The organism is Enterovirga sp. CN4-39, from assembly GCF_049446235.1.
Classification (GTDB): Bacteria; Pseudomonadota; Alphaproteobacteria; order Rhizobiales; family Beijerinckiaceae; genus Enterovirga.
Map to the genome: position 1 here is coordinate 54,492 of NZ_JBMSEF010000008.1, position 54,471 is coordinate 108,962.

The window sequence follows — 54,471 nt, forward strand, 5'->3', positions numbered from 1 at the left end:
AGGAGCCGAACAGGGCCTTCGAGGCGACGACATGGTCGCCGGCCTTGAGCTGGCCTACCAGCGAGGCGGTCACGGCCGCCATGCCGCTTGCGGTGGCGCGAGCTGCCTCCGCGCCTTCCAAGGCCGCCATCCTGGCCTCGAACATCGCGATCGTCGGGTTCGAGAACCGCGCGTACAGGAAACCCGGCTCATCACCGGCGAAGCGTCGCTCGCATTCCTCCGCGCTGGCATAAACGTGCCCTTGCGTCAGGAAGAGCGCCTCCGAGGTCTCGTTGAACTCCGACCGCAGCGTCCCTGCGTGGACCAGGAGTGTCTCCGGGTGGACGCCCGCCGGCAGCTTAGAGCGCATCATGGTCGGGAAACTCGCCTCTCATTGCCGCGCTCCAACAATCTCAGCTCCGGCGAAAGCCCGCCTTCGAGACGTCTGCATGCCGCTGCGGCATGAGATTGGTTGATAAAGCATCAACGCATGCGTCGGCCGCATGGCGAGCTTGCAACCCATATTCTTGTGTGCGCCGCACAACAACCTATGTTGCGATGCAATAGAAGGAAACGCCCGCGGTCCTACGGAGAACGTCATGCCCGCGGTTTCGACACAACTCAACGACTTCATCCTGCCCGCCGCGCCTCGCCCGGCCGCCACGATGCCATCTCCCCTGTCCTGGCTCTCGCGCGTGACGAATGCGCTTGCAAATGTCCGGACGCAGCAGGCCGAGCGTGAGATCGCCCGCCTGATCGAGCACCGCGGCGGTCGGTTCAACGACTCGCTGGAGCGCGAGATCGAGCGCCACTTCATCTGAGGAGCAACGCCCCGGCATCCGGGGCCTCGTTCTTCGAAAGCTACGGAAGCTCGGCAGTTGCGCCGAGCTTCACCTTGGATCAAATCGCCGCGCCCGGGGCACAGCCCGTGAGCGGAGCCGGCGATGATCCGATTCTACTTCAACCTTTCCCCGAACCCCATGAAGGTGGCCCTGGCCCTCGAGGAGATGGGGCTGCCCTACGAGCCAGTTCCGGTCGATACCCGGAAGGGTGACCAGTTCGGCCCGGCCTTCCTCAGCGTGAACCCGAACGGGAAAGTACCGGCGATCGTGGATGGCGAGGCGACCGTGTTCGATTCGAACGCGATCCTGCTCTACCTCGCCGAGAAGACGGGGCAGTTCGGATCCGCTCCCGGCCCCAGGTCCCGGGGCGAGTTCCTGTCCTGGCTCATGTTCGTGGCCACGGGCATCGGTCCCTTCTCCGGCCAGGCCGTCCACTTCAAGCACTTTGCGCCCGAGAAGGTGCCGTATGCCGACACGCGGTACCAGTACGAGGCGGATCGTCATTACAGCATCGCCGACCGGAGGCTCGGGGCCAGCCCATACCTCGCCGGCGAAGCCTATACGGTTGTAGACATGGCGCTCTGGGGCTGGGCCCGGATGGTGCCCTTCATCCTGGGCGACGACGCCTGGTCGAGATACCCGAACCTGAAGCGGCTGTTCGACGAGATTTCGTCGCGGCCGGCCGCCAAGCGGGTCGAGGAATTCCGGACGGCGCAGGCAGGCGCCTTCAAGGCACAGATGGACGAAGAGGCCCGCGCCGTGATGTTCAAGCACCTGAAGGCGGTCTGATACGGCCTCTCGGGTCGGCGCCGGGCTGTCGGGTGGGTAGCGCCGCATTGCCACCCGGCTCCCTAGGGCCGGCCTTTGGTTTTCCCTTCCAGGCGCGCCAGCGGCGCTCACCCCAGCGGGCCGCCCGCTCCAGGAACGGCTTCATGAAAGGCACGTCCTCCGCGAGCAGCGCTAAGCCCAGGGGCAACATCCAGATCCCGAGGATGGGCAGGATCGAGAAGATCCCGCCCAGAACCAGCAGGATGCCGGAGACAAAGCGAACGAGGTGACGGGAGGGCTCCCGCAACCACGCCACGCACCGACCGACCCGGGACGGCAGCCTTCCTAGAAGGGCATCGATCCGGGCATCCCAGGCGACAGCGAGTTCGTGCATCCCCTCTCCGACATGACGCGGCACCTGTGGTTGCGCCGGGCCATGCGGAGATGGGAGCTGTCGGCCGGATTGGAAGACAGGCCGAAGGGGCCCGGCTGCGGGAACTCAGCGCACCCCGAGCAGCTCGACATCGAAGATGAGCGTTGCGCCCGGCGGGATCACGCCGCCTGCGCCGCGTGCTCCATAGCCGAGCTCCGCTGGGATGATTAGCGTGCGCCGGCCGCCGACCTTCATGGTCGCCACGCCCTCGTCCCAGCCGCGGATCACCCGTCCCTGGCCGATGGGAAACGAGAAGGGCTGGCCCCGGTCGCGGGAGCTGTCGAATTTCTTGCCCTGCTTGCCGTTCTCGTCCAGCCAGCCCGTGTAGTGGACATTCACCGACTGCCCATCCTTGGGCGACTGGCCCGTCCCGACGACCTCGTCGCGATACTTCAGTCCCGAAGGGGTGGTCACCGTGTCGGCTGCGGGTGCGGCAGTGGTCATGGCGAGAAGAGCTCCGAGAACGGGAAGAAGGCGGGGCATGGCTGGCTCCGGGTGGTGCGCCGCCGTAGCACGCCCGGAGGCGGTTGGGAAAATCACAGTCACGCGGCCCAGATGGCCGTACCTGCGCCACAGCGCGGCTGTTGATCCAGAACACCCATCGGTCAGAATCAGAGCGGGTCGAGAACCCGGAGGGGAGAGAGGACGATGAAGCGGCAGAACGCGGCGAGCGCGCCGGGCGACGAAGCGTCGGCGGCGTGCAGGGTCGTGCCGGCCGGCGAAGCCTTCGTCGGCAAGCAGGGCTTGACCTACCGGCCGGCCGTCTCGGCGGAGAGCGTCGGCTCGCGGGGCCTCCACATGCAGGTCGTGACGATCCCGCCGGGCGCACGCGCGAAGGCTCACAAGCACGAGGGGCACGAGACGGCGATCCACGTTCTCAGCGGCAGGTCCGGGACCTGGTATGGCGAACGGTTGGAGCAGCACCTCGAAGCTGGCCCGGGCGATTTCCTCTACATCCCGGCCGGCGTACCGCACCTCGCCTACAACATGAGCGACACCGAAGCCTGCGTGGCCATCGTGGCCAGGACCGACCCGAACGAGCAGGAGGGCGTCGTGCTGATGCCGGAACTCGACGGAGTTCATCCCGGCCCTGCCGCTGGCAGCTCGCGCTGAACTCAAGCATGACCCCGGTTCATGAAGAGGTGGCCCAGATCGAGGCGGAGATGGAGGCGCTCGCCGAGAAGATCGAGCACGGCCGGAAGGTCGCCGTCCTGGCCAAGGCCCTCGTCGCGGCGGGAAGCCTGGCGCTTGTCCTGCTCGTTGTCGGAGTGCTGCGAGGCAGTCCGGGCGTTCTCCTGTTCGCGATCGCCGCGGTCCTTGGCGGCTTCACGCTGCTCGGCTCGAACCGGACGACGACCGACCAGTTCCGTCAAAGGCTCAGCGATGCGCAGGCGAAGCGCAATGCGCTGATCTCCGGAATGCACCTGCACCTCGTCCCGTAGGGGCCCCGCGGTTGGCGAGGCTTCGAACTCAGTGCGCAGCGTCCCAGTTGTCGCCGGCCCTTGCCTCGACCGAGAGCGGCACCTTGAGCTGCACGGCCGGGAGCGGAGCCTGCTCCATGACGCGCGTGATCACCGGCAGGCTCGCCTCGACCTCGTCGTCCGGCACCTCGAACACGAGCTCGTCATGGACCTGGAGCAGCATCCTCGCCGAGAGCTTCGCGTCGCGGAGGGCGGAATCCATGCGGATCATGGCGCGGCGGATGATGTCGGCCGCGGTGCCCTGGATCGGAGCGTTGATCGCCTGCCGCTCGACGGCAGCCCGCACCGAGGCGTTCCCGGCCGAGATGTCCGGATAGTGGCAGGCCCGGCCAAACATGGTCTCGACATAGCCCTGCTCGCGGACGGCCTTCTTGGTCTTGTCCATGTAATCCCGGATGCCCGGGAACCGCTCGAAATAGGTGCGGATGTACTGACCTGCTTCATCCCGCGGGATGCCGAGCTGGTTGGCGAGCCCGAAAGCCGAGATCCCGTACACGATCCCGAAATTAATGGCCTTGGCGCGACGACGCACCTCGGCCGGCATTCCCGCGACGGGAACACCGAACATCTCCGACGCCGTCGTCGCGTGAATGTCGATGCCGTCCGCAAAGGCCTTCTTGAGCTGCGGGATGTCGGCGATATCGGCGAGAAGCCTGAGCTCGATCTGGGAATAATCGGCCGAGATGAGCTTGTGGCCCGGCGCCGGCACGAAGGCGGTGCGGATCTTGCGCCCCTCCTCGGTCCGGATCGGGATGTTCTGAAGATTGGGGTCGGCGGATGAAAGCCGCCCCGTCGTCGTCGCTGCGAGCGCGTAGGACGTGTGTACGCGTCCCGTTTCGGGATTCACGTAGGTGGGCAGCGCGTCCGTATAGCTCTTGAGCTTGGTCAGCTGCCGCCATTCGAGGATCTTGCGCGGCAGCGGGTGGTCGGAGCTGTCGGCGAGGTCCTCCAGCAGGCGCGCCCCGGTCGACCATTGCCCGGTCGCGGTCTTGCGGGCCCCGGGCAGGCCGAATTTCCCGAACAGGATATCGGCCAGCTGCTTTGGGCTGCCGATGGTGAAGCGCTCTCCCGCGATCTCGAAGACCTCGTCCTCGACACGCGCGATCGTCTGGGCGAAGTCGCCCGACATCCGTGACAGCATATCCCGGTCGATGAGGATTCCCCGCTCTTCCATGCGGGCGAGGGTCGCGATCATCGGACGCTCGAGCGTCTCGTAGACGGTGGTCTTGTGCTCCGGCGCGAGCCGCGGCTTCAGCACCCGCCACAGCCGGAGCGCCAGATCAGGTCCCTCCGCCGCGTATTCCCTCGCCTGATCCGGATCGATGGCATCGAACGGCACCGCCTTGCGGCCCTTCCCGGTAAGCTCCTCGAGCGGCATGCAGTCGTGCTGCAGGTAGACCCGCGCGAGCTGCTCCAGCGAGTGTCCCGACAGGTTCGGCTTTCCGACATCCAGCGCATAGGACATCAGCATCGTGTCCTCGAGCGGGGCCATCTCGACCCCGTGCCGCTTCAGCACGAGCCAGTCGTGCTTGAGGTTCTGCCCGAGCTTCAGGATGGCCTCGTCCTCGAGAACCGGCTTCAGGAGCGCCAACGCCTTCTCGAAGGGGAGCTGGTCCCCGAGCAGCCCGTTCTCGAACAGGCTCTCGCTCCCGTTCCCGTCCACGGCGCGGTGGCGCAGCGGCAGGTAGGCCGACATGCCGGGTTCCAGGCCGAGCGAGATGCCGACGATCTCCGACTGCATCGGGTCCGGCAGCGAGGTCTCGACGTCGATCGCGATCACGGCGTTCTCGCGAGCGGCGGCCGTCCAGCGTTCGAGATCCTCGATCGTCCGGAGCGTCAGGAATTTGGTTCGGTCGCAGGGCTGCGCGGCCGCCTCGGCGCGGCGTGAGGCGACGAGCGCCTCAGGCCTCATCGCCCCGTTCGCCGATGCGGCGGCCTTGGCGGAGAGCGGTCCCGGAGAGCCCGCTGCTGCGACCTTGGTCTCGCCCGCGCCCGATGATGCGGTCGCCTCTCCGCCTTCGGTTTCGTGGAACCAGCGCCCGCTCGTCGGATCCCACGGGCGCGAGAGATCGCTGTCGGGTTCGATTTGTGCCGGATCGACGCCGTACAGATCCGCGACGCGCTTGGTGATGGTCGTGAAATTCAGGGCCTTGGTGAAGGCCACCAGGCGCTTTGCGTCGAACTCGCCGAGCCGCGTATCGGCGATCGGAACCGCGACCGGCGTGGAGCAATCCAGCGTGACGAGCCGCTTGGAGACCCGGGCCTTCTCGGCATTCTCGACCAGGGCCTCGCGCCGCTTCGGCTGCTTGATCTCCTGGACGCGGTCGAGCAGCTCTTCGAGGCTGCCGTATTCGGTGATGAGCTGGGACGCCGTCTTCACGCCGATGCCCGGCACGCCCGGCACGTTGTCCGTCGGATCCCCGATCAGCGCCTGGACGTCGGGCACGAGCTCCGGCGGCACGCCGAATTTCTCGATGACGCCATCCCGGTCCAGCCGGCGCTCGGGCCGGTAGCCGGGTTTTCCGGGAATGCCGCTCTCGAAGTCGTAGAAGGTCACGCCCGGTCGCACGACCTGCATCAGGTCCTTGTCGGACGAGACGATCAGGACCTCGGCGCCCGCCGCGGAAGCCTGGCAGGCATAGGTCGCGATGATGTCGTCCGCCTCGTAGCGCTCCTGCTCGATGGGGATCAGTCCGAACGCACGCACCGCATCGCGCATGAGCCGGAACTGCGGCACGAGCTCAGAGGGCGGATCCGGACGATGCGCCTTGTAGTCGGCGTAGATCTCCTTCCGGAAGGATTGCTCCGTCTTGTCGAAGATGATCGCAAGATGCGTCGGTTTGATGCCGCAGGCGCCATCCCGAATGAACTGCATCAGCTTGGTCGTGAAGAGCCGGACTGCCCCTGTTGGGAGACCGTCGCCGGGCCGGGTGTTGTACTTCCGGTCCTGGTTCATCGACTGGAAGTAGGCGCGGAACATGAAGGAGGAGCCGTCGACCAGGAAGACCTGGTCGCTCGGCCCGACGGGGGGCATGGAGCTCATGGCCCTGAGATAGCGTTTCGAGGGCCCGCCCGCCACGACATCGTTGCGGCACTCGGATCGCGCCGGCTGCCATGTGCGGGCCCGCACCGTAGGCCGTCCCCCGAACCGCGATGGTCTCTCCCAGAGAACAGAGAAGAATCACAGGAGAGGCAGATGTTCGGAATGTTTAAGCTCGCGGGACTGAGCGCCGTGCTGGCAGCCGCCCTCGTCATCGCGACAGGCGCGCCGTCGGTGCACGTCCAGCCCGAGATCAGGCCGACGCTGGTCGTCGCGTTCGAGTAGGCCTGAGCGCTGAAGGGGTACACCCGGAACGTTGTTCCACTGTGACACATTAACCGACATCGTCCTGAAACGATGGGTGAACGAAGAGTGCCCGTCGGAGTTGTGTCGACAGACGTGTCGCGTTCTCCATTCCGAGTCGCCAGGAGGCCTGCGATGCCCATACTGAACGCTGAGGCACTGAGCGCCGATCCGCAGGGGATGGAATTCCTCCGCGACGTGCTCGGCACGCAGCGAGAGGGCGCCAACCCGGATCGCCGCTTCCCGCTCGAGGCTTGGACGCCGAAAGCGGCCACCGATCCTGCGCCGAAAGCCTCCATCGCGCCCGAGACGCTCGATCCCCGGTGCGTCGAACCCGCCCTCTGAGAGAGAGGAGAATCCCTCTCGCGGCGAGCGAAGCCGTTTTCGTCACGCGCCGTGAACTCGATCCGGGCGCGAAATCTCCCGACTACCCCGCTCCCTAACATCCCCTCGATGAGACGAGCTGCCGGCCGCAGGCCAGCTTGCCCGATGGAAGGCGCTGCCGCTCCCTGATCTCGACCCGACCGATCAAGCGACGGGGGCCGACCTGCGCTCCCGGTTTGAGGTGAGACGCCGGCGCACCGCGCCGGGATGATCACATGGAGGAAAGCAGATGAGAGCATCGAGGCTCATGGCCCTCGCGGCGGGGGCGCTGTTCGGGCTGCTCGCGATGGGTTCGCTCGAGCAAGGCAGGATCGGAGTCGCGAGCGCATCGGCCGCTCAGGGGTGCGGCCCCGGCTTTCATCGCAACGTCTACGGCTACTGCCGGCCGAACTACTATGGCGGGTACGGCTATTATGGAGGCCCGGCCCGTCGATATGGGTATTACGGCGGGCGCTATTACGGAGCGCGCTACTACGGCCGGGGCCGCTACTACGGGCGAGGTGGGTATTACCGTGGCGGCCCGCGCGTCGCCCACTACCGCGGGGGAGCCTATCGCGGCGGCGCGGTCGGCTATCGGGGCGGCTACGGGGGACGAGGCGGAATGCGAGGGCGTCGATAGCCCGAACCCTGGCTGAGGCGCGAGCGACTTGCGTGACGCTCGCCTCGCTGCGTCGGCAGGGAGGCGGGTCAGCCGCGATCAATCCAGGCCGACCCGGTCGGCGTAAGCGGGGCGAACGCTTTGGCTGGCTCGCTTCCTGCCGAACCGGGCTGCACGGAAAGGCCCATCACGTGCCGCTGAGCACGCCTGTCCAGCTCTGGCTCTTGCCGTCCGGCGAGGTCGCCTCGATCCGGGTGCCGTTCACCTGGCCGGCATAGCGGGCGTCACCGACGGAGAACGAGATCGCGGTCCCGTCCAGCCGTCCATCGCGAACCGCAACCTCCTTGCCGCCGGACGTGAAGGTCCCCGTGAAGGTCTGGTACTTCTGCGTCAGCTTCATCTCGGAGCCATCCGGGAGACGCCAGGTCCCGCCGACCTTGGCCGGCACGACCCACTTGTGAGCGCGGCAGAAGCTCGTGCAGTCCCCACCCGCATCGATGCTCTGGTCGGGGTTCCAGTCCCCCATCGTGAAGGTGTTCGAGACCACCCGCGTCCCCGGCTTCATCTCCAGAATGGTCGGACGAAGGCGGAGGTTGAGATCGGGCAAGAGGAACAGCGTCAGCAGCGTCGCTTCGGAGAAGTTCGTCTCGAAGATGTCGCCCTGGACGAACTTTGCCCTGTCGCTGACGCCTGCCTCCTCGGCAGCCTTGAGCGAAAGCGCCACGAGGTCGGGGTTGTACTCGACGCCGAGTGCTCGGATCCCGCGCTTGGCGGCCGTTATGACGGTGCGGCCGTCGCCTGAGCCGAGGTCGATGAGGTAGTCTTCCTTCGTGGCTCCGCCCATGTCGAGCATGCGGTCGACGAGCGCCTGGGGCGACGGAACCCAGACGACGTCCTTACCGGCCTGCCCGGATTGCGGCACGTAGGCCGAGGGCGCGGCCGGTTTCTCCGCCGTCGCCACCTGCGCCGCCGCCGCGCCCAGCGCTGCCAGGGAGATCACGCAGGCAGCCGCCCAAGTCCTGATCGCTCTCATCGCAAACTCCTTTCTCAGAGGGTTAGGGCGGGGTCAGTCGCCGATGCCAGCCGCCGCTGCCGAGGCGTGGTCTGTCGAGGTCGACGACGGCTCGAACCTGCCGCGGCCCGAGGTGAACTCGCGGCGCCGGAACAGCAGCAGCGGCGTTCCGGCGGCAACGACCAGGAGCCCGACGAGGGCACCGACGCCCGTGTAGACCACACTCGCGTGCAGCATGTAGACGCAGCTGAGGCAGAACAGGATCGGCGTCACCGGATAGAGCGGCACGCGGAACGGCAGGACGCGGCCGGGCTCACGCCAGCGCAGGATGATCACGGCAAGGCCCACCAGGAGCATGAAGGCCCAGAACACGGGAGCCGTGTAGTCCACCATGGCCTGGAAGCCGTTTCGCGTCGCGGCCCCCAACGCGATCAGCGCGACGGCAACCGCGCCCTGCAGGATGAGGCCATTTGCCGGGGCTCGCCCCCGTTCGTCCCAATTCCCGACGCGCGGCAGCAAGGTCAGATCGCGCGCCATGGCGAAATAGACCCGCGCGCCCGTGAAGATCGTTGCGTTCAGGGTCGAGAGCGCCGCGACCACGACGGCCACGCTGACGATCGCCGCCCCAGGCTCGCCCGCGACGAGGCGCATCATGTCGGCCGCGACCGCGCTCGATTGCCGGAGGCCGTCCAGGCCGAGGATGGCGAGCAGCGCCATGTTCGCAAGCACGTAGAGGGCGCACAGGATGGCCGTGCCGATCACCAGGACCCGGACCATGTTCCGGCCCGGATCGCGAAGCTCGCCGGACAGGTAAGCCGCCTCGTTCCACCCCCCGTAGGTGAGGAGGACGAAGATCAGCGCCATGCCGAGGGCTGCCGACGCGCCGCTCGCCTCCGCGCTCTCCGCCGGTGTCGGCGGCGTGGCACCCCAACCCAGGAGGCCGAAGACGATGAGGGCGACGACGAGGCCGACCTCGACGAACGTGATAACGATCTGCAAGGTCTTGCTCTGCAGCGTCCCCACGACGTTGAGGCCCGTGAACACGACGACCGACAGCACCGCGTAGAGGGCCGGCCCGTACGGGCCGAGTGGCAGGAGCTGGTTCGCGTAGTCGCCGAGGACGAAGGCGACCGCCGCGATCGCGCCGGTCTGGATCACCGAGGCGCGGGCCCAGCCGAAAAGCATGGCAACGGGCTTGCCATAGGCGCGGGCCAGGAAGTGGTACTCGCCACCGGCATGCGGATGCGCTGCCGCGAGCTCGGCATAGGTGAGCGCGCCGACGAGCGTGACGAGTCCGCCGAATGCCCAGATTGCCAGGAAGGCGATCTCGCTGTCGACATTGCTGGCGACGAGCGACGGCGTCTTGAAGATGCCGATCCCGACGACGATGCCGACCATGATGGTCACGGCATCGAAAACCGAAAGCAGCGGCTGGGGCTCGGATTGGCTCGCAGGCGTCATGAGCACCTATTCAGATCTTGGAGTCCGATGCCGGCAGGCGGGAGCACGAGGAGGTAGAGAGAAGCGAAGCGGAACGGGTCGGAATCCGATCTCCGGATCCCAAACGCGGCCCCTTGCCTCAACGACGTACGATGAAGGACGTTCGGCTGGAACCGTCATGGCGGGATGCGGCCAAGCGTCCCCGTGCGGCCGGGCCGCTCAGCGGACTTCACGGGCTGCCTTGAGTTCGATCCGGCGGCTCCAGCGGGAAAGCCCGAAACACGCCACCCAGTAGATCAGCCCCGCGAAGGCGTAGGCCTCCCAGGTCTTCCCGACCCAGGCCGGATCGGCGAGTGCCGCCTGGGCGATCCCGAGCAGATCGAAGATCGACACGATCAGCACCAGGGAGGTGTTCTTGACCAGCGCGATGAACTCGTTGGTGAGCGCCGGGAGCGAGATGCGCAGGGCCTGGGGCAGGACGATCAGCCCCGTGGTGCGCCAATAGCCCAGACCGAGCGCCGAGGCGGCCTCGGCCTGGCCGGGCGGGATGGCCTGCAGCCCGCCGCGTACCGCCTCGGCCATGTAGGCCGCGATGCAGAGGCCGAGCCCGATCACGGCCCGAGCCAGCCTGTCGATGCCGGCGCCGTTTGGCAGGATCAGGGGCAGCAGCAGCGAAGCCAGGAAAATGACGGCAATGATCGGCACGCCGCGCCAGAACTCGATGAAGATAGTCGAGATCAGCCGAATCACGGGCAGGCGGGAGGCTCGGCCGAGCGCCAGCAATATGCCGAGCGGAACCGCGATGATCGCAGCATAGATGGACAGGAAGGCGGTGAGCATCAGCCCGCCCCACTCCCGCGTCTCCACGATCCGCAAGCCCAGGCCGCCATGGAGGAGCCAGATGCCGAGCGGAGGCAGGACGATGAGTGCCGCGACCGCGGCCGCCCGCCGCCGCGGCAGGCCCGGCCAGGCGAGGAGGGCCGAGGCGGCAACCAGGATGATGCCGGCAAGGTCGACGCGCCAGCGCTCCTCGGCCGGATAGAAGCCGTACATGAACTGGCTGAAGCGGGCCCGGATGAAGACCCAGCAGGCGCCCGTGCCCGTGCAGTCGTTGCGGGTGGTCCCCGTGAACGTCGCGTCGAGCACGGCCCAGCGCAGGAGGGGAATGGCCGCCCAGACGAGAAGCACGGCGCAGATCGCCGTGATGGCGGCATCGAGCGGCGTGCCGACGAGGCGCTTGGCATAAAGTCGCGTCTCGAGCAGACGGCGGGCGAGCCCCCTGCCCCGGGCACCGCCGGGCAGGACGGTCATCCGGTCGTCCGACGCGATCTCCGCCGTCGCGCCCCCGATCGGCACCAGGCCCTGGCTGAACTCCCGGCTCATCGCGTCACCAGGGCGATGCGGGCGTTGTACCAGTTCATGAAGGCCGACACCGCGAGGCTGATCGCCAGATAGAGGGCGAGCGTGATCGCAATGATCTCGATGGCCTGGCCGGTATTGTTCAGCGCCGAGCCCATGAAGAGGCTGACGACGTCGGGATAGGCGATCGCGGCCCCGAAGGACGAGTTCTTGACGACGTTCAGGTACTGGCTCGTCATCGGAGGCACCATGACGCGCAGGGCCTGCGGCACCGTCACGAGCCGGAGAGTCTGGTTCGGCGACAGCCCCACGGCCTTCGCGGCCTCGATCTGACCCTTCGGCACGGCGAGGATGCCGGCGCGGACGATCTCGGCGATGAAGGCGGCCGTGTAGGTGGTCAGCGCCGCAAAGAGCGCGACGAACTCGGGAACGAGCACGAAGCCGCCGCGGTAATTGAAGCCGCGGAGCGCCGGGACGTCCCATTCCGTCGAGAGCGAGGCCGCCAGGAAGGCCAGGGCCGGAACGGCGAGAACCAGGAGGAAGCCGCTGCGCCAGACCGGGAAAGCCCTTCCGGTGCGCTCCTGGCGGCGGCGCGCCCAGCCCTGGATGGCGAGTTGCGCGGCAATTCCGAGCGCCAGCAGAAGCAGCGCATAGCCGAAGGGTCCGGTCTCGTTGGGAAGCGGGATCGTGAGCCCGCGATTGTTCAGGAACGCGATCCCGAACAGGCTGACCGAGCCACGCGGCGCCGGCAGCGAGGCGACCACGCCGAAATACCAGATCAGGACGAAGAACAGCAGCGGGATGTTGCGGGCGAACTCGACATAGGCGCCAGCGATCCCGGACAGCAGCGGGTTGCGGGACAGCCGCGCGACGCCAACCAGAAAGCCCAGCACCGTCGCGGCGACGATCGACACCGCCGAGATGAGCAGCGTGTTGACGATCCCGGCCCAGAGGAGGCCGAGATTGGACGAGGCCGAGGTGTAGCCCGTGAGCTGGAACGGCACGTCTATCCCGGCCTGCCGCCAGAGGAAGTCGAAACCGGACGCGATGCCGGCCTTGACCATGTTCTCCGAGGCGTTGCGGACGAAATAGACGAGGAGCGCGACCAGGCCGATCGCGACCGCCGCCTGCGCGATGACATCGCGGACCTTCCGGTCGCGCAGGAAGGCGGCGAGGTTCATGGCAGGCGCGCCCGCCGGCCCACTCGGCAAGGGCGGAGGAGTCGACCCCGGCCCCCGATCCGAGTGTTGCAGCCGGGAAGCGAGTGACGGGAGTGATCAGGCCTCCGGCGCGTCACGGCGTGCCTCCCGACTGGTCGAGCCCCTATTGGAACGGCGACGTGAAGAGCAGGCCGCCCTTCGTCCAGAGCTCGTTCTTGCCGCGAGCGAGCTTCAGGGGCGAGCTCATGCCGACCGTGCGCTCGTAGCTCTCGCCGTAATTCCCGACCTGCTTGATGGCGTTGTACATCCAGTCATTCGACAGGCCCATCATGGCCCCGAACCCGCCATCAACCCCGAGCAGGCGGCGGACTTCGGCGTTCTGCGACTTCGCCTTCATCTCGTCGACGTTCTTGGACGTGACGCCGAGCGCCTCGGCGGCGATCATGCCGTTGAGCACCCAGCGCACGACCAGCTGGTAGCGCTCGTCGCCCCACCGGGTGGTCGGGCCCTGCGGGTCGTTCGAGATCGTCTCCGTCATGACGATGTTGTTGTCCGGGTCCTTCAGCTTGATGCGCTGCCCGGCTAGGGCGCCGATGCCGGCCGTATAGGCGTCGCAGCGCCCGGCATCGTAGGCCGCGATGGCGTCGTCGTTCTTCTGGAAGTTGATGATCGAGATCTTGATCCCGTTCTCCTTCGCCCAATCGGCGGCGTTTTTCTCTTCCGTGGAGCCGGCCGCAACGCAGACCGACGCGCCATCGAGATCCTTTGGCACCTTCGCGGTGCCCTTGCGGACCACGAAGGTCTGGCCCTCGTAGAAGTTGATGCCCTGGAAATTCACGCCGAGGGTCGCGTTCCGGGTGAAGGTGATCGTCGTATTGCGCGACAGGAGGTCGACCTGCCCCGATTGCAGCACCGGCCAGCGCTGCTGCACCGAGGTGGGCGTGAACTTCACCTTGGTGGCATCGCCCAGGATCGCGGCCGCGAGCGCCCGGCAGTAATCGACGTCGATCCCGGACCACTCGCCCTTGTCATTGGCGAAGGAGAAGCCGGGCAGACCGAGATGGACGCCGCATTCGAGATGGCCACGGGCCTTGATGGCGTCGAGCGTCGGCGAGGGTGCGAGCTGCTGAGCGCCAGCGGAGGTGGCGGCCAGCGCGAAGGCGGCCGCCGCAAGCGGAAGGCGGAACGATGGCATGGCGAACGGAGCACTCCGGAAGCGCCGGATGGCGCCCCGGCACGTTCGGGCAAGCCCCGTGCCGCGTCAACTTGGCCTTAGGCAGGGTGCCGGCGCGTCAGCGCCGGTTCCGTTGTGCCTTCACGGCATTCTCGACCTTGTCGAGTTTGTCCTCGATCTTGTCCAGCTTGGCCAGGATCTGCTGCAGGATGTCCGGCACCACGCGGCCGTATTCGACGGCTTCGCGGGTGGCCTTCGCGGTGGCGCGCGAGGCGTCCAGGAGCTCCCGCATCTCGGCCGGGCTCATGGCGCCGGTCGGGCCGGGCTGGGCCGGCGGAGCCGGTGGCACGACGGCAGGCGGCGCGACCGGCGCGCGCGTCCCGGGCGAGGCATCGCCGGGCGTGGCGCCTGCCCCGGCGGCGGGCGCGGTCTCGGTGGGCTTGGTCGGGCTCGTCACCGCATCGGTCGCGGCCGCACCGGGATTCGGGCCAGGCGTTGCCGGGGTCGGCAGGTTCGGCGAAGGCGTCTGGGCGCCCGCCGCACCGACGCCGAGCGTTGCGGCGAGAAAAACCAAGCCGACGAAACCTGCCTTCATCCGACATTCCCCTGATTCGTTGCCTTGCAACGTCGAGCACTTGCGCGAAGCGGGCAAGATGTAGGGAGGCATCTTCTGGTGTTCCGCTCCGGCGGAAAGCGGACGTTAAGGCAGAGGGCCGCATCTCACCGGGATGGGGCGCGCGGCAAGTCTCCCTTTGCGATACGCCGAGGGCTCGTGGCTGACCGCCCGCCTGATGGCGGTTGCGTCGGGCACGGCTCTCGCGATCTCGGCCCTGGCGGCGGCAGCCGGCATATTGGGCGCGAATGGCGTGCTCGACCCCCTCGGCCGGCCGCTCGGAACAGACTTTGCCAGCTTCTGGTCGGCAGGATGGCTCGCCTTTCAGGGCCGCGCGGCCGAGGCCTATAACTGGACCGCCCTTCGGGACATCCAGCTGAACCTGCTCGGCACCGAGCTCTTTTTCCCCTGGAACTACCCGCCGATCTTTCTGCTGCTCGCGGCTGCCCTCGCCCGGTTCGATTACCTGCCTGCGCTTTTCCTCTGGCAGGGCGCCAGCCTGGTCTTGGCCTTCCTGGCCTATCGCCGCGTCCTGAGCACTCGGCTGGCGGCGCTCGTCGCGCTGGGATGCCCGGCCGTGTTCCTGTGCCTGGCGCATGGCCAGACCGGCCTTCTCACCGCAGCGCTCCTCCTCGGGGGCGTCCTCGCCCTTCCCCGCCATGAGATCCTGGCGGGCGTGTTGTTCGGGGCGCTCGCGTTCAAGCCGCAGCTCGGCTTGCTGATCCCCGTCTTCCTTGCGGTCGGCGGCTACTGGCGCGCCTTCGCGGCCGCAGCCGCCACCGTCGGCGCATTGATCGCTCTCAGCTTCGGCATCTTCGGCGCGGAGACATGGGCGGCGTTCGTCCGCTCGCTCGGGACGACGCAGGCGATCGTGCTCGCGAATGGCGGGGCCGGCTTCGAGAAGTTTCAGAGCGTGTTCGCCTGGGCGCGGCTCTGGGGGAGCGCGACCTTCCCGGCCTATGCGCTTCAGGGTGTCTATTCCGCCCTGGTGACGGCGTTCTGCGTCGCTCTCTGGCGGGGGCCTATCGATATGCGGCTGAAGGGAGCGGGCCTGCTCCTCGGTACGCTCCTCGTCACGCCCTACGTGCTCGACTACGACATGGTCGTGCTCGGCGCGGCGATGGCCCTGATCGTCTCGTATGGGCAGGAGCACGGGTTCCGGCCCTGGCTGAAGACGACGCTGGCGGTCGCGTGGCTGCTGCCCGGGGCGGCGCGCAGCATGAATCTCCTGATCCCCCTCCCGGTCACGCCGCTTCTCCTGACGGCCCTGCTCCTGCTCGTCCTCAGGGAGGCGCGCGGCGCTCGGGGCAGGATGCCTATCGTTGCTCTCGAGCCGAACCCGCGGGGCCCCCTCCCCGGCCGCTCTTCGGCGTGAGGCGGATCCAGGAGACCTTGCCGGGGGAGAAGAGCCCTCGACCCGCCCTGGACCAGAGCGGCGGGGCATGGTCCCCGACGATGAGGATCTCCGTCGGCGGCAGCTCGGCGGCCATCCTGGCGATCCCTTCGAAAACGTCGAGCCACAGCTCCGTCATCTGACAGACCTCGACGTGACCGATCGGGCCGCCGTCGGCCTCGCAGCCGAGCCGCGGCGTGCCCTCCCCGGGCGCGATCGGGACATGCGTGCTGAAGGTCAGCCAATACGCGAAGGTCGGAGTCGTGGCCTGCCGCAGTTCCTGCGCGATGACGGCCACCACGTCCCGGTCGCAGGGGCCGCGGAAGGGCCCGCCGCACCGCGCGGCAAACCGCGGGCCGAGATCCTCGCCGAAGATCCCGTCCTGGAAGCCGAGGCCCGGATACCATTCGCGCCGGTCGAAGAAGGCTTCCGTGAAGTTGTGAAGCGCGAGGGTGCGGTAGCCGCGCCTCGCAAGCTGTTCGGGCAGGCAGTCGAAGGCCTCGCCGTCCACGACGTCCTGATATGGCGCCCTGGTGCCGCAGAGCTCGCGCATTTCGGCCGCGGTGGTAGAGCCGTAATAGGTCGTCTCGCCAAAACTCACGTCGAAGCGGTCGCGCAGGGCCGGAGCATCGAAGGGCTTGAGAAGAAGCGCCTGGTGGGCGGGATCGGCGAAGCGCCCGAGCGCCTCGACGAGCACGAGAAGAGCATGCCGGTCGCGTCCGGCCGTGATACCGCGCCGGAAACCCGAATCCTCCGCGGCCGATTCCATCGGCTTGCCGGCGGCATAGAGCGTGCCGAACTCGTAGTGGGGCGAGGTATTGGCGACGACATCGACGCCCGCGAGGAGCAAGGCCGCCCCGGCCAGCGCCGCGGGGTTCCCGCGACGCATGCCGCTGCGGAAGGACCTGAGGGCGAAGACGTTCGCGGCCAGCAGCAGGGCCAATCCGGCGCCGAGCGCCAGGTAGAGGGGCGAGGCGAGCGGCTTCAGGGCGACCAGCAGGTGAAGCGCCGTGACGATCTCCTGCGGCGCGAGGCCGAAGGCCAGGGCGACCGTGGAGATCACGTCATAGGCGACCACGGCCAGGAACAGCGCGAGGGTCGCCCTGAACGGGACGAGCCGCGAGATCAGCACCACGGCCGCATAGGCCACGATCGCCGCCGTACGGGGCGGAACGCCGATCCCGGCTGCCAGCGAGATCAGCGATAGGGCGTTCGGCAGAAGGATGCCGACCGCACACAGGATCAGGGTCGGGCCCATAGCCGTGAGTGACGCGAACCTGTCCGGTTGGCCCTGCTGCCTGGCGTTCATCGCCTCCAGTCCTGCCGCGCGGCCGGATGGCCTACCAGGACAGGCGGTATATCCGGATCGCTTAACGTCCGGTGAGATCGACCCGACACGCCGGGTCGCTTCTCCCGACCGGGACCGAAGGCGTGGGTTGCCGACCCGGCCCCGTCACTTCTTCAGCAGCGGACACTCCGACTCGCTCTCCGGCCGGTAGGCGTCCTCGGCCTTCACGGTGCGGACGATCTCCAGGTAGTCCCAGGGCTCCTTCGACTCCGCCGGCGACTTCACGCGGGCGAGATACATGTCGCGCATCACGCGGCCATCCGCCCGGAGGCGCGCGTTCTTGATGAACGCATCCTCGATCGGCAGCTCGCGCATCTTGGCCATCACGGCCTTCGCCTCGTCGGTGCCGGCAGCTTTCACCGCCTTCAGGTAGTGCAGCACCGCGCCATAGGCCCCGACCTGGTTCATGGTCGGCATGAAGCCCATCCGCTCGAAGAACTTCCTCGACCAGGCCCGCGTGGCGTCGTTCATGTTCCAGTACGAGGCGGTCGTGAGATACGTGCCCTGGGCGTTCGCGAGCCCGACCGCGTGGATGTCGGTCTCGTACATGAGGAGGCCGGCGAGCTTCTGGCCGCCCTGCACGAGGCCGAACTCGCCCGCCTGCTTCAGGCCGTTCTGGGTATCGGCGCCGGCATTGGCGAAGACCACGACGTCGGCCTTCGAGCCCTGCGCCTGCAGCACGAAGGAGGAGAAGTCGGACGTGCCGGTCGGGTGCTTGATGCCGCCCCGGATCTCGCCCTTCGCCTCCTTGATGAAGCGCGTCGCATCCGCCTCGAGCCCGTGCCCGAAGGCGTAGTCGGCCGTCACGAAGTACCAGCTCTTGGCGCCCTCGGCGGCCAGCGCCTGGCTCGTCACCTTGGCGAGCGAATAGGTGTCGTAGGTGAAGTGCACCGTGTTCGGGCTGCAGAGCTTGTCCGTCAGGCTGCTGGCGCCCGGGGCCGAGAGCAGCGCAACCCGGTTCTTGTCGCGGGCGAGATTGTGGACCGCGATGGCAATGGCGGAATTCGTCACGTCCGCGATCGCGTCGACCTTGCCTTCGTCGAACCACGAGCGGGCGACCTGCGCGCCGATATCCGTCTTCATCTGGTGATCGGCGATCACGAGCTCGACCTTCTTGCCGAGCACCTGCCCGCCCATCTCCTCGATGGCCATCCGGGCCCCTTCCGCGGAGCCCGGGCCGGCATTGTCCTTGCCCCAGCTCGACATGTCGGACAGGACGCCGATCCGGACCACATCGTCCGAAACCTGGGCCTGGGCAGCCGCCGCCGACGCCGCAAGCAGAGCCGCGGCCAGAACAGACTTCCTCACGAGCGTCCTCCGATGTTTTGGACAATCGTTAGCGGAAGCGCGGTGGGCTGGCGAGGCATCTGTCATCCGCCCACGCCGAGATTTCCCCTCGGTTTTCCGAGAGGGTGGTGCGGGAGGCCGGGCGGCACCGCTCCGGCGGGCGGATCGGTTGCCGGAAGGGAGTGTCGGAACCCGCGGGCGCTATCGCCCGGACCTCCCGCACACGGTGTTTGAGGCTTGCTTCGGCGAACCCCCGGGAGGGTGACCTTTCTATCCTCCCGCTGCGTCCTCCTGGACCCGCGAGGGCCCCGGGACAGTGACCGGCAGGCTCAGCCAGCCGGGATTGCCGACTTGGGCCGCCCGGGGCGCCGGTGCGTGACGCCGGCCTCCCCGGACCACCGTTCCCGACCCGCATGAGCCACGCTGCGCACACGCCCCTCTGTGGGCCGGGACAGGCAACAACATAGGATAATATTCTGGGACTGTCAAGCGCGAAACGCTGCGCTCGCCGGATGAGCGGGAACCCTCGCCAAATCCCTTCCGTTGACTTGGCCTCTGCTTGCGGCGGCGTGCCATGACTCTCCTGAAACTCCTCAGAAACGACCACACCGACATCACGGCCATCGGCGAGATGGTCCTGCGGGCCGTCGACCGCGGGGCTATCCGGAACCGCGAGCGCCTCGTGTCGGAGCTCGCCGACGAGCTCGAAGCGCATTTCGAGGCGGAGGAGGACGGGCTCTTCGAGGTGCTCGAGGACAAGGAGCAGGCTCGCGATCTCGTCCGCACGCTGGAGAAGGAGCACGAGGACCTCGAGGAGGAGCTCGCCCGGCTCGCGCGCTCCCATCACAAGAACACCGCCGAGTGGACCTCGCGTTTCGAGGATTTCAGCTACCGCCTCGACCGGCATTTCCACCGCGAGGAGCACGAGCTCTTCCCGCAGGCGGAAACCCTCCTGAGCGCCGACGAGCTCGAAACGGCTCTGCGGGACTATATCGAGGAGAAGGAGGAGGAGATCCGGGAGCGGCACGAGCACCCCAAGCTGAAGCGGGGCGCGCTCTGGGCCGGCGCGGCCCTCGTGGCTGCCGCGGGCCTCGTATTCGCGGCCGAGCGCACCGGGCATCTGCGGCGCTGGCGGGCCGCCGGCCCGGATCTGGGCGACGCCCCCTCCCGGACCGTCAAGACGCGCTCGCGGCGCAATCGCGCGCGGCGCGAAAGCGATCCGGCCGGGATCAAGGAGGGCTGAGCCCGGTCTCGCCCTTCACTCCCTCCGCCCTTCCAGGCGCGCGCAGCGGGCGACCTGCTCCCGCAGCCAGGCATGGGCGGGGTGCTTGCGCATGCGGGGGTGCCAGTAGACGAAGATCCCGAACGGCGTGAGGTCGAGCGGCGGCGCGAAGAGGTCGAGCTCGGCCGAGAAACGGCTGAGCAGCCGGCGGGGCAGCGTGCAGATGAGGTCGCTCGCTGCGAGCACGAGCGGCGCCAGCGCATAGCTCTGGATGGAGACGGAGACGACGCGCTCGCGTCCCTGTTCCGCCAGGGCGTCGTCGATCGTCCCGGAGAAGCCGCCGCCGCTCGCCGAGATGAGCAGGTGGTCGAGCGCGCAGAACGCGTCCAGCGTGAGCGGATCCGTGCCCCGGGGATGCCCCTTCCGCTGCGCGGTGACGAATTCCTCCCGGTATAGCGGCCTCGCGATCAGCGCCCCCGCTTCGTCCTCCGCGGCCCCGACGAAAAGGTCGATCTCGCCGCCTTCCAACAGCTCCGGGATGCGTGCCTTGTCGGGAAACGTGAAGGCGATGCGGGTTCCCGGGGCCTCCGCGCGGACCAGCGGGATGAGGTCGGGCGCCAGGATCGCGGCCGGGTTGTCGGTCGCCGCGATGCGGAACACGCGCCGGCTGCTGGCCGGATTGAAGACGGCCGCGCCCTGGACGAAATCGTTCAAATTCTCCAGCAGCTTCGCGAGATCCGCTTCGAGGGCAAGGGCGTGCGGGGTCGGGATCATGCCGCGGCCGGACGCGGCCGGGATGAAGAGCGGATCCCCTAGAACCTCGCGCAGCCGCGTCAGCCGTGCCGAAAGGGCCGACTGCGTGACGCCGAGCCGGCCCGCCGCATGGGTCACGTTCCGGTCCTTCAGGAGAGCATCGAGCGCGAGCAGGAGCCCGATATCGAGGCCGTTGTCCTGGATCGCCAATGGGAACCCTCCGAGCGTCTGAGCGGCCCTTCTCCACCCGGCGGAAGCCGGAGGCGAGAGGCATGGCAGGCCGGGTCCCGGGTACAGGAGGCGGGGAGGAGCGATCAATCGGCTCGATGGAAGCCATCGAGCGCGGAGGTTTCTCGCGCGCCGCCCGCATCGGTAGAGGCCCTGCCCATGCATCCAGGGATGAATTCGATGGTTCGACGCTTCGCCCTCGCGGCTCTTCTGGCGGCCCCGGCCGTGGCCCCCGCCCCCGCCATCTCTCCCCCCGCACAGGCCGCCATGGCGGGCGTGCTCCCGCAGCTTCCGGGCGTGTACCGCTTCACCTTGGGCGAGGTGCGCGTCACGGTGCTGTCGGACGGCACGGTCCCGCAGGATCTCCACAAGCTCCTGCTCGGCGCCACGACGGACCGGATCGACGCCTTGCTCGCGGAGGGCTTCCTGGCCAACCCGGTCGAGGCCTCCATCAACGTCTTCCTGATCGAGCTCGGCGACAGGCGCGTCCTGGTCGATGTGGGCTCCGGCAACCTCTTCGGGCCCGGACTGGGAGGGAAACTGACGGAGAGCCTGGCCGCGTCGGGTTTCCGCCCCGAGCAGATCACCGACATCCTGGTCACGCACGTCCACACCGACCATACGGGCGGCCTGGAGAAAGACGGCACCCGCGTGTTCCCGAACGCGACGCTGCATGTCGGCAAGCCCGACGTCGATTTCTTCATGGACCCGTCGAACTCGGGCCGGACCAACTACGACATGAGGTACTTCGTCCAGGGGGCGAAGTCGCTGAAACCGTATCTCGATGCCGGCAAGGTGAAGCCTTTCGCGGAAACGAGCGAGGTCCTGCCCGGCATCACGGCGACCCTCCATCCCGGCCACACGCCCGGCACCGCGTTCTACACGCTCGAGAGCGGCGGGCAGCGGATCGTCTTCATCGGCGACATCATCCACGTTGCCGCCGTGCAGTTCCCGCAGCCGGAGATCAGCATCGTCTACGACCTCGATCCGAAGAAGGCCGCCCAGGTTCGCGGCGAGGCGTTTCCGCAATTCGTGCGCGACCGGGTGCTCCTCGCGGCCCCGCACCTGCCCTTCCCGGGCGTCGGGCACGTCCGCGCGGCGGCGGGACGAGGCTTTGCCTGGGTGCCGATCGACTACGCCAACCGCCGCCCGAACTGAGCTGGGATTCCCGGCGTGCTCCGCGGCGGGTCGCAGCACTTCGTTAGCGGAGCGGCGGTATCCCCGCTCCGAGACGCAGCCGCAGAACGCCGTCCGCGCGGGGGAGATCCATGCCGTTCCTGGTCCGATTGGTCGCGTTTGTCGCCATGCTCCTCGGAGCGGCGGCCGGGAGCAACCCGGCCTCCGCCCAGGCCGGACCCGCTCAGGTCGCATCCGGGGTTCAGTACGAGTTGATCGGCCGCTGGGACGTCGACCGGCTGAACAAGATCCTGTCGGTCGACACGCCGGCCTTCGCAGGCATCCCCGTCAGCTATACGCCTGCCCGCAATGCGGTGCGGCTCTACCGCGTGACCTACCCTTCGGTGGTCCCGGACAGGGGCAACAAGCCGACGGTCGCGACCGGCCTCCTGGCGGTGCCGGACACGGCCGGGACCACCTTCCCGATGGTCTCCTACCAGCACGGCACCGTGTACGGGAAACAGGAGGTGCCGTCCTTCCCCGAGCAGTCGCCCGAGACGCAACTGATGATCGCCCAGTTCGCCGGGCAGGGCTACATCGTGATCGGGGCGGATTACTTCGGGCTCGGCCAATCGAGCGAGCCTGAGGGCTACATGGTCAAGGCGAGCCACCAGCAGGCGACCCATGACATGCTGCTCGCCAGCCGGGCCGTCCTGGAGGACCTGAAGCTCTCCGCAACCAGACTGTTCCTCTCCGGCTGGTCGCAGGGCGGGTTCGTCACCCTCGCCATGCTGGAGAAGCTGGAGAGCGTCGGCGTGCCGGTCGTCGCCGCCGCGACCGCCAGCGCACCCGCGGACGTGTTTGCCGCGCTGAACGGGTTCCTCAGTTTCCCGCGGACAATCGATGCGTCCTGGGTCGGGACGCTGTTCATCCTGTCGTCGTTCTCGTTCGAGAACTATTACGGCGTCCCGGGCCTCGCGCGCTCGTTGCTGACCGACGCCTCTTACGAGGTCTCCCGCAAGGCCTATGCCCGCGAGCCCTTCGAGGCGAGCGAGGTCCCGACGGACCTGCGCAAGCTGATCCGCGCGGAATATTTCGATCCGCTCTACTTCGCCAACTCGGCCTACGGCCGCCTCGTCGCCAAGACGCAGGCCTATCGCTGGCTCATCCAGACGCCGGTCCGCACCTTCTACGGGGAATCCGACGAGGTGATCCGGAACGAGCTCGCGCAGCTGCCGATGCTCTATCAGCGTGCGATCGGGAACGACCGCGTGGAGGCGGTCTCGACCGGCCCGACGACCCATCGCGGCACCTTCGCGAAGGCCGTGCCGCAATGGAAAAGCTGGTTCGACGGGCTCTGAGGCGGCGGCGCCGGGAGTGAACCGGCAGGGGACTACGTTCGGCCAAGATGGCGGCAGAGTTGCCTGACCGCCGCGTCGACCACAGAATCGTCGGCGCGAGCGAGCGACTTGAGGACAAGGCTCGAGTTCAGCGTGACGACGCGGTCGGTCCGGGCCCAACTCGCAACCGGGAGCGTCCCTTCCGTCAGGTCGGCCATGGAGATCGGAACGGCATTCCCATGATGCGGACGGGAGGTGACCGGCAGGCCGATGAAGTCTCCGTACCGGTCCGGCCTCGTCAACGCGAGTACGGGGCGTCGCTTCGTTGACGAGAGATCGCTGAAGGGAAACGGCACGAGCAGCAGTTCGCCTCTCTCATGCATTGTCCCAGATCGCGTCCTCTGGATTGTCCCACACGGCCGCGAGCCCGCCCGTCTGGGCGCTCATCAGGTCGCGCCAGGAGCCCTGCTCCGCGCGCTCGCTAAGGAACTCGACGAAATCGAGCACCTCTCGCGCGAGCGGCTCCGGCAGGGCCTTCACCTGCTCGAAGATGGTTTCCGCAAGGGTCATGCCCGGGTTTCCGCGTTCCGACATCCCCGCCGACAATATGAAGCCGCAACAGACGCGCTGCAACGGCGTAGAGACCGAGTAGTCGCCGCTAAGAATCCATCTTCAGCGCGGCGATGAACGCCTCCTGCGGGATCTCGACGCGGCCAAACTGGCGCATGCGCTTCTTGCCCTCCTTCTGCTTGTCGAGGAGCTTGCGCTTGCGGGTGGCGTCGCCGCCGTAGCACTTGGCCGTGACGTCCTTCGACAGGGCCTTGATGGTCTCGCGGGCGATGATCTTGCCGCCGATCGCGGCCTGGACCGGGATCTGGAACAGGTGGCGGGGGATGAGGTCCTTCAGCTTCTCGCACATGGCGCGGCCGCGGCTCTCGGCCCGGTCGCGGTGGACCAGCATGGAGAGCGCATCGACCGGCTCGGCATTGACCAGGATCGACATCTTCACGAGGTCGCCCTCGCGGTAGTCGGTGATGTGGTAGTCGAAGGAGGCATAGCCCTTCGAGATCGACTTCAGCCGGTCGTAGAAGTCGAACACCACCTCGTTCAGCGGCAGGTCGTAGACCACCATGGCGCGCTTGCCGACATAGTTCAGGTCGATCTGCACGCCGCGCCGGTCCTGGCACAGCTTCAGGATGCCGCCGAGATATTCGTCCGGCGACATGATGGTGGCGCGAATCCAGGGCTCCTCGATCGCCTCGATCTTCATCACGTCCGGCATGTCGGCCGGGTTGTGCAGCTCCTTCACGGTGCCGTCGCGCATCTTCAGGTGATAGACGACCGAGGGTGCGGTCGAGATCAGGTCGAGGTCGAACTCGCGCTCGAGCCGCTCCTGGATGATCTCCAGGTGGAGCAGGCCCAGGAAGCCACAGCGGAAGCCGAACCCGAGGGCGGCGCTGGTCTCCATCTCGTAGGAGAAGCTCGCATCGTTGAGGCGGAGCTTGCCCATCGCGGCGCGGAGGTCCTCGAACTTCGCGGCATCCACCGGGAACAGGCCGCAGAAGACGACCGGCTGCACCGGCTTGAAGCCCGGCAGCGGCTCCTTCGTGCCCTTCTTGTCCTCCGTGATCGTGTCGCCGACGGCCGTGTCCGCCACCTCCTTGATGGAAGCGGTGAGGAACCCGACCTCGCCCGGGCCGAGTTCGGCCACGTCCTGCATCTTGGGGCGGAACACGCCGACCTTGTCGACGCCGTAGACGGCGCCGGTGCCCATCATCTTAATGGTCATGCCCTTCTTGAGCTTGCCATCGACGATGCGGACCAGGACCACGACGCCGAGATACGCGTCGTACCAGCTGTCCACGAGGAGCGCCTTCAGGGGCGCGGTCTCGTCGCCCTTCGGCGGCGGCAGCCGCTTCACGATCGCCTCGAGCACGAGGTCGATCCCAAGGCCGGTCTTGGCCGAGATCGGCACCGCATCCGAGGCGTCGAGGCCGATCACCTCCTCGATCTGCTCCTTCACGCGATCCGGTTCGGCCGCCGGCAGGTCGATCTTGTTGAGGACGGGGACGATCTCGTGGTTGGCGTCGAGCGCCTGGTAGACGTTGGCGAGCGTCTGCGCCTCGACGCCCTGGGAGGCGTCGACGACCAGGAGCGAGCCCTCGCAGGCGGCGAGCGAGCGCGATACCTCGTAGGCGAAGTCGACGTGGCCGGGCGTGTCCATTAGGTTCAGGACGTAGTCCTTGCCGTCCTGCGCCTTGTATTCGAGCCGGACGGTCTGCGCCTTGATGGTGATCCCGCGCTCCTTCTCGATCTCCATGTTGTCGAGCACCTGCTCGGTCATCTCGCGGGCCGAGAGCGCGCCGGTCTGCTGGATGAGGCGATCCGCAAGCGTCGACTTGCCGTGGTCGATATGCGCCACGATCGAGAAGTTGCGGATGTTGTCGATCGGATGCGTGGTCATGTGACTCGGGCGGCGCCGTCCAGGATCGCGCGCCGGCAGGGGCCGGGACTCACTGGAGCGCGGAAATCGGATTGCACCGCAAATAGCAGCGCGGGCCCCTTCCGCCAAGGGAAGGCGGCATCCTCACGCAGAGGATGCGATTTTCTCGCGCGCCGCCGAGGCAAGGAACGCCGAGCGCGTCAGCCCTCGCTCCCGGGCCGCTTCATCGATCGCCTCGAGGAGCCCGGCATCGAGCGACACGTTGGCCCGGACGGAACGCCCCGCATCGAGAAGCAGCGGAACGCTGGCCACCAGCGCACCCGCTTCGAAATCCTCCAGGAACTCGGGATCCGCACGGATCGCTTCGAGGGAGCGTGCCGCAGGCGGGGCGAGCCCTGCAGCGACACGATCGCCCATCCACTCGCGCAGCGCACGCGTGGCAGTGGCCAGCGCCCGGTCCGCGGTATCGCCCATGGCGGTGCAGCCGGGGCAATCGGGGAAGCTCACCCCGAAGGCGCCTGGCTCCCCGTCGATGAGCGCGATGTACCGAGTCATCTCGGCCTCCTACCAACCTGCCGCGCGAGCGATGGACCGCGCGACGCCCGGCGAGAGCGTCCGGTGCCGGGGCACCATGATCCTGGTCCCGGGGCGGTCAGGATGGGCGAACTTGTCATGCTCGCCGCCACCCTCGTTGACCCAGCCATCCTGGTGCAGCCGGTCGACGACGCGCTTCCTGTTCGTCTCGACCCTGGGCACCTGCAACCCTCATCTATGCGCATATATATGCGCATGAGGAAGGCTCGTCGAGATGCAGGGCTTCTTCGCGCCCGGCTCCGGTCAGCGCCTCAACCGGCCCAGGATCAGCTGCGCTGCGAGGGCTGCACCCCCGCCCATCACGCCGTCCGTCACCATCGTACGCGGGATCGCCGCGAGGTTGGCTACGAGCATGGCGAGGATGAAGAGGAAGCCGGTCAGGACGGCGACGGCGAGGCGATGTCGCCCTGGGGTCGTCATTCGAGAGGCGGTCTCCGGCGGTCAGTGCAGCGGATAGCGGGCGAGAAGCTCGGCCGTGCGCTGGACGGTCTTGTCGTACCGGCAGGCGGCGATCGCCGTGCCCGTGCCGCTCCCGCTGTTCCACTCGATGACGGTGAGGTCGCCGCAATCGGCGTCCCGGAAGGCCGTCCAGGCCCGCTCGGAGACGAGGAGCGCCTGGCGCCAGGCCACCTTCTGCTCGGGCGTGCGGTCGGAATCCTTCTCGATGATCGAGATCGCCTTCCTGTACGCGTCGTTCAGCCGCTTGTCGGCCTCCGCGGCCGCCTTCTCCATGCAGGCGGCGATCTGCGGCGTGCCGAAGGACGGATCGGTGCAGAGCTTGGCGGAAGGCTGCTCGGCCAGGGCAGGCGCGGCCGCAGAGAGAAGGAGCCCCAGGCCAGCCCCGCGGCGGAGAGCCTTGAGGCCGCTCACCGCGCGAACCCTCCCTCGGTCTCGACCACGGCGGCCGTGCCGTAGGCGACCACCTCCAGCATGTTCTGGTCCGTCTCGGCGGAATCGAAGCGCATCGTCAGGATGGCGTTCGCGCCCATCTGGGCGGCGTTCTGGGCCATGCGGTCGATGGCCTGGCTGCGCGCCTCCTCGAGCAGCCCGCTATATTCGTTGATCTCGCCGCCCATGATCGAGCGCAGGCCGGCCGCGATGTTGCCGACGGCGCCCCGGCTGCGGACGACGGCGCCGAAACAGGGGCCGCGCACCTCGCGGACCCGGCATCCCGGTATGGTCTCGGTGGTGACGATGATCACAGGCTCTTCTCCTTTGAGGGTCGGGAAAGCGGCATCACGGCGTGCAGGAGAGGTCCCCGCCCGGGCACCTGATCTGCGCCTTGAGGTCCGCCGTCCGGTGGCGGGTGAGGTCGGTCCTGCACAGGCCGATGAGCATCGGGGCGATCGTGCCGGAGGCGGCCGGATCGGCGGGGTCGTAGCCGGTGCGAAGGTTGCACTCGGCATCCCGGAACGCGATCCAGGCCCGCTGGGCGGCGACGAGGTTGCGCTGCCCGGCGCCATCGAGCTTGGCGCGGAGCTCGCCATAGGTGCGGTTGAGCTCCGCATCGGCCTTCGCGAAGGCCTCGGCCACGCAGCGATTCGCCTCCATCTGGTTGGGCATGTCCCCGCAGCGGCCGGGATCCTGGGCCCCGGCGCCGCCCGCCGAGAGGAGCAGGGCTGCAAGCCCCGCCGCGAATGCACTCCTCGTCTTCATTAAGGTCCTCCGAGGGGGCGGAAGCCGAAGAAGCCGCCGTCCGCGTCGTAGAGAAGGTCGAACCCGTTCAGGACGTGCAGGCCGGTATTCACGAAGGGGTCCGGGCGCGTGGTGTTGAGATGGATGCCGCTCGGCGCGAGCGGTGAGGCATCGTTGCCGACGGTGATCGTGTAGGAGGCGGCCGGCTCGGACGGGCTTGCGCCCGGGAACGTGAAGGCGAGGCGTGTGGCCGCCAGAAGGCCCTTGCCGGTCGGGTCCAGGGCATCCGTCACGGCCGTCTTGGGCAACGTCAGGAACATCACCGCGACGCCGGTGTCGAGCAGGGCCCGACCGCAGGCGGGGACCCCTTCGTTCACGCGGATGCAGACCGGCACGCCCTGCCACTCGCCCGCGATGGACGGGTGCGGGTCGAGCTTCACGAAGCGGAAGCCGCCCTGCGCGTCGGCCGGCCCGAGGCCGACCTGGATGCCCTCGCGGGTAACGACATAGCCGCGATGGAGCGGCTGCGATCCGTCGGCGGCGACGTTCAGCAGGGGATTGGTCTCGGGCGTGCTCTCGGACTGGCTGTCGTATTCCCGGCCGAAGCCGATCCCCATCATGGCGATATGCCCCGGCCTGTCCTCCGGCGTGCAGTCCCGCGCCGATTTCGTGCACTCGATGCGGTCGACCGCGAGGACCGGGATGGGCGCGGTCCTTACCCGCGCACCATCGCGTCCGGAGACCGTCACCGGGATCGTCACCCAGCGGCCCACCATGATCCGGCCGGAGCTCGAATAGGTCAGGCGACCGGGCCTCGCCGGCATTCGGTCGACATCCGGGATGCGGCTCGCCGAGACGACGATCCCGGTCGAGCCCGTATCGGTCAGGACGGGGTGGGTTTCGCCGCCGAAGGAGAGCCCGAGCCGCGGCGAGGCCGTCATCTCGGCCCCAGGGGCAGGAGCGTTGAGGAAGGGCAGGAAGATTCTGGCTTTTCCGCTCGCGAAGTCCGGCGCCGGCGATGCGGCCGCCTGCAGGCTCGCGAGCGGCGAGAGGAGAAGCAGTACGATGCCGAAGAGGAATCGGCAGGTGCGGTCGAGCATGGCGATCACGGTGGGGCTCAGGCTAATCGCCCCGATCGCCCGGAGGTTCGCGCCTGGTCTTCCCGGATGGAAAACCGCGCCGTAACCGGACCTCGCGACTTGTCGGCATCACGGCTGCCCGGCGAACGACATGCCGCCCCTCGACGTCGCGGACCTACCGGATGTCGGCTCCCGTGATGCCCTGCGGCAGCGGATCGTAGCTGTTCACGCTGTCGCCATAGCCTCCGGGCGCGCCGAAGAAGCCGGCGACGCCCGTGGGATCGGATTGCACGGGGCCGCTTGCGTCGGGACCGTTCGGGCCCCGCACGCCGAGGCGCCGCTCGACCTGGTCGTAGCGGCGCAGGTCCTGCTGGATCGGGACCGCGCGGCCCGATTGCGCCAATGCGGCGCCGATGGTCGTCGCGAGCGCGAGGACCGGGACGATTGCGAGATGAGAAAACCGCATGATGCCCTCCAGCGCCGCAGGCCGCCCGAGCCACCGGCGCGGTGCCGCCAAGTCTTCGAACGCGCCCGGCCGGCCCGGGTTCGAGGGCGTGGGCGGTGGAAGTGTTACAGTAGTGACATGGAACCTTTCTAATGCGCTGCCCAGGCGAGCAGGGCACGACGATGAGCGACACGGCAGAGCGCATGCGGGCGGCGGATCTGGAGGATTCCGGAGATGCCGGCATCAACCCGACCGAGAACCCCACGATGGGCGACATGATCGCCGCCCGGTTCAACCGCCGCGACCTGTTCCGCGGCGCCATGGCCGTGACGGCCATCTCGGCCACGATCGGCACCAAGGCGCTCGCCGCGAACGGGAAGCCGGCTGCCGCATCCTTCGACTTCAAGGAGATCGAGGCCGGCGTAGACGGGACGCACCATGTCGCGGAGGGCTACGATGCGCAGGTCCTCCTGCGCTGGGGCGACCCGATCTTCCCGGATGCGCCCGAATTCGACCCGCTGCACCAGAGCGCCGAGAAGCAGGCGCGCCAGTTCGGCTACAATTCCGACTTCGTCGGCTACATCCCGATCGAGGGATCGAGCGAGCACGGGCTCCTCGTCGTGAACCACGAATACACGAACGAGGAACTGATGTTTCCGGGCGTCGGCGTCCAGGACGCCAAGGATGCCGCCTTCGCCAAGATGACGGACGAACTCGTCGCGATCGAGATGGCGGCGCATGGCGGCGCGGTGGTCGAGATCCGGCGCGAGGGCGGGCGCTGGTCGGTCGTGCGCGACAGCCGCTACAACCGCCGCATCACGGCCGAGACCCAGATGGAGATCACCGGACCCGCCGCCGGGCACGACCGGATGAAGACCTCCGCGGATGGGAGCGGGCAGCGGGTCGCCGGCATGGTCAACAACTGCGCCGGCGGCGTGACGCCCTGGGGCACGTGGCTGACCTGCGAGGAGAACTTCAACGGCTATTTCTGGTCGAAGCTGCCGGACGGCCATGCCGAGGCCGCCAATTACAAGCGCTACGGCATCGGCAGGCCGGCCTATGCCTGGGGCAAGTTCCACGACCGCTTCGACCTGTCGAAGGAGCCGAACGAGGCGAACCGCTTCGGCTGGGTGGTCGAGATCGACCCGTTCGACCCCAATTTCGTGCCGAGGAAGCGCACCGCTCTCGGCCGCACGAAGCACGAGGGCGCGGCCGGCATCACCAACCGGGATGGCCGCTACGTGATCTATCTCGGCGACGACGAGCGCTTCGACTACGTCTACAAGTTCGTGACCGCGGGCCGCGTCGATCCCCAGAACCGGGCCGCCAATCTCGGCCTCCTCGACGAAGGCACGCTCTACGTCGCCAAGTACAATCCTGACGGCACCGGCACGTGGCTGCCGCTCGTCCATGGCCAGGGGCCGCTCACGGAACGAAACGGCTTCGGCAGCCAGGCCGACGTGCTGATCGAGACACGCCGGGCGGGCGACGTGCTCGGCGCGACCAAGATGGACCGGCCCGAGGACGTCGAGGCGAACCCGGTCACGAACCGGGTCTACGTCATGCTGACCAACAACACCCGGCGGAACGCCGAGCAGGTCGACGCCGCGAATCCAAGGGCGAAGAACGCTTTCGGGCATATCGTCGAGATGGTGCCGGAGGGCGGCGACCATGCCGCCACGAGCTTTCGCTGGGAGGTGCTCGTCCGCTGCGGCGACCCCTCGATCAAGGATGTCGGCGCGACCTTCTCGTCGGAGACCACGAAGAATGGCTGGTTCGGCATGCCGGACAATTGCGCCATCGATTCCAAGGGCCGGCTCTGGATCGCCACGGACGGCAACAGCCAGAAGGCGACCGGCCGGGCCGACGGGCTCTGGGCGATGGAAACGGAGGGCGAGCTGCGCGGCACGTCCCGGCACTTCTTCCGCGTGCCCGTGGGAGCCGAGATGTGCGGGCCCTTCTTCACGCCGAACGACGAGACGCTGTTCCTCGCCGTCCAGCATCCGGGCGAAGCGGAGGAGGGACAACCCGCAACCTTCGAGAACCCGAACACGCGCTGGCCGGATTTCCAGGACGGCATGCCGCCGCGGCCCTCGGTCGTGGTCGTCACCAGGAAGGGCGGTGGCAGGATCGCGTAGGCGACCCGCGAGCCTAGGCGGCCGCGCGTATCTCCGCGAGGAGCCAGTCGCGGAAGGCGTGCATGCCGGGCGTGAAGGGCCGGGACCTGAGCCAGGTGAGCCAGTAGGAGCCGGCCGGGACCTCGGCCGCGAATGGCCGGACGAGGCGCCCCGTGCGGATCTCGTCCTCGAACATGCGCACGGGGACGAGGGCCACGCCGCCGCCCCGGGCGGCGGCTTCGGCCATCGTGAGCGAGCTGTCGAAGATCGGGCCGTGCAGGGCCGGACAGGCCGCGCCGGCGGCCGCGAACCAGTGGCTCCACTCGTCGGTCCGGTAGGAGCGCAGGAGGCGTTCCCGCGCGAGATCCTGCGGTGCCTCCAGGCGCCGGGCCACCTCCGGGGCGCAGACCGGCGACATCGGCGCGCAAAGGAGCTCCGTCGCCTCGGTGCCGTGCCAGGAGCCGTCCCCGAACCGAAGCGCGAAATCGAGCCCGTCGCCCGCGAGGTCGACGCGGTTGTTGTTCGTCAGCAGCCGCAGCTCGACCCGGGGATGCGCCGCCTGGAAGCCGTCCATCCGCGGCAGCAGCCATCCGGTCGCGAAGGTGCCGACGCAGCCGACCGTCACGACTTCCTCGATCCGCCCCCGTTCGACCCGGTCGAGCGCCGTGCCGATGCGGGCGAAGGCATCGGACAGCACGGGGAGGAGGATCAGCCCCTCGTCCGTCAGCGCGAGCCCGCGCGGGAGGCGCCGGAACAGCGCGGCGCCGAGGAGATCCTCCAGGCTCTTCACCTGGTGGCTCACGGCGGCCTGCGTCACGCGCAGCTCGAGCCCCGCCCGCGTGAAGCTGAGATGGCGGGCGGATGCCTCGAAGGCGCGCAGCGCGTTCAGCGGAAGGTGGGATCGCAGCACGTCGAAGCCCTAGATTTTCTTATGGCTCTGGCGAGGATTGATCGTTTGTCCTCTGGAGAGACATGCCCGAACTTCCGCCCGCCAGCAAAGGAGTTTGGGCATGATCACGAGACGAGGCATCGTCATGGGGGCCCTGGGAGGCGCGCTCGGAACGGCTCTTCCTGGACGCGCCGGGGCGCGGGATGCCGCGGGCTGGACCGAGAGCCTTGCGGCCGAGCTCGCCCGGATCGAGGCATCGGGCGCCTGCCGGCTCGGGGTCTTCGTGCTCGACAGCGGCAGCGGCGAGAGCGCGGGCTACCGCGAGGGCGAGCGCTTCCCGCTCTGCAGCACGTTCAAGGTCTTGGCCGCCAGCGCGGTCCTGGCGCGGGTCGACGGCGGCAAGGAGCAGCTGTCGCGCCGCATCCGGTTCGAGAAGAAGGACCTCGTGGTCTACTCGCCCGTCACGAAGGAACGGGTCGGCGGGGACGGCATGTCGCTCGCGGAGATCTGCGACGCGGCGCTCACGATGAGCGACAACACCGCCGGCAACCTGCTCCTGTCCGCGATCGGGGGTCCGGCCGGCCTCACGGCCTATGCCCGGTCGCTCGGCGACGAAGTCACGCGGCTGGACCGCATCGAGCCCGGGCTCAACGAGGCCCGGCCGGGCGATCCGCGCGACACGACGAGCCCCGCCGCGATGGCGGCCGATCTCAGGAAGCTTCTTCTCGGGGATGCGCTTCCCGCGAAATCCCGGGAGATGCTCACGGCCTGGATGGTCGGCTGCAAGACGGGGGACACGCGGCTCAGGGCCGGAATGCCGAAAGGCTGGCGGATCGGCGAGAAGACCGGGGCGGGGGACCAGGGCACCACCAACGATGTCGGGGTGATCTGGCCGCCGGGCCGGGCGCCCGTCGTCGTGGCGGCCTACCTGACGCAGAGCGAGCGCAGTATGACCGAGCGCTTCGCCGTCATCGCGGAGGTGGGGCGCATCGTGGCGCGGCGACTGGGCGGCTGACCGGCCGGGGTGGGCCGGGGCCGTTGGAGAAGGACCTGATGGCACGCACGTCTCTGGTGGGGCCGGCCGGCGGAGCGCCGGCCTTCGCGGGCTTCGGCCCGCAGGCGCTCGGCTTCCTGAAGGCGCTCGCCTTCCACCAGGACAAGGCCTGGTTCGAGGAGAACCGGGGCATCTACGACAGCGAGCTGAAGGCGCCGCTCGTCGGCCTGATCGGGGACCTGTGCGGGCGCTTCGAAGCCCTCGATATGCCCCTGCGGGGCGACGGGCGCTCGATCTTCCGCCTGCACCGTGACATCCGCTTCTCGAAGGACAAGCGGCCCTACAAGACCAATGCCGGGGCCGTCCTGAGCCGGGACGGCACCAAGCGGTCCCAGGGCTTCCTCTACATCCACATCGACCCGGAGGGCTGCTTCGCGGCAGCGGGGTTCTGGCACCCGGAGCCGGACGACCTCCTCGCGATGCGGCGCGCCATCGTGGGAAAATCGAAGGCGTTCCGGGAGGCCGTGGCGACGCTCGACAAGGCGGGTCTCGCGCTCGGCGACGGCGATCCGGTCGCCCGCGCCCCGAAAGGCTTCGAGGATGTCGCCGAGCCGGATCTCGCGGCCGCGATCCGGATGCGCAACGTCATCGTGCGCCGGCCCGTGGACGCGGATGCGATCCGCTCGCCCGCGCTCGTCGACGACCTCGTCCGCTTCGCGCGGGATGCCGAGCCGCTGCTGCGCTTCGGCTGGGCGGCGCTGGCGGCGCACCGGCCGGCATAGGGCCTGCACGGATCCCGGCGCCCCGCTTGGCGGTTCTCCGCCGTCGGGCTTAACTCGTCCGGCGGAGGCGATTCATGAAGGCACTCTTCATCGGCCAGGCCTATATCGACGTCACCTTCATCACGGATCACATCCCGACGGGTGACGACAAGACGGTCGCCGACGACTACGCGATCTCGTTCGGGGGCAACGCGGTCACGGCCGCCTTCTGCTGCGCCAAGCTCGGCATCGCGCCCGATCTGCTCGCCTCCGTGGCGGACGACTGGCTCGGCCGCATGTTCATCGACATGGCGGCCAAGTACGGCATCTCGGTCCATCACCGGAAGGTGCGGGAATCCTCGCTGTCCTTCATCATGCCGCACGGCACGAAGCGCGCCATCGTGCGCTGCCGGGACGACCATTACCTCCACCCGGTTCCGCCCCTGAACCTCGACGGCGCGCGCGGGCTCCATCTCGACGGCCACCAGCCCGACGCCGCGATCCACTACGCCAAGATCTTCCGCGATGCGGGCGTGCTCACCTCGCTGGACGGCGGCGGCCTGCGGTCGAACACGCACGAGCTCCTCGGCTTCATCGACGTCGCGGTCGTGGCCGAGCGCCTCTGCGAGCAGATGGACCTCACGACGGCCGGCATGCTCGACTACCTGCAGGGCCGCGGCTGCCGGATCGGGGCCGTGACGCAGGGCTCGGACGGGATGGTCTGGTACGACGAGACCGGGGAGCGGCGGCACCTGCCTTCCCTGGCGGTGCCGAAGCGCCTCGTCGTCGACACCAACGGGGCCGGCGACATCTTCCACGGCGCCTACATGTATTCCGCGCTGGCGCGGCCCGACCTGCCCTGGATCGACCATTTCACCTTCGCGCGCGCCGCCTCCGCCCATGCGATCCAGCATCTCGGCAACGAGGCCAGCATCCCGAGCCTGCGCGATATCGACGTAACCATCGAGACCTGGCCCGAGCGCCAGCCCCGCGCGGAAGCGGCCGAATAGGCCAGCATCGCCCACGCAGCGAGGAAAGCCGGAACCCGGGGCCGCGCCCGAGCGCTAAAGGGCCGGTCCGCCCCTCTGCCGCCAACCCAGGAGGTCGCAGGCATGTCACCAAGGCCGTTCACCTTGCATGTCCCGGACGAGGCGCTGGCGGATCTCAAGGCACGGCTCGCCCGCACCCGCCTTGCCGACCAGACGCCCGGCGAGCCGTGGGCGCACGGGATGGATGGCGGCTGGCTCTCCGACACGCTCGCCTATTGGCGCGATGCGTTCGACTGGCGGAAGGCGGAGGCGGCCCTGAACGCCTTTCCGAACTACCAGGTCGAACTCGGCGGGATCGATCTCCACTTCATCCACGCTCCCGGGAAGGGACCATCGCCCGCACCCCTGCTTCTCTCCCACGGCTGGCCGGGCTCGGTGTTCGAGTTCCTGGACATCATCCCGCGCCTCACCGATCCGGCGGCCTTCGGGGGAGATCCGGCGGACGCGTTCACGGTCGTGGCGCCGTCCCTGCCGGGCTACGGGCTGTCCTTCTCGCCGGGGCAGAGGCGGATCGGCATCATTGAGACCGCAGATCTCTTCGCCGAGCTGATGACGGGGCTCGGCTACGAGCGGTTCTTCGCCCAGGGCGGCGATTGGGGCGCCTCCATCACGAGCCGGCTGGGCCTTGCGCATCGCGACCGCCTTCTCGGCATCCACCTGAACATGCTGCCGATCGGCCGCGACCGGAGCGCGCTCGGCGAGCGCACGCCCGAGGAGGCCCGCTACGCGCAGGAGCTCGAGGCCTGGGTCAAGGACGAGATCGGCTATCAGCAGATCCAGGGCACGAAGCCCGACACGCTCGCCTTCGCGCTGGCGGATTCGCCGGCCGGCCTCGCCGCCTGGATCGGCGAGAAGTTCCACCGCTGGTCGGACCATGATGGCGACGTCTGGTCGGCCATCCCGCGGGACCACGGCCTCGCCGACATCGCGCTCTACTGGTTCACGGGTGCGATCGGCTCGTCGTTCTGGCCCTATTACGCCCGCATCCATGGCGAGCACCCGCTTCCGAGCGGCGCGACCGTGGATGTGCCGACCGGCTACGCGGCCTTTCCTCGCGAGATCCTGCGCCCCCCGCGCTCGCTTGCGGAAAAGACGTTCAGGAACATTCAGCGCTGGACCGTTATGGAGAGGGGCGGCCACTTCGCCGCGCTGGAGCAGCCGGAAGCGCTCGCCCATGACATCGTCGCCTTCGCACGCCCTCTCCGGGCCTGATCCGGTCAAGAACGCTCGCGCGTATCTGTGCGAGCTCTACGAGGGCGACACGGAGCGCGCGCACCGCTTCCGCTACGGCCTCCTGGCCTTCGACGTCGCGACGGTCGTCTTCATCATCGCGACCTCGTTCGCGCCGGACTGGCCGGGCGTAAAGGTCCTCGACATCCTGGTCGGGCTCGCGGTCCTGGCCGATTTCTCGGCCCGCCTCTGGATTAGCCGCAGCCGCTGGCGAGAGCTGCTCCACCCGGCGACCTGGGCCGATATCGTGGCGCTGATCTCGTTCCTGATCGCGCCGCTGGTGGGCGAAGGCGCGGGCTTCCTCCGGATCATGCGCACCCTGAGGCTGCTGAGGAACTACCGCATCCTGACGCGGCTCCGGCAGGACAGCCCCGTCTTCCGCCGCAACGAGGAGGTGATCCTGGCGATCACCAACCTCTTCGTCTTCATCTTCGTGATGACCGGGATCGTCTACGCGACCCAGCACCGGTCTAACCCGAACATCCACAATTTCGTCGATGCGCTCTACTTCACGGTGACGTCGCTCACGACGACCGGCTACGGCGACATCGTCCTGAAGGACACGGCCGGGCGGCTGATCTCCGTCCTGATCATGATCTTCGGCGTGACGCTGTTCCTGCGCCTCGCCCAGGTGCTGTTCCGGCCGCACAAGGTGCGCTTCCCGTGCCCCACCTGCGGGCTGCAGCGGCACGATCCCGACGCGGTCCACTGCAAGGCCTGCGGGACGGTCCTCAACATCCCCGACGAAGGCAGCTGACCCTCAATCGGCTCCCGGGTTTCGCGCAAGGCAGGCCCGCGCGATGCTGGTCACCTCGCGCCCCTGCTCCGCCGAGAGCCGCTCGCGCAGGAAATCCGTCCAGATGCCGGCCTCCTTCATGCCGTCGACCGTGCAGGAGCAGGTCTTCCGGGCGCGGTCCTCGGGGATTCCGGCCTGGACATAGCTGACCGGGCAGGAGCGCTCGACCCGGGTCGCGACGGCCGCGAGGTTGGGGCCGGTGAGCTGCAACAGGCCGTAGAGCGCGCCGAACAGGATCGGCTGGTGCAGCAGGTAGATGACGAGGCTGTGCCGGCCCGCCCAGCAGAGGACGCGGCCGGCCGAGGTGGCGTCCACCTGCGGGGAGCCCACCCGCTGCAGCAGGCGCGTCTTGCCGATGGCGATGCCCGCGAACACGAAGGCCGCCCACGGGAAGAGCGGCACCCAGTCATTGGTGATCGGCTCGCGGCCCGCGAGGCCCAGGAAGGCGAGCGGCGGCAGGTCGAATACGCCGCCGGAGAGGAACAGGGGCGCTGCCGCGACGAGGAGCGCAAGGACGGCCGGGACCCAGGCCGGCGCCTGCGTGAGCGGAATCGCCAGCAGGCTCGACACCGCGATGGCGTGCAGGATCCCGAAGAAGATGTAGCTCTGGGGAAAGGCGAAGAGGGTCGCGGCCGTGATAAGGAGCGCCGCCCCCGCCACCGTCGCGAGGCGCCGCAGGAAGGCGCGCCAGCGGATCCGCCCGGAATGGGCCAGCGCGAGGCCGATGCCTGACAGAAGAAGGAAGCTCGCCGCGATCGCCCGGGCGAACAGGCGCCAGCCCGGCTCGGCCGTGACCTCCGTCGCCACGAAGCGCAGCTCCGAGAGGTCCCAGGCGAAGTGGTAGACCACCATGGCGGCGACCGCGAGGCCGCGGGCGGCGTCGATGGCGGGAAGGCGGGGCCTGGAGGATCCGGCGCCGCCCTCGAGGGCCGCGTTGCTGAGAGAGACCAAGGGCACCGATCACGGTTGGGCGAGGTCGCATCGCGTTTCTCGCCTGCGGCTGGTCGCGCGCCTATATCGGCTTCCATGCGCGACGACCAAGACACTCCGGCCGAGCTGGCCGAGGAGCTCAGGCGGATGATCGCGAGGGCCCGCAACGTCGTGGCCTTCACGGGCGCCGGGATATCGACCGAGAGCGGCGTGCCCGATTTCCGCTCGCCCGGATCCCCCTGGCTGCAGAACAAGCCGATCGATTTCGGCGAATGGCTCGCCTCGGAGGACGCGCGCTGCGAGGCATGGCGGCGCAAGTTCACGATGGACGACATCTACAGGGGCGCGCAGCCCAGCGCGGGCCACCGCGCGCTCGCGGCCCTCGTGTCGGAGGGCAAATCGCCGGGAATCATCACCCAGAACATCGACGGCCTGCACCAGGCGTCGGGCATCCCGGACGAGAGGGTCGTCGAGCTGCACGGGAACGGCACCTACGCGACCTGCCTGGCTTGCGGGCTGCGGCACGAACTCGCCGACGTGCGGCGCGCCTTCGAGGCGACCGGCCGGGCCCCGACCTGCCGCGACTGTGGCGGCCTGGTGAAGTCGGCCACCATCTCCTTCGGGCAGGCGATGCCCGAGGCGGCCATGCAGCGGGCACGCGAGCTGACGCTCGGCTGCGACCTGTTCCTGGCCATCGGCTCCTCGCTCGTCGTCTATCCGGCGGCGGGGTTTCCGGTCCTGGCGAAGCGCAACGGAGCCCGCCTGGTCATCCTGAATAGGGAACCCACCGACCTTGACTCGCTGGCCGATCTCGTCATCGGCGCGGAGATCGGAACCGTGCTCGGGCCGCTGGCCGCGACGCAGTGACTCGCCGCGAACTGACGGTGGATGGCTGGAAACGCGCCTTTGCGCGACTCGTCTTGATGTTATGTTCACCAAGCGAATCAGCGGCGTGATTCGGGCGGTGCGCAATGTCGGACGAGTACGGTTTGCCCCCGCGGGCAGGCGGAGTTGATGGTTTCGAGGCCCGCACCGCGCGGTCCGAGGCCGAGGCAGGTCCGGACCTCGAGGTCATCCAGGTTTCGGGGCGCATCAAATGGTTCGATGTCGCCAAGGGATTCGGGTTCATCGTCCCGGATGACGGCCTGCCCGACGTCCTTCTCCATGTGACGTGCCTGCGGCGGGACGGCTACCAGGCCGCCCATGAAGGCGCCCGCATCGTGGTGGAGGCGGCCAAGCGCTCCCGCGGCCTGCAGGCCCTCAAGGTCGTCTCGCTCGACGATTCCACGGCCATCCATCCGTCCGAGCTGCCGATGGCGCGCACCCACGAGGTCGTGGTGCCGACGAGCGGCCTCGAATCGGCGACCGTGAAGTGGTTCAACCGCCTGCGCGGCTTCGGCTTTCTCACCCGCGGCGACGGCACGCCGGACATCTTCGTGCACATGGAAACCCTGCGCCGCTACGGCATCGCCGAGCTCAAGCCCGGCGATCGCGTCTTCGTCCGGTACGGCGACGGCTCGAAGGGCCACATGGCCGCGGAAGTGCGGCTTGCGCAGAGTGCGCTGCCCGCCTCACATTGAGGCGATGCGTCCGAACCTTGCCGCGCGGTCCTGCTGGGCCGTGCTCCTCACGTTTCTGCTCCTCCTTCCCGTCGCGGCCTGGGCGCAAAGCTTCGAGCCGCTGACGATCGTCACGAAGGCGGGCCAGCGGCACGAATTCCAGGTCGAGGTCGCCCGCAACGACGCCGACCGCGCCCAGGGCCTCATGTACCGGCGCAGCATGGCGCCGGACCGGGGCATGCTGTTCGATTTCGCCCGCGTCGAGCCGGTCTCGATGTGGATGCAGAACACCTACATCCCGCTCGACATGTTCTTCATCCGGCCGGACGGGACCATCGCCCGGATCGCCGAGAACACAGAGCCGCTCTCGACGCGGACGATCTCGTCCGGCGAGCCCGTGCTCGGCGTGCTGGAGCTGATCGCCGGAAGCGCGAAGCGCCTCGGCCTCCATCCGGGCGACCGGGTGGTCCATCCGATGTTCAAGCCGCGCTAGAACCGGGCCGCCGGCCCTCGTCGGGTCGCGACGGAGCTTGGAACTCTTGACGTTCCAGCCCCTTGAGCCCACTAGCATCCGTGGCTTGTTCGGGGCGTAGCGCAGTCTGGTAGCGCATCTGCTTTGGGAGCAGAGGGTCGCTGGTTCGAATCCGGCCGCCCCGACCACCGCCACGCGTTGAGGACAGACGGACCGAATGCCTGCCCGAATCTTTAAGCCCGCCAAGAGCGCGACGCAGTCGGGCCTCGCGCGCACGAAGCTCTGGCATCTCCAGTTCGAGCAGGAGACCCCGCGCGAGATCGAGCCCCTGATGGGCTGGACCTCCTCGGGCGATACGCGCCAGCAGCTGAACCTCCGCTTCGACACGAAGGAGGAGGCGATCGCCTACGCGGAGCGCGAGGGCATCCCCTACCGGGTCGAGGAGCCGACCGAGAGCCGGCCCCGGACCATGGCCTATTCGGACAATTTCAAGTTCAACCGCACGGCCCCCTGGACGCATTGAGCTAGGCGGCACACGGCGGGCGCGAAGCCTTCGCGCCCTGTGTCGCTCCCGCGCGGCGGGAACGCCGATAGCCGTGACGCGCGCTCCTGAAGCGGCCTCGGGCCGCTGAGCCGCTTTCGGCACTCTTCGACCTCTTCCCAGATCGACGACGCTCCCGTCAGCGTTCCACGACGATGCGCGGCCGCGCGAGCACCGGGCCCGGGCTTCGGCCGCATCGCTCGTTCCCGCCAGGCGGCCGTTTATATCAATGTATTGACATTTATTGCCGCCCCGGTAGCGTGATGGGTGCCGGCCGACCGGCGATCCATGCTCGGGCCAGGACAATCCGCGGATGCTGTTGAGCGACGAGCAGAGCGAAATCAGGGACGTCGCTCGCCGGTTCGCGCGGGAGAAGGTGGCGCCGGGCTACCAGGCGCGCGAGGGCACGGGCCGGGTCGAGCGCGACCTGCTGCGGGAGATGGGCTCGCTCGGGCTGATCGCGCCCGAGCTTCCGGAGGAGTTCGGCGGCCTCGCCCAGCCGAGCGTGACGAGCGGCCTGATCGCCGAGGAGATCGGCTATGCGGACATCAACGTCGCCTATGTCCAGATCCTCGGCTCGCTGAACGGCGCGATCATCTCGCGCTACGCCTTGCCCGAACTCGCGGCCGAATGGGTGGGCCGGATCGTCTCCGGCGAGAGCGTGGTGGCGATCGGGCTGACGGAGCCGCGCGGCGGCTCCGATGCCGCGAACCTCGCGCTCTCTGCCCGCCGCGACGGCGACAGCTACATCCTCAAGGGCGAGAAATCCTCGATCTCGATGGCCGACCAGGCGGACGCGATCGTCACCTTCGCCCGCACCGGCAGCCCCGAGGACGGCGCGCGCGGCGTCTCGGCCTTCCTGATCCCGATGGATGCGCCGGGCGTCTCCACCCTTCGGTTCACGGATCTCGGCTCAAAGGCGATCGGGCGCAGCTCGGTCTTCTTCGACGAGGTGCGGGTGCCGGTCGCCAACCGGCTCGCGGCCGAGGGGGCGGGCTTCGTCCAGGTGATGCAGGGCTTCGACTTCAGCCGTGCCCTGATCGGGCTGCAATGCCTCGGCTCGGCTCAGGCCTCGCTCGACGAGAGCTGGGCCTACATCCAGGAGCGCCAGGCCTTCGGCAAGCCGCTCGCCGACAAGCAGGGCGTCACCTTCCCGCTCGCCGAGGCGGAGGGATTGGTCGAGGCGGTCCGGCAGCTTTGCTACAACACCCTCGCGCTGCGTGATGCGGGCCGCCCGCACACGGCGGAGGCCGCCATGTGCAAATGGCTCGGCCCCAAGACGGCGGTCGACACCATCCACCAGTGCCTTCTCACGCACGGTCATTACGGCTGGTCGCTGGACCTGCCGCACCAGCAGCGCCTGCGGGACGTGATGGGCCTCGAGATCGGGGACGGCACGGCGCAGATCATGAAACTCATCATCGCGCGGGAAAGGCTCAGGGCGGCTCGCCGCTGACGAGCGACGAGAGCCGAAAGAGCTCCGCGCAAAAGGGGACCGGGATGGGAACGACCGCAGGATTGCTGGAAAAGCGGGCCGCCGAGGCGCGTGCGTCGGGAGCCTGGCGCGACGAGACGCTGCTCGACCACCTCGCCCGCGCCGTGGCGAACACGCCGGACAAGATCGCAGTCGTCGCGAACCGGGCCGATACCGGCGCCGAGACGCGGCTGACCTATCGCGAGCTCGACGCCCGGGCGACCCGGGTGGCGCAATCCCTTCGCGCCCGGGGCGTCGGCCGCGGCGACGTCGTCTCCTTCCAGCTGCCGAACTGGTGGGAATTCACGGTCCTGCACCTCGCCTGCCTGAAGCTCGGGGCGGTCTCGAACCCCCTGATGATCATCTTCCGGGAGCGCGAGCTCGGCTTCATGCTGGGCCTCGCGGAGGCGAGGGTGCTCGTCGTCCCGGCCTCTTTCCGGGGCTTCGACCACGCCGGCATGGCGAAGGACCTCCAGGCGAGGCTGCCCAAGCTGGGGCACGTCTTCGTTGTCGGCGGGGGCGGCGAGACTGATTTCGCCACCCTGCTCGAGCCGGGTGCGGGCGAGGCCTTCGAGCCGGCCCCTCTCTCGCCGGACGACGTCATCCAGCTTCTCTATACGAGCGGCACGACGGGCGAGCCCAAGGGGGTGACGCACACCTCCAACACGATGCTGTCCAATCTCGGTCCCTTCGCCGAGCGGCTGCACCTGGGGGCCGACGACGTCATCCACATGCCCTCGCCGATGGCCCACCAGCTGGGCTTCATGTACGGCCTCGTCCTTCCCGTGATGCTCGGCGGCACGGCCGTGCTGCAGGACATCTTCGTGGCCGCCGAGATGCAGCGGCAGATCGCGGAGAACGGCGCCACCTTCACGATGGGCGCGACGCCCTTCCTCAACGACCTCGCCGACCATGTGGAGCGGACCGGCCAGGGCACGCCGAGCCTGCGCATCTTCGTGTCGGCCGGCGCCCCGATCCCGCGCGCCCTCGTCACCAAGGCGAAGGCGGCCCTGGGCGCTTCCATCATCTCCGGCTGGGGCATGTCCGAGAACGGCGCGGTCACGACGACGCGCCCGGAGGATCCGGAAGAGAAGACCACCAATACGGACGGCGTTGCGCTGCCCGGGATGGAGGTCCGGGTCATCGACGCGAACGGCGACGTCCTCCCGCCCGGCGAGGAGGGCTACCTCCAGGTTCGCGGCTGCTCGAATTTCGTCGGCTACCTGAAGCGGCCCGAACTCGACCCGCAGGATCCGGACGGCTGGTTCGATACGGGCGACCTCGCCCGCATGGACGAGGCCGGCTACATCCGCATCGCGGGCCGCGCCAAGGACATCATCATCCGGGGTGGCGAGAACATCCCGGTCGTCGAGGTCGAGGGCTTGCTCTTCAAGCACCCCGCCATCGCGGCCGTCGCCATCGTGGGCTACCCGGACGAACGCCTCGGCGAGCGCGCCTGCGCGTTCGTGGTCCCGCGCGAGGGCCAGAGCTTCTCCTTCGAGGAGATGTCCGCCTATCTCGCCGACCAGAAGATGGCCCGGCAATACGTCCCGGAGCGGCTCGAGATCGTGGCCGACCTGCCGCGGACGCCGAGCGGGAAGATCCAGAAATTCAAGCTGCGTGAGGCCGTGAAGCGGCCTGCCTAGGCCGGCACGGCAGCCCGGACGCGATCAACGACAACAAACTGGAGGGAACGATGAGGATGGATAGACGGTCATTCCTTGCGGCCGGCGCGGCCGCGAGCCTGGTGCTGCCGGCAGGCCGGGCGCGGGCGCAGGGCAATCAGGTGATCCGCATCGGCGTGATCACGGACATGTCCGGCATCTACCGCGACCTGTCCGGGCCGACGAGCGTCGCCTGCACGCGGCAGGCCGTCGAGGAGTTCACGGCCGCGAACCCGAACATCAAGGTCGAGGTGCTCGTCGCCGACCACCAGAACAAGCCGGATGTCGGCCTGTCGATCATCCGGCAATGGTTCGACCAGGGCGGCGTCGACATCATCACCAATGTCGGCAACACCTCCATCGCGCTCGGCGCGCGCGGGCTGATCGAGGAGAAGGACAAGGTCTCGCTCGTGACGGTCGCAGGCAGCTCGGACCTCACGGGCAAGAGCTGCAGCGCCAACATGCTGCACTGGTCCTGGGATTCCTGGTGCCTCGCCCACTCGACCGCGACTTCGCTGGTGAAGGCGGGCGGCGACAAGTGGTTCTTCATCACGGCCGACTACGCCTTCGGCCATGCCGCCCAGGCTGACGGCACCCGCTTCGTCGAGGCGGCGGGCGGCAAGGTGCTGGGCGCCGTGCGCTACCCCTATGGCTCGACCAACGACTTCTCGTCCTACCTGCTCCAGGCCAAGTCGAGCGGCGCCAACGTCCTCGCCTTCGCCAATGCCGGGACCGAGCTGATCGCCTCCCTGAAACAGGCGCAGGAATTCGGCCTTGACCAGAGCGGCATCCGCATGGCCTCCATGGTGACCTTCATCACCGATATCGGCGGGATGGGGCTCCCGGTCGCCAAGGGGCTGTCGCTGACGGAAACCTTCTACTGGGACCTCAACGACAGGACGCGCAGCTTCATGAGCCGAGTGAAGCCGAAGCTGCCGGCCAACACCTTCCCCAACATGAGCCAGGCCGGCGATTACTCGGGCGTCCTGCACTACCTGAAGGCCGTGAAGGAACTCGGCGTCGAGAAGGCCAAGGCCTCCGGCCGGGCCGTCGTCGAGCAGATGAAGCGCATGCCGACCGACGACGATTGTTTCGGGCAGGGCTCGATCCGGGTCGACGGGCGCAAGATCCACCCCGCCTACCTGTTCACGGTGAAGACCCCTCAGGAAAGCAAGGGGCCGGGCGACTACTACAAGCTCGTCTCGACCTTGCCGGCCGATCAGGCCTTCCGACCCCTCAAGGACGGGAACTGCCCGCTCGTGCGCGCCTGACCCGGAAGGGGCCGGCCCTCAGGCCGGCTCCTCCTCGCGGCCATTGTCGTCGGCCGCCATGGCGGCAAGCCCGTCCCGGAGGCGGTCCAGGAGGCGGTAGAGCTGCAGGAGCTCATCCGACGAAAGCCCGGCCAGGGAGACGTCGTAGAAGGACCTGATCTCCTCGAGCATGCGGGCCCACTCGGCCTGTCCCGTGTCGGTCAGGCGGATGCGGCGGCTGCGCCGGTCCTCGAGATCCTGCACGCGCTCGATCCAGCCGCGGCTCTCGAGCCGGTCGAGCACGATGGAGAGGTTCTGCCGGGTGAGCATGAGGAACGCGATCAGCTCCTTCACGCTCATGCCGGCCTGGCCCACGCGCGGCCGCGCGAGCGCGCCGAGCACAGCCCATTGCTGGGTCGTGCTGCCGAAGCTCGACACCGCACGGGTGCCGACTTTGTGCATGAGATTCGAGCTCTGATAGAGCCGGAAATAGAGCCGGTTCGCCAGGTCGAAGCGGGTCGGATCGGCCGGTGGAGGGGTCCGTCGAGTGTCTGCCAAGGCCGCCCGAATCCAGATATGACAAGGTATTGCTATTTCTACGCAGGCTTGCTTAGGCTGCGCCAGCACAATCGAGAGGATCGCTGCACGTGACGAGGCTTCAAGGCAAGACGGCGATCGTGACCGGCGGCGCTGGCGGGATCGGCTCGGCGACCTGCAGGCGCTTCGCCCGCGAGGGCGCCGCGGTCGCGGTCCTCGATCTCGACCTCCCGGCGGCCGAAAAGGTCGCGGCGGAAATCGCGGGTGCGGGCGGCAAGGCGGCGGCCTTCCGGTGCGACATCACGAAGCGCGACGAGGTCGAGGCGGCCGTGAAGGGCGCCGGCGAGGCGCTCGGTCCGATCTCGATCCTGGTCAACAATGCCGGCTTCGACATCTTCAAGCCGTTCCTGGCGACGGAACCGTCCGAGTGGGAGCGGCTGATCTCCGTCAACCTCGTCGGCGCGCTGAACATGCACCACCTCGTGCTGCCCGGCATGGTCGAGCGCGGCTACGGCCGGGTGGTGAACGTCGCCTCCGACGCGGCCCGGGTCGGCTCGACGGGCGAGGCCGTCTATGCGGCCTGCAAGTCTGCCCTCCTCGGCCTGACCAAGACGCTCGCGCGCGAACACGCCCGGCACGGCATCACGCTGAACGTCGTCTGCCCCGGGCCGACGGACACGAACCTGTTCGAGGAGTTCAGGAAGGGAGCCGGCAACCCCGAGAAGCTGATGGAATCCTTCCGCCGGTCCATCCCGCTCGGCCGGATCGGCCAGCCGGACGACCTGCCCGGCGCGATCAGCTTCTTCGCCAGCGACGACGCCGCCTACGTGACCGGCCAGGTGATCAGCGTCTCGGGCGGCCTCTCGATGGCCGGCTGAGCGCGCAAAGGGAGCGAGACATGACCTACGAGGACATCCTCTACGAGGAGCGCGGCGACGGCGTCGCCCGCATCACCATCAACCGGCCGGACCGCTACAACGCCTTCCGCGGCCAGACCGTGGAGGAGCTGATCCACGCCTTCCAGCGCGCGGGCTGGAACAAGAAGATCGGCGTGATCGTGCTCGCCGGCGCGGGCGACAAGGCGTTCTGCACCGGCGGGGACCAGACGGCGCATGACGGCCAGTACGACGGCCGCGGCACGATCGGCCTGCCGATCGAGGAGCTGCAGAGCCTCATCCGCGACGTGCCGAAGCCGGTGATCGCCCGCGTCCAGGGTTTTGCCATCGGCGGCGGCAACGTCCTCGCTACCATCTGCGACCTCACGATCGCATCCGAGAAGGCGCAGTTCGGCCAGGTCGGCCCGAAGGTCGGCTCGGTCGATCCGGGCTTCGGCACGGCCTATCTGGCCCGCGTGGTCGGCGAAAAGCGGGCCCGCGAGATCTGGTACCTGTGCCGCCGCTACACGGCGCAGGAGGCTATGCAGCTCGGGCTCGTGAACGCCGTCGTGCCGCACGAGGAGCTCGACGCCGAGGTGGACCGCTGGTGCGCCGAGCTGATGGAGCGCAGCCCGACCGCGCTCGCCATCGCCAAGCGCTCCTTCAACGCCGATACGGAGAGCATACGCGGCATCGCCTCGATGGGAATGCAGGCGCTCAGCCTCTATTACGACACCGACGAATCCCGGGAAGGCGGCATCGCGTTCCGCGAGAAGCGCAAACCCGACTTCCGCAATCCCGCCAAGAAGTCGGAAGGCTGAACGGGGCCGGCCTAGCGTCCCCTCCCCATTTCGCTCGCATGGAGGTGGAGATAGGTCGGCTCGAATTCGCCGATCGCGGCGAGGGCCTCCCAATCCAGGATGGTCAGCCTGCCCCGTCCGACCATGATGAGGCTCTGGCCCCGGAGTTCCTGGAGCGACCGGTTGACGTGCACGGCCGAGAGGCCGAGCGCGTCGCCGATCTCCTCCTGCGTGATCGGCAGCGGCACCGTCCCGTCCGCGGCCATGCCGATGGCGTCGAGCCGCGCATACATCTCGCAGAAGAAGTGGGCCATCCGGGAGAGCGCCTTGCGGCGGCCCATCCCGACCATCCACTCGCGGAAGGTCGCGGCATCGATGAGGGTCTCCCGCCAGAACGAGCCCGCGATCCGCGGGTGGCGGGCCATCAGATCCTCGAGCACCCGGTGCTGGATGAACCCGACCCGGCCCGCGGTCACCATCGCGACGTCGTGATCCATCGTCCGGAGGTGGAGGCACTGCAGATCGGGGATCTCGCCCGGGATGTGAAAGGCCAGGATCTGTCGACGGGATTCTCCCGCGAGCTTGTAGCGCGACGCGATGCCTTCCAGGATCAGGCAGGACTGGGACGGCCGGTCGCCCTCGCGCACGATGTCCTGATCGGGCCCGATCTCGCGCACAAGCATCGGCAAGGCGCGGAGGCTCTCCCGCTCGTCAGCCGCAAGATCAACGATGCTCTCCATCTTGCGGACGAGCGGATGCGGTTCTTCCCTCAGTGGATAATGCACGGACGCCCCCCTCTCCGGCACGGGAGCCCGCTAACGTCTCCACCCCACGGACCGTGGCGTGTGGAGCCCGGGCCGGATCAGCGGGATGTTATTCGCGGATGCTGACCGGCGATATCGCAGAACGATAACCTGGGTGAGGTACTACCTGAGGGGTAGAACTGCGCAGGATTATCCCTAGATCTTTCACGATTATTTTACCTCTCGACCCTCTGTGCACGGCATACTCCAGCCACTTGCACCCGCCGAGAAGGCATTCCGGCTGGCCGGGGCGAAGAAAACACGCCCGACTAGTCGCCCACCTGCACAAAAATTCTGCGCAGCCGAGCTGTTGATCCGTCGCGCAAGGCCGGATTGCGAAGGATCGACGCCGAACACCGACGGTGCAGCGTGGACAAGCCGCCACCACCGGCCACGCGTTACTATGGACGAAAGCGGACTAAGCGCAGCCCGCCTCACGTCGCGCCGCGCTTGCGCGCTGCCGCCAAGTCGACCCGCCGGCCGGGGCGAGCCCGGATCATTCCCTGCCACCACGAGTTGACGCCGATGGAGGAAGCGATCTTCCTGCCGGATAGAACCGCGCCGGAGCGACGGCATGAGCCGGGCCAAATCCCTCAGCACAGTCGTGCTGGTTGCAGGACTGGTTGCGGGCGGGCTCGCCGCCCCGTCTCCGTCCTCGGCCCAGTCGCGCCTCAAGCAGCTGATCGAGAGGCTTCGGGGCCAGACGATGCCGGCCGGCATCGTCAAGTCCAACGGACGGATCGAGGCCACGCAGGTCGATGTGTCGGCCAAATATGCCGGGCGCCTTTCCAAGGTCCTCGTCAGGGAGGGCGACGAGGTCAAGGCGGGCGAGGTCGTTGCGGAGATCTCGTCACCTGAGACGGTAGCCCAGCTCCGCGGCGCCCAGGCGCAGGTTCTGCGGGCCAAGCAGAGCCTTGCGGAAGCCGTCGCCCTGATTGCCCAGCGCAAGAGCGACCTGGTCTTCGCCTCGAACGACTTCGACCGCGGCAAGGAACTGGTCGGAAAGGGCTACATGACCCAGCAGGTCTTCGACCAGCGCAAGGCCAAGGCGGATTCCGCGAAGGCCGCGCTCACGGCCGCCGAGGCCCAGCGCGACCAGGCTCAATTCGCCGTGCAGAGCGCCGAGGCCGAGGTGCAGCGGCTCGAAGCCATACTGGTCGACCTCGTGCTGCGGGCGCCGTGCGATGGCCGCGTCCAGTACAAGCTCGCGCAGCAGGGCGAGGTGGTGGGCGCCGGGACCCGCATCCTGACGCTGCTCGACCTCAGCGACGTCTACATGACGATCTACCTGCCGGCCGCGGAGGCCGGCCCGCTCGCGCTCAACGACGAGGCCCGCATCATCCTCGATCCCGTGCCGCAATACGTTGTTCCCGCCACGATCAGCTTCGTGGCGACGGAAGCGCAGTTCACCCCGAAGACGGTCGAGACCGCGGAGGAGCGCGAGAAGCTCACCTTTCGCGTGAAGCTCCAGATCGACCCGAAGGTCCTCGCAGACTACCACGACCGGGTGAAGACGGGCGTCCGCGGAATGGGCTTCGTCCGCACGAACCCCGACGTGCCCTGGCCCGCGGATCTCGCCGTGAAGCTGCCGTGATGGCGGTCGCCGCTGTTGCCCGGTTCGAGCACGTCACCCACCGCTACGGCGACACGGTCGCGCTCGACGACGCATCGCTGGACCTGCCGGCGAGCCGCATGGTGGGAATCATCGGGCCGGACGGCGTGGGCAAGTCGACGCTGCTGGCCATCGTGTCCGGCGTGCGCCGGATCCAGACGGGAAAGGTCCAGGCGCTCGGGGGCGACATGGCGGACCGGCGCCACCGGGCGAAGGAGGCGGCGCGCATCGCCTACATGCCTCAGGGTCTCGGCCGGAATCTCTACCCGACCCTCAGCGTCTTCGAGAACATCGACTTTCATGGCCGGCTCTTCGGCCAGGGCCCGTCCGAGCGGCGCCGACACATCACCGAACTGCTCACGGCAACCGGGCTCGATCCCTTCGAGGCGCGCCCGGCCGGCAAATTGTCGGGGGGCATGAAGCAAAAGCTCAGCCTGTGCTGCGCCCTCATCCACGATCCCGACCTCCTGATCCTCGACGAGCCGACGACCGGCGTGGACCCGCTCTCGCGCGGCCAGTTCTGGGACCTGATCGGGTCGATCCGGGCACGGCAGCCCGGCATGAGCGTGGTCGTCGCGACCGCCTACATGGACGAGGCCTCCCGCTTCGACTGGCTGGTCGCCATGGACGACGGCAAGGTCATCGCGACCGGCGCGCCCGCCGAACTGCTGGCCAGGACGGAGAAATCCGACCTGGAATCGGCCTTCATCGCGCTGCTGCCGCCGGAGAAGCAGGCCGAGCACAAACCCGTCGTGCCACGCCCCCGGCCGCCGAGCCTGGACACGACACCCGCCATCGAGGCGGAGCACCTGACCCGGCGCTTCGGCGACTTCACGGCCGTGGACGACGTCAGCTTCCGGATCGGCCGCGGCGAGATCTTCGGGTTTCTCGGCTCGAACGGCTGCGGCAAGTCGACGACGATGAAGATGCTGACCGGCCTCCTGCCGGTCACCGAAGGAAAGGCGAGGCTCTTCGGCCGGCCGATCAGCGACAGCGACATGGAGACCCGCCGCAACGTCGGCTACATGTCGCAAGCCTTCTCGCTCTACGGCGAGCTGACGGTGCTGCAGAACCTCGAGCTGCACGCCCACCTCTACCACCTCCCGTCCGACGACATCCCCGTGCGCATCGCGGAGTTGCTCGAGCGCTACGAGCTCGGCGCGGTCAGGCATGCGCGACCCGAAAGCCTGCCGCTCGGCATGAAGCAGCGCCTCCAGCTGGCGGTCGCCGTGCTGCACAGGCCCGCCATGCTGATCCTCGACGAGCCGACCTCTGGCGTCGACCCCATCGCCCGCGATGCCTTCTGGCGGACGCTGATCGACCTCTCGCGCGACGAGGGCGTCACCATCTTCATCTCCACGCACTTCATGAACGAGGCGGAGCGCTGCGACCGCATCTCGCTGATGCACGCCGGGCGGGTGCTCGCGGTCGGCAGCCCGGAGGAGCTCGTGCGGGATCGCGGCAGCGCCTCGCTCGAGGATTGCTTCATCGACTACCTCGCCGAGGCAGCGGGAATCGACCGGCAGGCGCCTGCCGCGACGGCGGCGGAGCCTGCCGCGCAGGCGCCCCAGGCCGCGGCGCCGCCCCGCAGCTTCAGCCCCCGCCGGCTCTGGGCCTATGCGCGGCGCGAGACCATGGAGCTGCTGCGGGATCCCATCAGGATCGCGTTCGCGTTCATCGGCCCGATCGTGCTGATGATCGCCTTCGGCTACGGCATCTCCTTCGACGTCGAGAATATCCGCTTCGCGGCCTTCGACCAGGACAACAGCCCGGAAAGCCGCCAGCTGGTCGATGCGTTCACGAGCTCGCGGTACTTCAGCGAGCAGCCGCCCATCCAGGACGTGCAGCAACTCGACCAGCGGTTCCGCAGCGGCAGCGTGCAGGTCGCCCTGGAGATCCCGCCGGGTTTCGGGCGTGACCTGGTGGCCAACCGGGTCCCGGAAGTCTCCGTGTGGCTTGACGGCGCGATGCCGTTCCGGGCCGAGACGGCCCGGGGCTATGTCACGGGGCTCGCCAATCAATACGCCTACCAGCTGAGCCTGGAGCGGACGGGAACCGGCTCGACCGGCTCTCCCGTGAGCGTGGAGACGCGCTTTCGCTACAACCAGGCCTTCAAGAGCGTGAACGCCATGGTGCCGGGCGTGGTGATGCTGCTGCTCATCCTCATCCCGGCCATCATGTCGGCCATCTCGGTCGTCCGGGAAAAGGAGACCGGATCGATCGCCAATTTCCGCTCCACGCCGATCACGAAGTTCGAATTCCTGTTCGGCAAGCAGCTCCCCTATATCGGCATCGCGATGATCAATCTGGGGCTGCTGGTCCTGGTTGCGTGGTTCCTGTTCGGCGTGCCCGTGAAGGGATCGGCCTTGGCCCTCGTCGTCGGGACGCTGTTCTACGTCACGGCCACGACGGGCTTCGGCCAGCTGATCTCGACCTTCACGCGGACCCAGGTCGCGGCGGTGTTCGCCACCGCAATCCTGTCGGTCATTCCGGCCGTCAACTTTTCCGGCCTGCTGGTGCCCGTCTCCTCGCTCTCGGGCAGCGCGCGGCTGATCGGGCTTTCGCTGCCGCCGGCCTGGTACCAGCAAATCACGCTCGGCACCTTCACGAAGGGGCTGCCGTTCGCGGAACTCGGCTTCAACATACTGGTGCTGGCAGGGCTCGCCCTGGTCTTCCTGGTGCTTTCGCAGCTCCTCCTGCAGAAGCAGGAGACGTGACGTGACGGGGATCGGCGGCGACGCTCCGACGGCTCCGCCCCCGCTCCGCATGGGGTTCCGGACGCACGCACAGAACGTCTTCCGCCTCGTCGTCAAGGAACTGCGCAGCATCCGGGCAGACCCCGTGATGCTGTTCCTCGTCGTCTACGCCTTCACGCTCGCGGTCTACACGGTCGCCTCCGGCGCCTCGACAGAGGTGCGGGATGCTTCGGTCGGGGTGGTCGACGAGGACCGCTCCGAGCTCTCGCGGCAGATCGTGAGCGCGCTGCTTCCACCCCTGTTCAAGCGCGTCGTTCCCATCACGCCCCGCGAAGTCGATCCGAAGATGGACACGGGAGAACTCGTGTTCGTGCTCGACATCCCGCCCCGCCTCGAGGCCGACGTGCTGTCCGGCCGGTCGACCGAGGTTCAGCTCGACATCGACGCCACCGCCATGACCCAGGCCGGCAACGGGGCGGTCTACATCCAGAGCATCGTGACCCAGGAGGTCACCGCGTTCGGGGAGCGCCTCGGGATCAAGGTCGGCGCTCCGGTCCGGGTGGTGACGCGGGCCAAGTTCAATCCCAACCTGCAATCGAGCTGGTTCACCTCCGTCATGCAGGTGATCAACAACATCACGCTCCTGACGGTCATTCTCACCGGGGCGGCCCTGATCCGCGAGCGCGAGCAAGGCACGATCGAGCACCTGCTCGTCATGCCGCTCGTCCCCTACGAGATCATGCTCGCCAAGATCATCGCCAACGGGCTCGTGATCCTGGTCGCGGCCGGCCTGTCCCTCGCCTTCGTCGTCCAATGGTGGCTCGGTGTGCCGATCGCCGGCTCCATCCCGCTCTTCCTCCTCGGGACCGCCTTCTACGCGCTGGCCGTAGCGGCGCTCGGCATCCTCCTCGCCACGATCGCCACCTCGATGGGGCAGTTCGGCCTGCTCGTGATACCCGTGCTGCTTCTGATGCAGCTGCTGTCCGGGAGCAGCACGCCCATGGAAAGCATGCCGGTCTGGCTGCGCTACCTCATGCTGACCATCAGCCCGACGCCGCATTTCGTGGCCTTCTCGCAGGCCGTTCTCTACCGCGGGGCGGATCTTCCAATCGTCTGGCCCCAGCTTCTCGCCCTTGCGGCGCTCGGCAGCGTCTATTTCACCGCCGCCCTCCGCCGGTTCCGGCGCGTGTTCTTCGGCGACTGACCGGCGGGGCGCGGCGGATCCCGTAAGGGAGGCTCCTCTCGGGCGGTCGGGCGCGGAGCGAACGCCGGACCTTCGCGCTCAGGGCCGCACCATGACCTTCAGGGCCTCGCGCTCGTTCATCGCGCGGTAGCCGTCCGGCACCCCGTCGAGATCGACGGTGCGGTCGAACACGCGCCCGGGCTGGATGCGTCCGTCCATCACGTCCGGCAGGAGATCCGCGATATAGGCGCGAACCGGCGCGGGGCCGCCCGCCACGCTGACGTTCTTGTAGAAGGTCAGCTTGCCGCCCGGCACGGCCTCGTAATGCGGCACGCCCACGCGCCCGACGGAGCCACCCGGACGGGCGATCGCCACCGAGGTCCCGACGGCCTGCTCCGTGCCGACGCATTCCAGCACCGCATGGGCGCCGAAGCCGCCGGTCAGCTCGCGCACCCGCTCGGTGGCCTCGTCGCCGCGCTCGCTCACCACGTCCGTCGCGCCGAATTCGCGGGCGAGCGCGATCCGGTCCGGATGGTGGCCCATGATGATGATCCGCTCGGCGCCGAGCCGTTTGGCGGCCAGCACGCCGCAGAGGCCGACGGCACCGTCGCCGATGACGGCGGCGGTCGTGCCCGGCCGCACCTTCGCGGCCACGGCGGCATGGTGGCCCGTGCCCATCACGTCCGACAACGTCAGCAGGGAGGGCATCAGGGCGTCGTCCGGTCCGACATCCAGGGGAAAGAGCGTGCCGTCGGCATACGGGATGCGAA

General features: G+C 68.4%; 58 protein-coding genes and 1 tRNA gene (2 of these 59 running past the window's edge). 30 read left to right on the plus strand and 29 right to left on the minus strand.

Annotated elements, in window-relative coordinates; translation table 11 throughout:
* Positions 1–352, minus strand: partial view of an O-succinylhomoserine sulfhydrylase gene (locus tag ACO2SS_RS14520; protein ID WP_423278392.1) — the beginning only. 845 nt of this gene lie to the left of the window's left edge; the window shows 352 of its 1,197 coding nt (coding positions 1–352); the start codon lies at positions 350–352; the stop codon falls past the left edge of the window.
* Between the two features lie 226 nt (positions 353–578).
* Here ACO2SS_RS14520 and ACO2SS_RS14525 point away from each other — a divergent pair, with 226 nt between their 5' ends.
* Together ACO2SS_RS14525 and ACO2SS_RS14530 are read left to right on the plus strand one after the other, a co-directional pair.
* Positions 579–800 carry a hypothetical protein gene (locus ACO2SS_RS14525; protein ID WP_423278393.1) on the plus strand — a complete coding sequence of 74 codons (222 nt, stop codon included), beginning with the start codon at positions 579–581 and terminating at the stop codon, positions 798–800.
* A 123-nt stretch (positions 801–923) separates the two neighbouring features.
* Positions 924–1,610 (plus strand): glutathione S-transferase family protein, encoded by a 687-nt coding sequence (locus ACO2SS_RS14530; RefSeq protein ID WP_423278394.1) that lies wholly within the window; start codon positions 924–926, stop codon positions 1,608–1,610.
* Here ACO2SS_RS14530 and ACO2SS_RS14535 read toward each other — a convergent pair.
* On the minus strand, positions 1,588–1,983 hold the full coding sequence (locus tag ACO2SS_RS14535; RefSeq protein WP_423278395.1) for a hypothetical protein: 396 nt from the start codon (positions 1,981–1,983) through the stop codon (positions 1,588–1,590). The genes ACO2SS_RS14530 and ACO2SS_RS14535 overlap by 23 nt on opposite strands.
* Before the next feature lie 105 nt (positions 1,984–2,088).
* Entirely contained in the window at positions 2,089–2,505 is a 417-nt protein-coding gene (locus tag ACO2SS_RS14540) for an FKBP-type peptidyl-prolyl cis-trans isomerase (RefSeq protein WP_423278396.1), read from the minus strand.
* Positions 2,506–2,670: 165 nt separating this feature from the next.
* Between ACO2SS_RS14540 and ACO2SS_RS14545 the strand changes: the two genes are divergently transcribed.
* The gene (locus ACO2SS_RS14545; RefSeq protein ID WP_423278397.1) at positions 2,671–3,135 is read left to right on the plus strand and encodes a cupin domain-containing protein; all 465 of its coding nucleotides are present in this window, start codon (positions 2,671–2,673) and stop codon (positions 3,133–3,135) included.
* An 8-nt stretch (positions 3,136–3,143) separates the two neighbouring features.
* Positions 3,144–3,464 (plus strand): hypothetical protein, encoded by a 321-nt coding sequence (locus tag ACO2SS_RS14550; RefSeq protein ID WP_423278398.1) that lies wholly within the window; start codon positions 3,144–3,146, stop codon positions 3,462–3,464.
* Positions 3,465–3,492: 28 nt separating this feature from the next.
* Here the strand turns inward: ACO2SS_RS14550 and polA are convergent, their stop codons facing one another.
* Complete coding sequence (gene polA, locus ACO2SS_RS14555) at positions 3,493–6,546, minus strand: DNA polymerase I (RefSeq protein WP_423278574.1); 3,054 nt, start codon at positions 6,544–6,546, stop codon at positions 3,493–3,495.
* Positions 6,547–6,699: 153 nt separating this feature from the next.
* Between polA and ACO2SS_RS14560 the strand changes: the two genes are divergently transcribed.
* From ACO2SS_RS14560 to ACO2SS_RS14570, 3 genes are all read left to right on the plus strand, one after another.
* Positions 6,700–6,828, plus strand: coding sequence for a hypothetical protein (locus ACO2SS_RS14560; protein ID WP_423278399.1), 129 nt, complete (start codon positions 6,700–6,702; stop codon positions 6,826–6,828).
* 153 nt (positions 6,829–6,981) lie between these two features.
* A complete protein-coding gene (locus ACO2SS_RS14565; RefSeq protein WP_423278400.1) occupies positions 6,982–7,191 on the plus strand; it encodes a hypothetical protein in 210 nt (69 codons plus the stop codon).
* Between the two features lie 268 nt (positions 7,192–7,459).
* Positions 7,460–7,849, plus strand: a complete 390-nt coding sequence (locus ACO2SS_RS14570; protein ID WP_423278401.1) for a GCG_CRPN prefix-to-repeats domain-containing protein — start codon at positions 7,460–7,462, stop codon at positions 7,847–7,849.
* Positions 7,850–8,015: 166 nt separating this feature from the next.
* On the opposite strand, the gene ACO2SS_RS14575 is transcribed toward ACO2SS_RS14570, so the two are convergent.
* The 6 genes from ACO2SS_RS14575 to ACO2SS_RS14600 form a co-directional block, all read right to left on the minus strand.
* Entirely contained in the window at positions 8,016–8,861 is an 846-nt protein-coding gene (locus ACO2SS_RS14575; RefSeq protein WP_423278402.1) for a methyltransferase domain-containing protein, read from the minus strand.
* 33 nt (positions 8,862–8,894) lie between these two features.
* Positions 8,895–10,301, minus strand: coding sequence for an APC family permease (locus ACO2SS_RS14580; RefSeq protein ID WP_423278403.1), 1,407 nt, complete (start codon positions 10,299–10,301; stop codon positions 8,895–8,897).
* Between the two features lie 198 nt (positions 10,302–10,499).
* The gene (locus ACO2SS_RS14585) at positions 10,500–11,663 is read right to left on the minus strand and encodes an amino acid ABC transporter permease (protein WP_423278404.1); all 1,164 of its coding nucleotides are present in this window, start codon (positions 11,661–11,663) and stop codon (positions 10,500–10,502) included.
* Positions 11,660–12,820, minus strand: coding sequence for an amino acid ABC transporter permease (locus tag ACO2SS_RS14590; protein ID WP_423278405.1), 1,161 nt, complete (start codon positions 12,818–12,820; stop codon positions 11,660–11,662). Before ACO2SS_RS14590 ends, ACO2SS_RS14585 begins: the two co-directional genes overlap by 4 nt.
* A 142-nt stretch (positions 12,821–12,962) precedes the next feature.
* Positions 12,963–13,994 carry an amino acid ABC transporter substrate-binding protein gene (locus tag ACO2SS_RS14595; protein ID WP_423278406.1) on the minus strand — a complete coding sequence of 344 codons (1,032 nt, stop codon included), beginning with the start codon at positions 13,992–13,994 and terminating at the stop codon, positions 12,963–12,965.
* A 97-nt stretch (positions 13,995–14,091) separates the two neighbouring features.
* Complete coding sequence (locus ACO2SS_RS14600) at positions 14,092–14,568, minus strand: hypothetical protein (RefSeq protein WP_423278407.1); 477 nt, start codon at positions 14,566–14,568, stop codon at positions 14,092–14,094.
* A gap of 196 nt (positions 14,569–14,764) precedes the next feature.
* On the opposite strand from ACO2SS_RS14600, the gene ACO2SS_RS14605 reads away from it, so the two are divergent.
* Complete coding sequence (locus ACO2SS_RS14605) at positions 14,765–15,961, plus strand: glycosyltransferase family 87 protein (RefSeq protein ID WP_423278408.1); 1,197 nt, start codon at positions 14,765–14,767, stop codon at positions 15,959–15,961.
* On the opposite strand, the gene ACO2SS_RS14610 is transcribed toward ACO2SS_RS14605, so the two are convergent.
* Together ACO2SS_RS14610 and ACO2SS_RS14615 are read right to left on the minus strand one after the other, a co-directional pair.
* The gene (locus tag ACO2SS_RS14610) at positions 15,903–17,288 is read right to left on the minus strand and encodes a sulfatase-like hydrolase/transferase (RefSeq protein WP_423278409.1); all 1,386 of its coding nucleotides are present in this window, start codon (positions 17,286–17,288) and stop codon (positions 15,903–15,905) included. The genes ACO2SS_RS14605 and ACO2SS_RS14610 overlap by 59 nt on opposite strands.
* A gap of 144 nt (positions 17,289–17,432) precedes the next feature.
* The gene (locus tag ACO2SS_RS14615; RefSeq protein WP_423278410.1) at positions 17,433–18,635 is read right to left on the minus strand and encodes an ABC transporter substrate-binding protein; all 1,203 of its coding nucleotides are present in this window, start codon (positions 18,633–18,635) and stop codon (positions 17,433–17,435) included.
* A 553-nt stretch (positions 18,636–19,188) separates the two neighbouring features.
* Between ACO2SS_RS14615 and ACO2SS_RS14620 the strand changes: the two genes are divergently transcribed.
* The gene (locus ACO2SS_RS14620) at positions 19,189–19,857 is read left to right on the plus strand and encodes a hemerythrin domain-containing protein (protein WP_423278411.1); all 669 of its coding nucleotides are present in this window, start codon (positions 19,189–19,191) and stop codon (positions 19,855–19,857) included.
* A gap of 15 nt (positions 19,858–19,872) precedes the next feature.
* On the opposite strand, the gene ACO2SS_RS14625 is transcribed toward ACO2SS_RS14620, so the two are convergent.
* Positions 19,873–20,799 carry a LysR family transcriptional regulator gene (locus ACO2SS_RS14625; protein ID WP_423278412.1) on the minus strand — a complete coding sequence of 309 codons (927 nt, stop codon included), beginning with the start codon at positions 20,797–20,799 and terminating at the stop codon, positions 19,873–19,875.
* A gap of 198 nt (positions 20,800–20,997) precedes the next feature.
* On the opposite strand from ACO2SS_RS14625, the gene ACO2SS_RS14630 reads away from it, so the two are divergent.
* On the plus strand, positions 20,998–21,975 hold the full coding sequence (locus ACO2SS_RS14630) for an MBL fold metallo-hydrolase (protein ID WP_423278413.1): 978 nt from the start codon (positions 20,998–21,000) through the stop codon (positions 21,973–21,975).
* Positions 21,976–22,085: 110 nt separating this feature from the next.
* Positions 22,086–23,294 carry an alpha/beta hydrolase family protein gene (locus ACO2SS_RS14635; protein WP_423278414.1) on the plus strand — a complete coding sequence of 403 codons (1,209 nt, stop codon included), beginning with the start codon at positions 22,086–22,088 and terminating at the stop codon, positions 23,292–23,294.
* Between the two features lie 32 nt (positions 23,295–23,326).
* Here the strand turns inward: ACO2SS_RS14635 and ACO2SS_RS14640 are convergent, their stop codons facing one another.
* From ACO2SS_RS14640 to ACO2SS_RS14690, 11 genes are all read right to left on the minus strand, one after another.
* On the minus strand, positions 23,327–23,656 hold the full coding sequence (locus ACO2SS_RS14640; RefSeq protein WP_423278415.1) for a type II toxin-antitoxin system PemK/MazF family toxin: 330 nt from the start codon (positions 23,654–23,656) through the stop codon (positions 23,327–23,329).
* A complete protein-coding gene (locus ACO2SS_RS14645) occupies positions 23,649–23,843 on the minus strand; it encodes a DUF2281 domain-containing protein (RefSeq protein ID WP_423278416.1) in 195 nt (64 codons plus the stop codon). Before ACO2SS_RS14645 ends, ACO2SS_RS14640 begins: the two co-directional genes overlap by 8 nt.
* A gap of 88 nt (positions 23,844–23,931) precedes the next feature.
* A complete protein-coding gene (lepA, locus tag ACO2SS_RS14650) occupies positions 23,932–25,737 on the minus strand; it encodes a translation elongation factor 4 (RefSeq protein ID WP_423278417.1) in 1,806 nt (601 codons plus the stop codon).
* A gap of 123 nt (positions 25,738–25,860) precedes the next feature.
* A complete protein-coding gene (locus ACO2SS_RS14655) occupies positions 25,861–26,271 on the minus strand; it encodes a type II toxin-antitoxin system HicB family antitoxin (RefSeq protein ID WP_423278418.1) in 411 nt (136 codons plus the stop codon).
* A 9-nt stretch (positions 26,272–26,280) separates the two neighbouring features.
* On the minus strand, positions 26,281–26,472 hold the full coding sequence (locus ACO2SS_RS14660; protein ID WP_423278419.1) for a type II toxin-antitoxin system HicA family toxin: 192 nt from the start codon (positions 26,470–26,472) through the stop codon (positions 26,281–26,283).
* An 81-nt stretch (positions 26,473–26,553) separates the two neighbouring features.
* The gene (locus ACO2SS_RS14665; RefSeq protein ID WP_423278420.1) at positions 26,554–26,730 is read right to left on the minus strand and encodes a hypothetical protein; all 177 of its coding nucleotides are present in this window, start codon (positions 26,728–26,730) and stop codon (positions 26,554–26,556) included.
* Between the two features lie 21 nt (positions 26,731–26,751).
* Positions 26,752–27,180 (minus strand): lysozyme inhibitor LprI family protein, encoded by a 429-nt coding sequence (locus ACO2SS_RS14670; RefSeq protein WP_423278421.1) that lies wholly within the window; start codon positions 27,178–27,180, stop codon positions 26,752–26,754.
* Entirely contained in the window at positions 27,177–27,512 is a 336-nt protein-coding gene (locus ACO2SS_RS14675) for a YbjQ family protein (protein WP_423278422.1), read from the minus strand. The genes ACO2SS_RS14670 and ACO2SS_RS14675 overlap by 4 nt, the downstream gene beginning before the upstream one ends.
* Before the next feature lie 34 nt (positions 27,513–27,546).
* Positions 27,547–27,966 (minus strand): lysozyme inhibitor LprI family protein, encoded by a 420-nt coding sequence (locus ACO2SS_RS14680; protein WP_423278423.1) that lies wholly within the window; start codon positions 27,964–27,966, stop codon positions 27,547–27,549.
* Entirely contained in the window at positions 27,966–29,045 is a 1,080-nt protein-coding gene (locus ACO2SS_RS14685; protein WP_423278575.1) for a hypothetical protein, read from the minus strand. The genes ACO2SS_RS14680 and ACO2SS_RS14685 overlap by 1 nt, the downstream gene beginning before the upstream one ends.
* Positions 29,046–29,199: 154 nt before the next feature.
* Positions 29,200–29,490, minus strand: coding sequence for a hypothetical protein (locus ACO2SS_RS14690; protein ID WP_423278424.1), 291 nt, complete (start codon positions 29,488–29,490; stop codon positions 29,200–29,202).
* A 161-nt stretch (positions 29,491–29,651) separates the two neighbouring features.
* Here ACO2SS_RS14690 and ACO2SS_RS14695 point away from each other — a divergent pair, with 161 nt between their 5' ends.
* A complete protein-coding gene (locus ACO2SS_RS14695) occupies positions 29,652–31,607 on the plus strand; it encodes a PhoX family protein (RefSeq protein WP_423278425.1) in 1,956 nt (651 codons plus the stop codon).
* A gap of 13 nt (positions 31,608–31,620) precedes the next feature.
* Here ACO2SS_RS14695 and ACO2SS_RS14700 read toward each other — a convergent pair whose 3' ends face one another.
* On the minus strand, positions 31,621–32,493 hold the full coding sequence (locus ACO2SS_RS14700) for a LysR substrate-binding domain-containing protein (RefSeq protein ID WP_423278576.1): 873 nt from the start codon (positions 32,491–32,493) through the stop codon (positions 31,621–31,623).
* Between the two features lie 103 nt (positions 32,494–32,596).
* Here ACO2SS_RS14700 and bla point away from each other — a divergent pair, with 103 nt between their 5' ends.
* From bla to ACO2SS_RS14725, 5 genes are all read left to right on the plus strand, one after another.
* A complete protein-coding gene (bla, locus tag ACO2SS_RS14705; RefSeq protein WP_423278426.1) occupies positions 32,597–33,490 on the plus strand; it encodes a class A beta-lactamase in 894 nt (297 codons plus the stop codon).
* 38 nt (positions 33,491–33,528) lie between these two features.
* Positions 33,529–34,251 carry a DUF2461 domain-containing protein gene (locus ACO2SS_RS14710; protein WP_423278427.1) on the plus strand — a complete coding sequence of 241 codons (723 nt, stop codon included), beginning with the start codon at positions 33,529–33,531 and terminating at the stop codon, positions 34,249–34,251.
* A 74-nt stretch (positions 34,252–34,325) separates the two neighbouring features.
* Positions 34,326–35,240 (plus strand): sugar kinase, encoded by a 915-nt coding sequence (locus ACO2SS_RS14715; RefSeq protein ID WP_423278428.1) that lies wholly within the window; start codon positions 34,326–34,328, stop codon positions 35,238–35,240.
* A 102-nt stretch (positions 35,241–35,342) separates the two neighbouring features.
* Positions 35,343–36,491, plus strand: a complete 1,149-nt coding sequence (locus tag ACO2SS_RS14720; protein ID WP_423278429.1) for an epoxide hydrolase family protein — start codon at positions 35,343–35,345, stop codon at positions 36,489–36,491.
* Positions 36,454–37,266, plus strand: coding sequence for an ion channel (locus ACO2SS_RS14725; RefSeq protein WP_423278430.1), 813 nt, complete (start codon positions 36,454–36,456; stop codon positions 37,264–37,266). The genes ACO2SS_RS14720 and ACO2SS_RS14725 overlap by 38 nt, the downstream gene beginning before the upstream one ends.
* Before the next feature lie 3 nt (positions 37,267–37,269).
* On the opposite strand, the gene ACO2SS_RS14730 is transcribed toward ACO2SS_RS14725, so the two are convergent.
* Positions 37,270–38,256: a heparan-alpha-glucosaminide N-acetyltransferase gene (locus ACO2SS_RS14730; protein ID WP_423278431.1), complete on the minus strand. Its 987-nt coding sequence runs from the start codon at positions 38,254–38,256 to the stop codon at positions 37,270–37,272.
* 126 nt (positions 38,257–38,382) lie between these two features.
* Here ACO2SS_RS14730 and ACO2SS_RS14735 point away from each other — a divergent pair, with 126 nt between their 5' ends.
* From ACO2SS_RS14735 to ACO2SS_RS14770, 8 genes are all read left to right on the plus strand, one after another.
* On the plus strand, positions 38,383–39,102 hold the full coding sequence (locus tag ACO2SS_RS14735; protein WP_423278432.1) for an SIR2 family NAD-dependent protein deacylase: 720 nt from the start codon (positions 38,383–38,385) through the stop codon (positions 39,100–39,102).
* 104 nt (positions 39,103–39,206) lie between these two features.
* Positions 39,207–39,815 (plus strand): cold-shock protein, encoded by a 609-nt coding sequence (locus ACO2SS_RS14740; protein WP_423278433.1) that lies wholly within the window; start codon positions 39,207–39,209, stop codon positions 39,813–39,815.
* A gap of 4 nt (positions 39,816–39,819) precedes the next feature.
* Positions 39,820–40,287, plus strand: a complete 468-nt coding sequence (locus tag ACO2SS_RS14745; RefSeq protein ID WP_423278434.1) for a DUF192 domain-containing protein — start codon at positions 39,820–39,822, stop codon at positions 40,285–40,287.
* A gap of 90 nt (positions 40,288–40,377) precedes the next feature.
* Positions 40,378–40,454: transfer RNA gene (locus ACO2SS_RS14750), tRNA-Pro, on the plus strand.
* Between the two features lie 29 nt (positions 40,455–40,483).
* A complete protein-coding gene (locus ACO2SS_RS14755; RefSeq protein ID WP_423278435.1) occupies positions 40,484–40,789 on the plus strand; it encodes an ETC complex I subunit in 306 nt (101 codons plus the stop codon).
* Between the two features lie 331 nt (positions 40,790–41,120).
* Positions 41,121–42,263, plus strand: a complete 1,143-nt coding sequence (locus ACO2SS_RS14760) for an acyl-CoA dehydrogenase family protein (RefSeq protein ID WP_423278436.1) — start codon at positions 41,121–41,123, stop codon at positions 42,261–42,263.
* A 44-nt stretch (positions 42,264–42,307) separates the two neighbouring features.
* Positions 42,308–43,927: a cyclohexanecarboxylate-CoA ligase gene (gene aliA / locus ACO2SS_RS14765; protein ID WP_423278437.1), complete on the plus strand. Its 1,620-nt coding sequence runs from the start codon at positions 42,308–42,310 to the stop codon at positions 43,925–43,927.
* A 50-nt stretch (positions 43,928–43,977) separates the two neighbouring features.
* Complete coding sequence (locus ACO2SS_RS14770; RefSeq protein WP_423278438.1) at positions 43,978–45,216, plus strand: ABC transporter substrate-binding protein; 1,239 nt, start codon at positions 43,978–43,980, stop codon at positions 45,214–45,216.
* Between the two features lie 18 nt (positions 45,217–45,234).
* Here ACO2SS_RS14770 and ACO2SS_RS14775 read toward each other — a convergent pair whose 3' ends face one another.
* Entirely contained in the window at positions 45,235–45,753 is a 519-nt protein-coding gene (locus ACO2SS_RS14775) for a MarR family winged helix-turn-helix transcriptional regulator (RefSeq protein ID WP_423278439.1), read from the minus strand.
* An 89-nt stretch (positions 45,754–45,842) separates the two neighbouring features.
* Here ACO2SS_RS14775 and ACO2SS_RS14780 point away from each other — a divergent pair, with 89 nt between their 5' ends.
* Together ACO2SS_RS14780 and badI are read left to right on the plus strand one after the other, a co-directional pair.
* Positions 45,843–46,610 carry a glucose 1-dehydrogenase gene (locus tag ACO2SS_RS14780; RefSeq protein WP_423278440.1) on the plus strand — a complete coding sequence of 256 codons (768 nt, stop codon included), beginning with the start codon at positions 45,843–45,845 and terminating at the stop codon, positions 46,608–46,610.
* Between the two features lie 20 nt (positions 46,611–46,630).
* A complete protein-coding gene (gene badI / locus ACO2SS_RS14785) occupies positions 46,631–47,428 on the plus strand; it encodes a 2-ketocyclohexanecarboxyl-CoA hydrolase (RefSeq protein ID WP_423278441.1) in 798 nt (265 codons plus the stop codon).
* 11 nt (positions 47,429–47,439) lie between these two features.
* Here the strand turns inward: badI and ACO2SS_RS14790 are convergent, their stop codons facing one another.
* Positions 47,440–48,192 carry a Crp/Fnr family transcriptional regulator gene (locus ACO2SS_RS14790; protein ID WP_423278442.1) on the minus strand — a complete coding sequence of 251 codons (753 nt, stop codon included), beginning with the start codon at positions 48,190–48,192 and terminating at the stop codon, positions 47,440–47,442.
* 592 nt (positions 48,193–48,784) lie between these two features.
* On the opposite strand from ACO2SS_RS14790, the gene ACO2SS_RS14795 reads away from it, so the two are divergent.
* The 3 genes from ACO2SS_RS14795 to ACO2SS_RS14805 are packed head-to-tail and all read left to right on the plus strand — an operon-like array spanning position 48,785 to position 53,722.
* A complete protein-coding gene (locus ACO2SS_RS14795) occupies positions 48,785–49,804 on the plus strand; it encodes an HlyD family secretion protein (protein WP_423278443.1) in 1,020 nt (339 codons plus the stop codon).
* Positions 49,804–52,539: a ribosome-associated ATPase/putative transporter RbbA gene (gene rbbA, locus ACO2SS_RS14800; RefSeq protein ID WP_423278444.1), complete on the plus strand. Its 2,736-nt coding sequence runs from the start codon at positions 49,804–49,806 to the stop codon at positions 52,537–52,539. Before ACO2SS_RS14795 ends, rbbA begins: the two co-directional genes overlap by 1 nt.
* 49 nt (positions 52,540–52,588) lie before the next feature.
* The gene (locus ACO2SS_RS14805; RefSeq protein ID WP_423278577.1) at positions 52,589–53,722 is read left to right on the plus strand and encodes an ABC transporter permease; all 1,134 of its coding nucleotides are present in this window, start codon (positions 52,589–52,591) and stop codon (positions 53,720–53,722) included.
* Between the two features lie 78 nt (positions 53,723–53,800).
* Here the strand turns inward: ACO2SS_RS14805 and ACO2SS_RS14810 are convergent, their stop codons facing one another.
* Positions 53,801–54,471 carry the 3' portion of a zinc-dependent alcohol dehydrogenase family protein gene (locus ACO2SS_RS14810; RefSeq protein ID WP_423278445.1) on the minus strand. It continues 364 nt past the right edge of the window, so the window shows 671 of its 1,035 coding nt (coding positions 365–1,035); its start codon lies beyond the right edge, outside the window; its stop codon occupies positions 53,801–53,803.

Excerpts from the sequence above, each read along its gene's own strand:
- ACO2SS_RS14525 (WP_423278393.1), top strand. The coding sequence starts at position 579 with ATGCCCGCGGTTTCGACACAACTCAACGACTTCATCCTGCCCGCCGCG.
- ACO2SS_RS14530 (WP_423278394.1), top strand. The coding sequence starts at position 924 with ATGATCCGATTCTACTTCAACCTTTCCCCGAACCCCATGAAGGTGGCC.
- ACO2SS_RS14535 (WP_423278395.1), bottom strand. The coding sequence starts at position 1,983 with ATGCACGAACTCGCTGTCGCCTGGGATGCCCGGATCGATGCCCTTCTA.
- ACO2SS_RS14540 (WP_423278396.1), bottom strand. The coding sequence starts at position 2,505 with ATGCCCCGCCTTCTTCCCGTTCTCGGAGCTCTTCTCGCCATGACCACT.
- ACO2SS_RS14545 (WP_423278397.1), top strand. The coding sequence starts at position 2,671 with ATGAAGCGGCAGAACGCGGCGAGCGCGCCGGGCGACGAAGCGTCGGCG.
- ACO2SS_RS14550 (WP_423278398.1), top strand. The coding sequence starts at position 3,144 with ATGACCCCGGTTCATGAAGAGGTGGCCCAGATCGAGGCGGAGATGGAG.
- polA (WP_423278574.1), bottom strand. The coding sequence starts at position 6,546 with ATGAGCTCCATGCCCCCCGTCGGGCCGAGCGACCAGGTCTTCCTGGTC.
- ACO2SS_RS14560 (WP_423278399.1), top strand. The coding sequence starts at position 6,700 with ATGTTCGGAATGTTTAAGCTCGCGGGACTGAGCGCCGTGCTGGCAGCC.
- ACO2SS_RS14565 (WP_423278400.1), top strand. The coding sequence starts at position 6,982 with ATGCCCATACTGAACGCTGAGGCACTGAGCGCCGATCCGCAGGGGATG.
- ACO2SS_RS14570 (WP_423278401.1), top strand. The coding sequence starts at position 7,460 with ATGAGAGCATCGAGGCTCATGGCCCTCGCGGCGGGGGCGCTGTTCGGG.
- ACO2SS_RS14575 (WP_423278402.1), bottom strand. The coding sequence starts at position 8,861 with ATGAGAGCGATCAGGACTTGGGCGGCTGCCTGCGTGATCTCCCTGGCA.
- ACO2SS_RS14580 (WP_423278403.1), bottom strand. The coding sequence starts at position 10,301 with ATGACGCCTGCGAGCCAATCCGAGCCCCAGCCGCTGCTTTCGGTTTTC.
- ACO2SS_RS14585 (WP_423278404.1), bottom strand. The coding sequence starts at position 11,663 with ATGAGCCGGGAGTTCAGCCAGGGCCTGGTGCCGATCGGGGGCGCGACG.
- ACO2SS_RS14590 (WP_423278405.1), bottom strand. The coding sequence starts at position 12,820 with ATGAACCTCGCCGCCTTCCTGCGCGACCGGAAGGTCCGCGATGTCATC.
- ACO2SS_RS14595 (WP_423278406.1), bottom strand. The coding sequence starts at position 13,994 with ATGCCATCGTTCCGCCTTCCGCTTGCGGCGGCCGCCTTCGCGCTGGCC.
- ACO2SS_RS14600 (WP_423278407.1), bottom strand. The coding sequence starts at position 14,568 with ATGAAGGCAGGTTTCGTCGGCTTGGTTTTTCTCGCCGCAACGCTCGGC.
- ACO2SS_RS14605 (WP_423278408.1), top strand. The coding sequence starts at position 14,765 with ATGGCGGTTGCGTCGGGCACGGCTCTCGCGATCTCGGCCCTGGCGGCG.
- ACO2SS_RS14610 (WP_423278409.1), bottom strand. The coding sequence starts at position 17,288 with ATGAACGCCAGGCAGCAGGGCCAACCGGACAGGTTCGCGTCACTCACG.
- ACO2SS_RS14620 (WP_423278411.1), top strand. The coding sequence starts at position 19,189 with ATGACTCTCCTGAAACTCCTCAGAAACGACCACACCGACATCACGGCC.
- ACO2SS_RS14630 (WP_423278413.1), top strand. The coding sequence starts at position 20,998 with ATGGTTCGACGCTTCGCCCTCGCGGCTCTTCTGGCGGCCCCGGCCGTG.
- ACO2SS_RS14635 (WP_423278414.1), top strand. The coding sequence starts at position 22,086 with ATGCCGTTCCTGGTCCGATTGGTCGCGTTTGTCGCCATGCTCCTCGGA.
- ACO2SS_RS14640 (WP_423278415.1), bottom strand. The coding sequence starts at position 23,656 with ATGCATGAGAGAGGCGAACTGCTGCTCGTGCCGTTTCCCTTCAGCGAT.
- ACO2SS_RS14645 (WP_423278416.1), bottom strand. The coding sequence starts at position 23,843 with ATGACCCTTGCGGAAACCATCTTCGAGCAGGTGAAGGCCCTGCCGGAG.
- lepA (WP_423278417.1), bottom strand. The coding sequence starts at position 25,737 with ATGACCACGCATCCGATCGACAACATCCGCAACTTCTCGATCGTGGCG.
- ACO2SS_RS14655 (WP_423278418.1), bottom strand. The coding sequence starts at position 26,271 with ATGACTCGGTACATCGCGCTCATCGACGGGGAGCCAGGCGCCTTCGGG.
- ACO2SS_RS14665 (WP_423278420.1), bottom strand. The coding sequence starts at position 26,730 with ATGACGACCCCAGGGCGACATCGCCTCGCCGTCGCCGTCCTGACCGGC.
- ACO2SS_RS14680 (WP_423278423.1), bottom strand. The coding sequence starts at position 27,966 with ATGAAGACGAGGAGTGCATTCGCGGCGGGGCTTGCAGCCCTGCTCCTC.
- ACO2SS_RS14685 (WP_423278575.1), bottom strand. The coding sequence starts at position 29,045 with ATGCTCGACCGCACCTGCCGATTCCTCTTCGGCATCGTACTGCTTCTC.
- ACO2SS_RS14690 (WP_423278424.1), bottom strand. The coding sequence starts at position 29,490 with ATGCGGTTTTCTCATCTCGCAATCGTCCCGGTCCTCGCGCTCGCGACG.
- ACO2SS_RS14695 (WP_423278425.1), top strand. The coding sequence starts at position 29,652 with ATGAGCGACACGGCAGAGCGCATGCGGGCGGCGGATCTGGAGGATTCC.
- bla (WP_423278426.1), top strand. The coding sequence starts at position 32,597 with ATGATCACGAGACGAGGCATCGTCATGGGGGCCCTGGGAGGCGCGCTC.
- ACO2SS_RS14710 (WP_423278427.1), top strand. The coding sequence starts at position 33,529 with ATGGCACGCACGTCTCTGGTGGGGCCGGCCGGCGGAGCGCCGGCCTTC.
- ACO2SS_RS14715 (WP_423278428.1), top strand. The coding sequence starts at position 34,326 with ATGAAGGCACTCTTCATCGGCCAGGCCTATATCGACGTCACCTTCATC.
- ACO2SS_RS14720 (WP_423278429.1), top strand. The coding sequence starts at position 35,343 with ATGTCACCAAGGCCGTTCACCTTGCATGTCCCGGACGAGGCGCTGGCG.
- ACO2SS_RS14725 (WP_423278430.1), top strand. The coding sequence starts at position 36,454 with ATGACATCGTCGCCTTCGCACGCCCTCTCCGGGCCTGATCCGGTCAAG.
- ACO2SS_RS14735 (WP_423278432.1), top strand. The coding sequence starts at position 38,383 with ATGATCGCGAGGGCCCGCAACGTCGTGGCCTTCACGGGCGCCGGGATA.
- ACO2SS_RS14740 (WP_423278433.1), top strand. The coding sequence starts at position 39,207 with ATGTCGGACGAGTACGGTTTGCCCCCGCGGGCAGGCGGAGTTGATGGT.
- ACO2SS_RS14745 (WP_423278434.1), top strand. The coding sequence starts at position 39,820 with ATGCGTCCGAACCTTGCCGCGCGGTCCTGCTGGGCCGTGCTCCTCACG.
- ACO2SS_RS14755 (WP_423278435.1), top strand. The coding sequence starts at position 40,484 with ATGCCTGCCCGAATCTTTAAGCCCGCCAAGAGCGCGACGCAGTCGGGC.
- ACO2SS_RS14760 (WP_423278436.1), top strand. The coding sequence starts at position 41,121 with ATGCTGTTGAGCGACGAGCAGAGCGAAATCAGGGACGTCGCTCGCCGG.
- aliA (WP_423278437.1), top strand. The coding sequence starts at position 42,308 with ATGGGAACGACCGCAGGATTGCTGGAAAAGCGGGCCGCCGAGGCGCGT.
- ACO2SS_RS14770 (WP_423278438.1), top strand. The coding sequence starts at position 43,978 with ATGAGGATGGATAGACGGTCATTCCTTGCGGCCGGCGCGGCCGCGAGC.
- badI (WP_423278441.1), top strand. The coding sequence starts at position 46,631 with ATGACCTACGAGGACATCCTCTACGAGGAGCGCGGCGACGGCGTCGCC.
- ACO2SS_RS14795 (WP_423278443.1), top strand. The coding sequence starts at position 48,785 with ATGAGCCGGGCCAAATCCCTCAGCACAGTCGTGCTGGTTGCAGGACTG.
- rbbA (WP_423278444.1), top strand. The coding sequence starts at position 49,804 with ATGGCGGTCGCCGCTGTTGCCCGGTTCGAGCACGTCACCCACCGCTAC.
- ACO2SS_RS14805 (WP_423278577.1), top strand. The coding sequence starts at position 52,589 with ATGGGGTTCCGGACGCACGCACAGAACGTCTTCCGCCTCGTCGTCAAG.